The sequence below is a fragment of the Thiomicrorhabdus immobilis genome, assembly GCF_021654855.1.
Classification (GTDB): Bacteria; Pseudomonadota; Gammaproteobacteria; order Thiomicrospirales; family Thiomicrospiraceae; genus Thiomicrorhabdus; species Thiomicrorhabdus immobilis.
Genome location: NZ_AP024202.1, coordinates 2,479,866 through 2,537,536 on the forward strand (window position 1 = coordinate 2,479,866; position 57,671 = coordinate 2,537,536).

Genomic DNA, 57,671 nt, shown 5'->3' on the forward strand with positions numbered 1-57,671 from the left:
CCCTAAAGTCAAAGTGATGCGGCCGGAAGCCTCTTATCTGGTTTGGTTGGATTTCAGAGAGATGTTCAGTTCACACCAAGCCCTAAAGGATTGGTTGATCCACACAGCCAAACTGGGCTTAAATGATGGACAAACATTCGGTGGAGAAAGTCATGCAGGAACAGGCTTTATGCGCATCAATTTGGCCGTTGCCAAAATGGAACTGGAAAAAGCCTTAAGACAAATGAAGCAGGCAAAACACTTTTTACCCGCCTGAATGTGGTACAGCCACGAGGACTCGAACCCCGAACAGCCCCTTAGGAGGGGGCAGTTATATCCTGTTTAACTATGGCCGCATTGTAATAAAACTAAGGTTGGTCAAGCGCACCCAAGCGTGCTGTTTTGTACTGACCTGTTTGGGTGTCTAGTTTATAAATATTGAAGTTGGTGTCAATATCAAACCCATCTAAACGCGAAGCATAATTGGTTGACAAACTCCCTTCAGGCGAATGCACCCTATGAAAGACGTGTTGTGGCCAACCTAATATGGCCGCACCCTCAAAGATTTTTTGACTATTGTGATAAATCGCATCGGCTGTGACTTCAAAGTTTTCAACTTGACCATGCTTTTGTGAATAAAGCTGTACCAAACGGCGTCCTTGATGCACCAACAGTTTATCTTCTTGGTCGGTATGCATATACCAATACCAAGTGTCATCCCCTTCGATTAATGGGCTTTTGCCACCAGGTTCATGCATGACCAAATCAATACCAGAAAGATCATCAACCACCCCTTCAAGCGCAAAAAAGTCCACTTTTGGCGTGCTTCGCAAGGTTTTTAGAGGCAAAATAAAGCACAAATTTTCAATATAAATATTTTTACGGCCAGCGTCTAACGAAAGCATTCGTTACCTCATCATCCAATCAATAGAGTTTAAACAAATAGGCGAGCCATATCGCTCGCCAGTTAATGATACGCCGCCGTTGACGCATAGAGCTAAAACAGGTTATGCCAAAGGTTCAATCGAATATTGCACACTCAACATATGTTCGGCTTTACTTGGTAGGGTAATGAAGTTGTCCAACACATTGCCGCTTTCTACACAGGCAAATTCCAACCAGGCCTGGTCGTCTATATCGGCAAAACCTTTAACGATTTCCGGGCCAGGATTCCAAACCACACTGGATTGCGAGTTACGCTTTTCGATGATAATCTGACGATTATTATCGGCATCTATAATGGCTACGGTGCCAGTTTGATTTAAATAAACCGAATCTTTAGGGGGATTCAACACCACAATCTCGTTTTGAATTTCAGCAGGTGCATCACTGGCTAATTTATCCAGATGTGTACTCTTTTCAAGACCTTTAATCTGCATACCAACTGGATTCGCTACCGCAAAATAGGTGTGTAAAGCTTCTGTGATATCAATGCTTTCATCACTTAAGTTGGCGCTGATTAAGGTGAGGATCAAACTTTCACCGATTTCGATACAGAGCTTCAAGCTAAAAGGGTGCGGCCATTGCGCCATGGTGTTTTCATCGGATTCACAAGCCAATAAAACCCGTGTTGCCCCGGTATCCAGGTGCACGGCTTTTTCCACATTCCAAACCATGCTGCGCACAAAACCATGAGCTGGCAGGCCTGCTTGTTTTGCCGCACCAAACCACGGCCAGCAAACCGGAACGCCACCTCTAACCGGTTTAGAGCCGTCATAAACCGCAGTATCGCTTACCCACAAGAGGTCTTTTTGTCCCTTGGGCATAAAACTTAAAACCGAGCCACCTAATGTGGTGATGGTCGCCTTGGCAAAAGCATTGTCAATTTCAATTAACTCTACCTTTTCACGGTGTGTAAATTTAATCCCTTCAACAGAAAATTGTTCTTGATAACGACTCGTCATAATCTAAATCCTCTAAACATCAAATAAAACACACCATCTTGAAAACAGAGCACTTAACGCCAGTCGGTTAAGGTTTTCTCCAATAATTCTTGTGGATAGTCACCGGTCACATAAGCCTGGCCGATCGATTTCAATAAAACCAAACGAATCGTCCCGGCTTGAACCTTTTTATCCCCTGCCATCAGTCCCAAAAACTTATCATTGCTCATCTCGGCAACTGATGGCGGTAAAATCGGCAATTTTGCCCGCTCAAACAAAGCTTGAATCCGTGTCTCATCGGCTTGCGTTAGGTTTCCTAACAATTTAGACATGTAAACCGCTTGCATTGAACCGGCGCTAACGCCTTCACCATGCAACCATTTACCGTATCCCATACCCGCTTCAATCGCATGACCGAAAGTATGTCCTAAATTGAACAAGGCACGCAGGCCAGCCTCTTTTTCATCTTTGGCGACAATATCGGCTTTATCTTGGCATGAACGCTCAATCGCATAAGCCAAGGCTTCTGGTTCACGCGCTAAAAGTTTCTCAATATTCGCTTCCAACCATTCAAAAAACTCTGGGTCTTGGATTAAACCATACTTGATGACTTCTGCCAGGCCTGCTGACAATTGACGGTCTTCTAAAGTGTTCAGGGTTTCGGTATCAATCACCACACATTCGGGCTGATGGAACGCGCCAATCATGTTTTTGCCCAGCGGGTGGTTCACACCCGTCTTACCACCGACTGATGAGTCGACTTGTGACAGCAAAGTGGTTGGCATTTGAATGAAATTCACGCCACGCTGAAACGCTGCTGCGGCAAAACCGGTCATATCACCGATTACACCACCACCCAACGCAATCAAAGTACAACTGCGGTCAAAACGCTTTCCAATCAACTCGTCGAACACGAGGTTTAAGGTTTCCAAGTTTTTATACTCTTCACCATCAGGCAGAACCACCGACTGTACATTAAAATCTGCAAACGCCTGTTTGCATTTTTCTAAATACAATGGCGCCACGGTGGTATTGGTGACGATTAATACTTGTTGCCCCTTAACATAAGGTTTTACCAACTCGGCATCACCCATTAATCCTTGGCCAATAAAGATAGGATAACTTCTATCCCCTAATTCAACGGTTAATGTTTTCACTCGTATTTCTCTTAAATTTTAATGATGTGTTTTAGATTCAAGTTCCACTAAAAATCGCAACTAAACAATCTGCTCGGACTCTAAACGGTCGACTATCTGCTTAACCACTCGGTGAACCGGAACCTGTTGGGTTTCAATCACCAAATCAGCCATTTCCATGTACCAAGGCTCACGCTTTTGCATCAAATCTTTTAAGACTTGCGCAGGGTTATCGGTTTGCAGCAAAGGACGGTTTCGATCATGTTTAGTGCGCTGAATCAATGCTTCAACGGGTGATTTTAGATAAACCACAAATCCACGGGTTCGCAAATGTTGACGATTGATTTCGGTTTCCACTACACCGCCGCCGGTTGCCAACACAACTTGTGGCTTGAGTGATAACTCATCAATCATAGATGCTTCACGGCTACGAAAACCTTGCTCACCCTCAATGTCAAAAATCATTGGAATCGTTGCGCCAGTACGAGCTTCGATTTCATGATCACTATCGACAAATTGATAATTTAATTTTTCGGCTAATAACTTGCCTACGGTAGACTTTCCCGCCCCCATAGGACCTACTAAAAATATACTTTCTTTATGCATCCGTTCATTATAAATGGATTTTGTAATTTTGCTTTACCTTATGGGGACTTAAGTGAATAATTTTTTGATATTTTTAGGTTATCCAATCGAATTTGCGTAAAAACCACTCAACTTCGATTCAAAGGCAAACGGTTTTCACTTATTTGACTCACCAAAGCGGGCAAATTCTCTGTTAAAATAGCCAATCACTTAAAATTAAAGCCAAGGGAAACCTTTTATGAGCGGTTCACTTTATATTGTTTCGGCCCCTTCTGGTGCGGGCAAAACCTCTCTTGTCAGCAAGCTAATCTCACAAGACAGTCGCATCGTTGTTTCTGTATCGAGTACAACTCGTGATATGCGCCCAGGCGAAGAAAACGGGGTGAATTATCATTTTTTGAGCATTGAAGCCTTTAATGAAAAAATTGCCCAAGGTGACTTTTTAGAACACGCTCAAGTTTTTGATAATTTTTACGGCACCTCAAAAAGTTCGGTTGAAGCGCAATTGGTCTCAGGTAAAGATGTCATCTTAGAGATTGATTGGCAAGGCGCCCAACAGGTTAGAAAATTGATGCCTGAAGCGATTTCCATTTTCATCTTACCACCATCCAAAGATGAACTGCATAAACGGCTTACTGGGCGCGGTACCGATAGCGCCGAGATAATCGAACGTCGCATGAAAGATGCTGTAAGTGAAATGTCACATTACAACGAGTTTGACTACATTGTTATCAACAACAACTTTGAGATCGCTTTAAACGAACTGCACAGCATTTTTTATGCAACACGTTTAACAAAGAACAAGCAAATCGCCGCACATAAAAACATGATTGCTTCTCTGCTTGATTAAATACTATTGCTTTAACTTAACAACACAACTTTAACACCACACCTTACCTATTTTAGGAGCATGTAATGCCTGGTTTTGAGATTTTTGACGAATCCGAGAAACAACAAATCAATGAAGTGATGGAGAAAGGCTTTACCTTTCGCTATAACTTTGATGGTATGCGTAACGACGTATGGAAAGCCCGTGAATTAGAAAGCATGATTTGCGAAACCATTAATGTAAAACACGCACACCTAGTTTCAAGCGGCACAACCGCTTTGACAACCGCTTTAATGGCGGCAGGCATTGGTGCAGGTGATGAAGTGATTGTGCCGCCGTTTACCTTTGTGGCGAGTGTAGAAGCGATTGTTCTAGCGGGTGCGATTCCGGTATTTGCCGAAATTGACGAAACCCTAACCTTATCCGCGGAAGGCATTGAGGCGGTTATCACCCCTAAAACCAAAGCGGTAAACTTTGTGCACATGTGCGGTTATGGCGGCCACATGGACGACATCAAAGCGGTGTGTGACAAGCACGGTCTAATTTTATTAGAGGACGCGTGCCAAGCAACGGGAGCAAACTATAAAGGACAAGCTTTAGGCACAATTGGTCAGGTTGGAACCTTCTCATTCGACTCCGTCAAAACCATCTCTTGTGGTGAGGGTGGCGCGGTGTTAACTAATGATGAAACCATCTACAACAACGCCCATATGTTCTCGGACCATGGACACGACCATATCGGTATGGATCGTGGCGCGGAATCTCACCCGATTATGGGGAGCAACTTCCGAATCTCTGAAATGAACGCGGCCGTAGGTGTTGCGCAGTGGAAAAAACTCGACCGAATCCTTGAGATTCAACGTCGCAATAAAAAGGCTCTGAAAGACGCTTTAAAAGAGTACCCGGAAGTGTCATTCCGCGTGATTACCGATGAAGCTGGAGATAACGCTGGATTTTTAAGCATTATGCTGCCTACGGAGGCACGTACTAAAGAAGTCGTGGCTACGCTAGCAGAGCAAAAAGTACCTGCGGTGTTTTATTGGTATGCCAACAACTGGCACTATCTAAAAAATTGGAAACACATCCATGAGATGAAAAGCTCGGCTAAACTGCCGATTGACTTGATTGCCGACCGTCCTGATTACACCCAGGTTAAAACCCCTAAATCAGACGATATTATGAGTCGTACCATTTCGATGTTGATTCAATTGTCCTGGACAGAAGAAGACATTCAGTCCAGAATTGACGCATTCGCTAAAGTATTTAAAAAATAAACGTAAGGCCCTCGGACTTACTAGGAAAACTGCATTATGAAATTTCGTAACTTTAAAACTGTCCCTAAGATGATCTTTGGTCGCGGTTCGTTTGACCAACTAGACGACGTTTTGGCCGATGAACGCACCGAATTAGATGACTTTGTAGTCTTCTTGGTGGATGAAGTACATAAAGACAAGCCATTAGGACAGCGAATTCCTGCTACCGGTAAGGATATGGTCATCTGGCTGGATGTGACCGATGAACCAAAAACCACCTATGTAGATGCATTGACGGTTGAAGTTCAAGAGTACGCAGCCAAGCAGGTTAACGGTAAAAATCCGGTGAGTGTTGTCGGTATTGGTGGTGGTTCTGCCCTGGATTTGGGTAAGGCGGTAGCTTTGATGCTCACCAATGAAGGCGGTTCAGCCTCTTACCAAGGGTGGGATTTGATTAAAAACCCTGCGGTTCACCATGTGGGCATCCCGACCATTTCAGGTACAGGCGCAGAAGCGTCAAGAACTACGGTATTAACCGGGCCTGACAAAAAACTGGGAATGAACTCGGATTACACCGTTTATGACCAAATCATCATGGATCCAGATTTAATCCAAGGTGTGCCTAAAGACCAATGGTTCTATACAGGGATGGATTGTTATATCCACAATATCGAAGCCCTAAACGGTACTTATATCAATGAATTTGCCCGTGCCTTCGGTGAAAAGTCTTTAGACCTTTGTAATGAAGTGTTTTTACAAGACCACCCAGATTCGGATGAAAAACTGATGATGGCGTCTTATATGGGTGGGCAAAGCATCGCATACAGCCAGGTAGGCGCATGTCATGCACTTTCTTACGGCCTATCTTATGTCATGGGTTATCATCATGGTATTGGTAACTGCATCGCATTTGACGTATTGGATGATTTTTATCCGGAAGGGGTGAAAGTGTTCCGTGAGATGATGGCAAAACACAACATCACGCTACCAAAAGGCATCACCAAAGATCTTTCTGAAGAAGATATGGAGAAAATGATCCGTACCGCATCAGGTCTGGCGCCACTTTGGGAAAACGTCTACGGGCCAAGCTGGCAGGAGAAAGTGACGCCAGAGTTGTTACGCAACCTATACTCAAAAATGTAATTTTTGGTTCGCCACTTTTTGGTTTTGGCGTTGTTGTTGAATCGGTCATTGAGTAACACTCAACTCCCTCATCAACGCCTAGCCAAATATAAAAATTGACGTCCAAAACCCATTAAGCCTCGCAAATTTAACCTACCTAAAAAGCCTTTTATTATGAATACTTATGTTTTTATCCCTGCTCGTTATGGTTCTTCTCGTTTACCGGGTAAACCGTTAAAACTGATTGATGGCAAACCGATGATTCAGCATGTATATGAGCGTATCTCTAAAGCGCAGGGTTTGGCTGGGGTTTATATCGCTACCGATGATGATCGCATTAAAGAGGTGGCGGAAGCGTTTGGCGGTAAAGTGGTCATGACTCCGGTTGAAGCGGCATCTGGTACCGACCGAATTGCCGCCGCCGCCAATGCGTTAGGTTTGCAGGATGAGGATTTGATTGTCAATGTCCAGGGTGACCAACCGCTGGTGCATCACGAATCAATCGAAGACGTTATTGCACCGTTCTTGGCTCCAGATTACGACAAAAGCTTTGAAATGAGCACTTTATCGTTCAAAATCGTCAATGAATCGGAAATCACCAACCCAAAAGATGTCAAGTTGGTGACCGATGTAAACGGATTTGCGTTGTATTTTTCACGCGCCACCATTCCCCACGGTCGTGACTATTGGGATCATGACAGCTTCAAGCATTTGGGGGTTTACGCTTATACCAAACGTTTTGTTGATACCTTCAATGCCTTACCGATGGGAAGATTGGAAGACATTGAAAAACTCGAACAACTGCGCGCTTTAGAGTTCGGACACAAGATTAAGGTCGTGCAAAGCCAATACGACTCACCCGAAGTCGATTTACCGGGTGATATCGCGATTATGGAAGCGTTATTACAGGCCGGTCATTAAGCGACCAGGCCTGGTCGCTTTTTTAAAATACCTTTTTGGATGATTTGAAATGCTCGTTTATCAAGTTCTGATTCGTCTATTAAGCCCTTTAATCTGGCTTTTGATTGTGGTCGAAGCGGTTAAAAGCAAAGACGGCAAGCGTTTCTTTTTTGAGAAGTTTGGACTGCGCTTTCCCACAACAAAAAACGCATCTAAAAACCCAATTTGGATTCACTGCGCCTCGGTTGGCGAGGTTAAAGCCGCCGAACCTTTAATACGTGCGCTCATCCCAAAACACAATATTCTCATCACCACCAACACCACGACCAGCAAATCCCTGATTAGCGACTTGTATGGTGAGCAGGTCGAGCATTGCTACCTGCCTTTCGATTGGCCGTATGCGTTACGCCGTTTCATCAACCACTATTCACCAAGCCGGTTATGGGTGATGGAAACCGAAATTTGGCCGAATCTATTCCGGGTTGCCGAAAAACGCAAGATTCCAGTCAGTATATTGAACGGCCGTTTAACCGCAAAAACCTTTAAGACCCCAAACTGGCTGCAAGCCGCTTATCGCATCAGCTTACGCCGAGTCAACAAAGTGATTGCGCGCACCCAGAAAGATGCTGACATGTTCATTAAACTCGGGGCAAACACACAACAAATCGAGATTCTAGGCAACCTTAAATACTCCGCTCAACCGGAAGCACAAGCCCAAATCAGACCGATAGAAAGACCGTTTATTTTGGCTGCGTCCACCCATGAAGATGAAGAATTACAAATCACCCAGGCCTGGTTGGATTTAAAGCGACCGGAACTGTTGGTGATTGTGCCGCGCCACCCTAAACGCAGTGGCAGTATTCAGAAACAATTGGCTTTTCTGGGAACCACATTAAAAGTCGCTTCCAAAAACGAGCAGCCTAACTCAGAAACCCGCCTATTTTTGGATGACCGTATCGGCAAACTGCTACCACTGTACGCACATGCACAAATAGTGATTATGGGTGGTAGTTTTGTTGCCAAAGGAGGCCACAACATCTTGGAACCGGCCGCCTTCAAAAAGCCTATTTTAAGCGGAATGGATTGCCGTGATTTTGAAGATGAGATGCAGTTGTTACAGACTCACAACGGCATTCTCCAAGTCGCTGACTATTCCGAGTTTAAGGACAAATTACAGCAATTACTTCAAGATCCGGCACTCGCCAATCAAATGGGCGAAAGTGCTTATTTGGCGCTACAAAGCCAAAAAGATACTTTAAAAAACTACCTATCCGCACTCAAAATCACCGAATAGTTGGATTAAACCTGCAAAGCCTGACAATATTCATCTTCAAATCGTTAAAATTTAAGGTAAAATAACTCCTTACCTTTGAAATTTATGCGATAGGAACAAAATTATGGCACGTGTCACAGTAGAAGATTGTTTAACTCAAGTTGAGAACCGTTTTGAACTTGTTATTTTAAGTGCTAAACGCGCTCGTCAACTCGCTAACGGCGCTGAAGCGACGTTGGATTGGGACAAAGATAAGCCAACCGTTATGGCTTTGCGTGAATTAGCTGAAAACACCATTGATGGTGATGTTGTTATGGCTGATCCAGATACTCCTCCATATTTCAGTTAATCGACTTTTTATTTAGAAATACAGTTTTTAACTAAAAGGTTCGTTCATCTATGCCAACACCAAGTTCATTAGACGGTTTAATTGCAAAAGCTTCTGCTTATCTAACTCCTGAACAAGTAGAGCTTATTCAATCCGCTTATGAATTTGGTGCACTTGCACACCAAGGTCAAACCCGTAAATCGGGTGGCGACTATATCTGGCATCCTGTTGCCGTAGCCGAAATCTTGGCTGAAATCCAACTCGATAAAGAGAGTCTAATTGCAGCGATTCTGCATGACGTTGTTGAAGATACCCCCTATACCAAACAAGACATAACCGAACGTTTTGGCGAAAGTGTGGCCGAAATCGTTGATGGTGTGACTAAACTGGGTAAATTAGAGTTTGATAACCCGCAAGAAGCCCAAGCAGAAAACTTCCGCAAGATGATTTTAGCCATGGCTCGAGATATTCGAGTCATCTTGATTAAGCTTGCCGACAGGCTCCACAATATGCGCACCCTGGGTGTCATGCGCCCTGACAAACAACGTCGTATTGCACATGAGACTTTAGATATATTCGCACCGATTGCCGGCCGTTTAGGGATCAATGCCGTTCGTATCGAGCTTGAAGACCTAGGCTTCAAGGCGATGCACCCTCTACGGTTTGCCGTCCTGGAACATGCCGTAAAAAAAGCACGTGGCAACCGCAAAGAGGTCATCGAGCAAATAAGCGAGACCTTCTACAATCGTTTGTCTCAAGATAAAATCCCTTGCCAAGTCATCGGACGCGAAAAGCACCTCTACAGTCTGTATAAAAAGATGAAGAACAAGCGCCAAAGCTTTAATGACATCTTAGACATCTTTGCCTTCAGGATTATCGTTAACTCAGCGGATGATTGCTATAGAACCTTAGGTACGGTGCATTCAATCTACAAACCGCTTCCAGGACGTTTTAAAGACTATATTGCCATACCCAAACCAAATGGGTACCAGTCCCTGCATACCGCTTTGTTCGGCCCTTATGGCGTACATTTAGAGGTGCAAATCCGTTCAGAAACCATGCATGAGGTTTCCGAACATGGGATTGCCGCCCATTGGCAGTATAAGCAGGAGAATAGTGAAGCCGATGGCACACCCTCTCATGTCGACCTACGTGCTCAAGAGTGGGTAAAAAACCTACTGGAGATACAGCAAAGCGCCGGTAACTCATTGGACTTTTTGGAAAACGTTAAAATCGACCTTTTCCCTGATGTTATCTACGTTTTCACCCCCAAAGGCGACATTATCACCTTGCCAACCGGCTCAACACCGGTTGACTTTGCTTATGCCGTGCATACCAATATCGGCCATAGCACCGTCGCTTGTCGTATTGATAAAAAACTGGTTCCGCTACGCACTCCGTTAGAAAGCGGTAAAACCATCCATATTATTAAAGGTACCGAAGCGCAGCCAAATCCATCTTGGTTGAACTTTGTCAAAACCGCGAAAGCGCGTTCGCAAATTCGCCATTACATGAAAAACCAGCAATCTGGTGAAGCCATCGCACTGGGTCAACGTATGCTGACCAAATCGTTGCGCAACTTCAATATGGCATATGACGGCTTAACCGATGAAATCCGCAATCATCTAATTGAAGAACTCAAATTCAGGGATTGGGAACAGCTATTAGAAGAACTTGGTACCGGCAATCGAATTGCGCCTTTAGTCGCCAAACAGATACATGATATTGTTTTAGGCACCGAAGATAAAATCGGCCCTAAAAATGCGGATATGGATGTCGCGCTACCGATTTCTGGAACAGAAGGTATGGTGGTGCATTTTGCCAACTGTTGCCACCCTATCCCAGGCGATGAAATCGTCGGTTTTGTCAGTACTGAAAAAGGCTTGGTCATCCATCGCGAAACTTGCCATAACATCAAAAACATCCGTAATCAGCCAGATAAATGCCTTGATGTTCAATGGGATAAAACGTCTACAGCCACGTTCTTGGCGGAAGTTCAAATTGAAGCGAAAAACCAACGTGGTACCTTAGCAACCATTGCGAATGCAATTGCAAAAACCAATACCGATATTGAACGAGTGCGCTCTGAAGATAAAGATGAGACTTACAGCTTAATGCAATTTGTTATCAATGTAAGAGACCGTGACCAATTGGCCATGGTACTCAAGCGTTTGAAAAACCTGTCCATTGTAGAGAAAGTTCAGCGCTTGTAATCCCGCAGAGTAACGATTGTTTGTTTCTGAACAAAAAAACCTTGTAAGTTTTATTCAGCCAACCAAAAACCTTCGACAGATGCGGTTTTTTTGTGTTGTTTCGCTTGATACATCATACCATCCGCACTTTTTAGCAAATCATCCAGTGAACTGAACCGTTCACTGCTGGCTATGCCACTGCTTACCCTAACCCTGACTCGGTTTTTATCCACTTTCATTGGCGACTCAACTTTCTGAACTATACGCGACGTGATGGTTTGCAACGAGTTTTCATTGAACTGTCCATCCAATAAAACCACAAACTCATCGCCCCCAAGACGGAACAAAGCATCTTTAGGACGCAACAGCTTTTTGATTCTTTTCACCACCACTTTCAAGACCATATCACCAGCATGATGTCCGTAGTTATCATTGATCGGTTTAAAGTCATCCAAATCGATATAAATCAAGCTAAATTGATGGTGAGCCTGCATTCTTTGTTCAGCAAGCTCTACCAGAGCGGCCCGATTATAAGCCCCAGTCAAATCGTCAAAATAAGCATTATGCAATAACTCGCCGTGACGTTGGCTTTGAACCACCAACAATCGATAACCGACAACAAGTAATAAAATCAGTAAAGCCAGCACCAAAAAACCTATAACGGAATAACGAACCTTTAATGAAAACAACGCTTCATCAATCGTCTCCGTTGAAAGATAGGAAACCACTTTCCAGCGGTTATGTTTGGCAACCACCTCACTCAAATTGATTTGGCCGGCTAAAGGGATATATTTACTATTGTAAACATCGAAATCCACCGTTATGAATTTAAACATACCTTGCTCAGCCGACAACTCGCCCTGATCTTGATGCGCCATCTTCTGCCAGATCTTAGGAAACTGCTTAGCGAAAGTTACATCTTGTTTTTCAGGGAACATAAACCCCCATTCTTTATCTTTATCATCGCTTTTCAACCAATAACCTTGCTCATTCAGCAACATTAAAACGGCGGATTTATTTTGGTATTGGGACAGGCTGTTCAGCAGAATGTTGGCATCATAGTTAATAACAACCAAGCCTAATTTAACACCGGCCTTATCAAAAACAGGGGCGATAAAGCGCATCATCGGAACATATGGCCGCTCAATCAGCCCATGTTCGATATTCAGGTCAATCGGACTAATGTACAAACCATCTTTATCGAGAAACAACGCTTCCTGTACATAATAACGACTGGATTTATCCTGCAATAAAGCGTCATCAATGACCTTAGGGCCGTCGACAGTTTGATCAACCCTGAGCTTTTCGACACCTTGAGCATCCAAAAACCTTATTTGCTTATACTGCGGGGCTAATCGCGCCATATTCAGCAACATGATCTGAAAATCCTTCGCATTAGCGGCATCTTGGTCTCGATTTAGATAATAGGCTTGCATACTCGTCAAATATTTAACACTTTGGATGACATTAAATATCCTTAGAGATAGGTCGTTTGAGATTGTCTGTAATTTATCTGGAGAGTTTGCTTCGATTGAATACAATACATTCTGCTTATCTTGTTGATAGAAGTATTGGCAAATGAAAATAGTAGAAAGGCTCATTATCGCAATAAGAAGCCACAGGAAAACACGTACATTGTAGAAAATACCTTCAGATTGACCCGACGCTAAACTTGTTTCGTTAAACTGAGTTCTTTCCATCAAATTAGCGCTCCATCTAAATACGTACTCACGTACTCTTTAAGTAACAATTAAAATGAGATTAACACAAAATTTATTACATTAACACCCAGTCTTTAAGCCTTTAGCGAGTTAATAAAGAGATTTATTCAAACGATTAAATTAGATATTTCCTCCCAGTAATCCGGCTTTTGCTAGAATATTTCAAAACCAACCTATTCACAGCAAACAAAATTAATAAGGAATTCTCATGCGCGAAACTATTGCTACAGAAAATGCACCACAGGCCATCGGCACTTACTCTCAGGCGGTTCGTATCGGTAATACGGTTTATCTTTCAGGTCAAATCGCTTTAATTCCTGAAACCATGGAGTTACGTGAGGGGGATATCTCTGAACGTATCCACCAAGTATTTAAAAATTTAAGTGCGGTTTGTGAAGCGGCTGGTGGTTCTTTACAGGATATCGCTAAACTAAATATCTTCTTAACCGATATGAGCCACTTTGCCACTGTAAATGAAATCATGGCGCAATATTTTCAACAACCTTATCCAGCTCGTGCCGCAGTGGCGGTTAAGCAATTACCGAAAGACACCGATGTGGAAATGGACGGGGTTATGGCTTTATCATCTTACTAGGATTGAATCGGTTAACATTTGCCAATATCACCGATAGAATCCCCCAGCAAAAAACAAAAAGCCCGCAAAATAACCGTTATTTTGCGGGCTTTTATTTTATTTAAAGAGCCTGGCTATAACTTGAAATAAGCCATGTCTTTATTTAACACATCGGCCTGAGCATCCAACTTTTCAGCTGAATTCAAGGTATCAGATACCAATTCTGCGTTTTCATGGGTGACTCGATCCAACTCTTTGATTGCCGAATGAACATCACTAATTCCTTGTGCCTGATATTTGGACGCCCCGGCAATCTGTGAAATCATTTGGGTCACCTCCCCAATGGACAAATGAATACTGCTTAACATATCGCCCGATTCACTCGCCATCGTAGAACCTTGATTCACACGGCTTACCGTTTCATCGATTAACTGTTTGATATCTTTAGCCGCTTCTGCCGATTTTTGCGCCAATGACCGGACCTCACCTGCCACAACCGCAAATCCACGACCTTGCTCACCGGCTCTCGCAGCCTCTACCGCAGCATTGAGCGCTAATAGGTTTGTCTGGAAAGCGATACCATCAATCAAAGCCACAATGTCGGATATTTTTTCGCTCGATTCTTGAATCTTTGTCATCGCGGTAATCGTTTGCTTCATGACTTCAACGCCCTTATTGGCTTTGAGCTCCACATCACTCGCCACATGATTGGCCTGCTGGACATGTGATGAAGTTTCTTGAATCGCTTTATTCATGTCTTCCATGGTTGAAGAGGTTCTTTTTAGCTCTTCGCTCTGTTGCTGAACCCTTGAATTAAGGCTTTCTGCACGTTGAGAGATTTCTGTAGCTGACTCTTTTGAATTATTGCTGGCATGAACCGCCTTGGTGATCACCTCTTTTAACTTTTCCGTCATCTCCTGAACAGAGCGGGTCAAGGAACGGATTTCATCGTCATACATCCCTTTTGAAGAGTCATCAACCAAACACACCATCTTTTGATTTAAATCACCATGAGCCAGCCCTAAAATGGTTTTGGTTGCCTGATCAACCACCTTATTCAGCAAGACAGCGTTGGAGTTTGAACTGATATCAGTGGCATATTTAATGACTTTCACAACCTTACCGTTCGTATCGAAAATGGGGTTATAGCTCGCCTCCAGCCAAACATCCTTGCCGCCCTTGCCTAAACGATGGTAAGTTCCGCTAAATGACTTACCCAATGCTAAATCTTTCCAAAACTGGGTATATTCCGCTGATTCAGCGGTTTCCTTGAGTGCGAACATCTTATGATGTTGATCTTTTATCTCTGCCAGTGAATAGCCCATCGCCTTAAGAAAATTATCATTCGCTCGGATAATTTTACCGGTGGGATCGAATTCAATAACCGCCATCACTTTATAAATAGCATCGATTTGAGCTTGCGCATCAAAGTCTTTATTCACTTGGTCGGTAATGTCGGTAGCGAATTTGACAATTTTATAGATATTACCTTTGGCGTCTAACAATGGGTTATAGCTCGCCTCAAGCCACACCACTTGACCATCACGGTTGATTCTTTTAAAGCGATTGCTGATAAACTCACCCTGGCGTAACTTCTGCCAAAATTGCTGATAATCGGAAGACTGTGCCATTGCCGGCTCGACAAACATGCGGTGATGTTGACCTTGAATATCAGCCAAACTGTAACCCATGGTTTTCAAAAAATTATCATTCGCTCTCAAGACAGTACCATCTAGGTTAAACTCAATAACGGCAGAAACTCTGTCCAAAGCCTTTAAAAGCGCATTATTTTCATTTAACTGTGACTCTAATCGGGCTATTTTTTGTTTTTGAAAATTACAAAACATCCTACTTCCTTCAATTATCTGCAACGGCTTCTGCTGGCCGCATGATTGGTAAACAAACTAAGCAAAATACATGCCGTAGAATGTTGGTTACTCAAGACAAATACCATAATTTGGCTTAAGCAAGCCTATTAAAAAATCCAAAAAACACGCCAATCATCAAGCCGCTTTCATTTCAACATATAACCGCTCATAAGTCTCAAACAATAGAGTAAGATACTTAGCTAAAAAATAACTTCTCTAGAGATAAAATTTTTGAATCATACGTGTTTTTTTTTATCCTATAATCCGAATTCGGTATTTAAAAAAACACTATATATATCCACATTTTAGCTATGGAATTCAACATTTTGGACAGTAAAAAATGAAACATCAACTTGCTGTTGCTGCAAACATTCTAAATAAGGTTAAATTACCCAAAATTTCAAATGAAGTTACTGAACTTCAAAATGAATCCCTTAAACCCGATCCAGATATCAATGTCATTACTCGCTGCATTAACCGTAACCCAAAACTATTTACCAAATTTCTTGCGGTTGCCAGCTTTATGTCAAAAAAAGAGATCCATACCGCTAGGCAGGCTGTCGATATATTAGGTACTAAAGGTATCTTTACCGTTTTCTTTTCGAGTGCCATTGAGTTTAGCTTTCAGTCAAAGGGCGATTCTGTAATCATCGTTAACCATGCCATTAAAATCGCTACTGCGATGGCCGAACTGTCTAGCAAATTGAAGGAAATCAAATCGAGTGATGCCTATCTTTATGGTTTGATATACAACGTGGGTTATATCGTATTAAGCCAATATGCTCCTGAGAAATATAAACCCTGTTATCTGGCAAGTTTGATGACACCGTCAGAGGCTCCTCAAAAAGAGTTGGATGCCTTTGGTACCACAAGTGCACATATCGGTATTTATGTCGCCAAAAAATGGCATGTAAAAAATTCGGTCTATTGCGGCATCCTGTTTCAGCAGGAAGAGGTTGAGAAATGCCCAGAAGGTAAAAACCAGGCTTATGAACTGATCAACCTGCTGAATATTGCCCGAATGATTGTGGCTGAATCTGAGGACTCGCGTTATGTTACCGATGAGGTTCGTAGCAGTGCCGCCAAATCAATGCAGAAACTCGGCATCGGCAATCTTCACTATATTCGCGCCCAGAAAAAAGTCAAAGAGTTGGGTAAAGAGCTGCGTTCGATTCCAGAAGAGGTCTTGGGGAATGAAGAAGTTAAATATGCCATGAGTTAAGGGACCTTACCTCATAACCTAGTTTATTTTGCCTATCGTTTCATAACATCATTCTCATAAACATCTCATAAACAATAATTCACTTATTGTCCTTATCCATTTCAACCAGGCCTGGTGGTTTTTGATAGAATTTAAAAAATTCGATTAAGGTCTGCTTGATGCTATCAGAACACTCTCTCGACAACCTTAAAGGCGTCGGCCCCAAACAATTAGAAAAGCTCCATAAATTGGGGCTTTTTGTTGTACAAGACCTCTTGTTCCATCTGCCTTTACGTTACCAAGACAAAACCAAACTCACCGCCATTGAAAATGCGGTAGTCGGCAGCGAGGTGTTAATCGAAGGCGAAATATTCTCTCAGTCACTCACTCGGGGTAGACGCAGTAGCTTATTGGTTAAGATTCAATCGACGCAAGGCCATTTTTTAACCTTACGTTTTTTCCATTTTCACTATCGCCAAGCTCAACAGTTCACTCGCGGTAAAATCTTGCGGGTGTTTGGGGAAGTCCGTTCAGGCCCAAACGGTTTGGAGATGGTTCACCCAAGCTATCAATTCATCAGTGTTGAAGACAATCCTGCGCTTGAAACGACATTGACTCCCATCTACCCAACCACAGAAGGGCTTGGCCAGGCTTCTTTACTCAAGCTTATGCAGCAAGCGATGAACCTTCTCAAACAGTACCCCCTTAAAGAGTTACTGCCAACGGCTCTGTTGGATGAGTTGCAACTGCCCGATTTGAACTCGGCACTTTTCACATTACATCAACCGCAACCGGAAGATGACTTGCGTAACATCAAGCAGTTTAGCCACCCCGCACAACAACGTTTGATTGTTGAAGAATTAATCAGCCAACAAGCCGGCCTACAATTGCTTCGCCAAACCGAACAGAAACGTTTAGCCCCTGCGTTGGCGCATAGCCAAACGGCAAATGCCTTATTGGCCAGCCTGCCTTTTGCATTAACGCATGCCCAGCAACGCGTGTTACAAGAGATTCAATATGACCTTGCATTACCTCATCCTATGCAGCGATTGGTTCAAGGAGATGTTGGTTCAGGAAAAACCGTTATTGCCGCTTTAGCGGCCATACAAGCTGCTGAGGCTGGGTTCCAGGTTGCGGTCATGGCACCAACCGAGATATTGGCCGAACAGCATCTCAATGCCTTTTTAGAGTGGCTAGAACCGCTCCAAATCCCTGTGGCTTGGTTAAATGGACGCTTAAAAGCGGCCGAAAAACGCTTTCAACTTGCACAAATAGCCTCAGGTGAGGCTAAAGTCATTATTGGCACTCACGCCTTGTTCCAAGATGCGGTTGTTTTTAACCGCTTAGGTCTGGTGGTGATTGATGAACAACACCGTTTTGGGGTGCATCAACGATTGGCGTTGCATGAAAAAGGTCAAAATCAAGATACCCACCCCCATCAACTGGTCATGACCGCAACACCGATTCCCAGAACGCTGGCAATGACCGCTTATGGCGATTTAGATATCTCCATTATTGATGAGCTACCGCCTGGACGAAAGCCGATTGACACCGCGGTATTGAGCAATGAAAAACGTTCGGAAGTGATGGAACACCTCTACCTCAAATGCAAACAAGGCATTCAAGCCTATTGGGTGTGCCCATTGATTGAAGAATCTGAGCTATTGCATGCCCAAGCCGCTGAAGTCACCGCAACCCAATTTAGTGATAATTGGCCTGATTTAAGAGTCGGCTTAGTGCATGGACGCTTGAAAGGTGAGCAAAAAGCCTTGGTCATGAATGCCTTTAAAAATCACGAATTGGATTTGTTGGTCGCGACCACGGTGATTGAGGTTGGGGTCAATGTACCCAATTCAAGTTTGATGATTATCGAAAATGCCGAACGCTTGGGCTTGGCACAACTCCACCAGTTGCGGGGCCGAGTTGGACGAGGTGATTTACAGAGCCACTGTGTATTGCTTTATCAACCGCCGTTGTCGGAGACTGGAAAAGCCCGTTTGAATATCATGCGTGATACCAATGACGGCTTTAGAATCGCCGAGGAGGATCTTAAGATTCGTGGGCCGGGTGAAATTCTTGGAACCAAGCAGACAGGTGGTTTACAATTTAGAATCGCCGATTTGAAACGTGATAGCCAATGGATTCCGACCGCGCAGTATTGGGCAAAAAATCTGGTTGCACAAGATGCAAAGATTGTTGAACTGTTACAGGCTCGCTGGGTTGGCCATAAAATCGACTATCAACATGCTTGAGTTCTGTTAAATCGGCTTGCAGTGAACTCTAAACCCACTCTTTTAGGTTAACTATGACACCCTTAGAAAGACTTTCTAAAATTAAAGCGCTTATCCAAGAAAAACAAAACGCCAATAGCACGATGCAACCGCAGTTTTGGAAACCTTCAGGGTTATTACGCCGGATTTCACCCTCTAGAAAGATTCAATCTTGGTTGACCACCCCCACCTCTTTGACGGCTAAATTGCGTGTGTTATGCCCGGATTTACAGGTGGTTATCTTATCTGAAGAATTTGAAATCCCGCTGTTAAATGAATCGCAGAAACTCGGTTTGAATCGTAATGAAGAGGCCTGGATACGCTGTGTCTTGCTTAAATGTCATGGAAAAAGTTGGGTCTATGCACGAACCGTTATCCCCAAGCTGGATGAACACAACCCCTGGCATCATTTGCAAAAATTAGGCAATAAACCCTTGGGGGAAGTGCTATTTGACTTACCGAGTATTCAGCGTTCGCCTTTTGAGTTTTCTAAAAACGCTTTAAGTTTTTGGCCGTATTTGATTGAAAACCTCGATGTTAACGAGGCCGCGAATTTACCTGGATTTGCAAGACGCTCTGTCTTTAAACAACAAAATGCGCCTTTACTGCTTACCGAGGTTTTTCTACCAGGCCTGGTAGATTAAAAATTAACAGCCACAAAAAAGGCCGCTTAAAGCGGCCTTTATCATGGATTAAGCAACAATTAAGTGATTAAAACTCACCTTCAACCATTGGAAAACCTAAAGCAGCCCAGTCTAACATCCCACCACGGTAGTAGTAGAAGTTCTCTGCAGGGAAACCTTCACGAACAGAAGCTTTGATTGCAATCGGGCTTTGGGGGCAAACTGGTCCATTACAAAATGCCACCACTTTTTTAGCGTTAGCACAGTTCCACTTGCCATCCGCTTTCTCACAACCCATTTCATTCAAACGCATCGCAACTTCAGTGTAAGGAATGTTTTTAGCGCCAGGAATCGTTCCCGCCACAAAGTGGTCTTGGACACGCATATCCAACAGAATGAACTCCGGATCATTCATGCTTTTCAATAATTCGATTTCAGTAATTGGATGAACCCCTTCGACAGGAACTAGAGGCTGTAACCAACCTTTATTCTTAGCACATGCTGTCATTTGACGGGTAATGACCATCTCTTTGCCATTTACCTTAACCGTATAGGAAGAATCCCCTTTAGCATCGCTCATAATGCGAAGATTTTCTTTATCTGCCGCTTGAGCATTAAACATAACTAGAGCAAATGTAGCCGCCAACACACCAATTATTTTTTTTAGATTCATTTTATTAATTTCCCATTATTTTTTCATTGTGGACATGGAACTATTCATGAATAAAACCGTTAACAATGAATTTCGTCCGTGATCTTTAAATTGATTACTGATTTTTACTTAACTACGTAAAAATCCTAGACATTATATTGTTATTTGATGCCTTGATAATATATTTTAATAATGGGTAAGGATAAGTAAAATTAATAACTATTTATTTATAGAAATGCATTTCAAGCATAAGACGTAGGCTGTAGATGGGCTCGTTAAAATTATCCGTTTCAGTCCAAGTGACTCTTGGCTCTAACTCGCCATATAGCCAGTCCTGATAGAGTTTTTCACGCCAATTCATTCCCAGCGCAACCGAATTGAATATCGCATTTTGATTATCAATCGTCCAATTCCCATCGACAAAATAGGCTCGTGCCGTAATCGATGAAACACTTTCAAACAAAACCGCTTTTTGGTTGAGCAGAACTTCAGCATCATCTCGCCACCAAGTTGTTGATGTCTGGCTTCTTGCTAACCATTTGGGTTGGTATTGATAATCGAACACTTGCTGGCCTTCCCAAGCAAATCCTCGGTCACGTTCTAGATATAGGTTTTGGGTGGTTCGGGCTTCAATGCTTTCTGTCAGGTCTTTTTTGTAGCGGATTTTATATTTAACATAGGGATTGGGTTCGATATAGTTGATGAACTTTAATCCCAAATCGACATGGCCAATCGCATTTTTAGAAACTTGAAAAAGATAACGGCCAGCCAAGGTATTCTGGCTATCCGAATCGACGGTTTGCTGGGTATTCGACGGTGAGATTTCGGTTTTATTGAGGCTATTGACGTTTTGCTCTTCATCACCTTCAAACGAGGAAACCAATAGCTTCCAACGATGATTGGTTCTAGGTAAATCGATTTGTGCTTTAAAGTTGATACTGCTGTATGAATCGCCATTGTCATAAAGGGTAAATGGGGTATAGACAATCAACCGGCTCCCTTTATGGGTAACATCGAGTACATCACTGCCAAAAAACCGGTCTAGGCGTTCACCGGTACTTTGCACGTAGTCGCCAACATAAGCTTGCGCGGAAGACAGACTGGAAAGGTAGCTTTTGATTTTGGGATTGGCAACACGTTCCAGCAAGGGTTTTTCTTCTGATTCGGATTTTGGCTTGCTATCATCGGCAAAGCCGGTCGATGAAAAACCGATAGCTGAGAATAGTCCACTGCTAATCAGTAAAGCTTTTATAATAGCGTTTTGCATATTAAGAAACCAACTGCCTTTAATGACCATAATTGAACCCGATATGAGCGATAAAATAAATCAAATCCAAGCGTCTTACCACCCTGCTGAAGACAGAATACTCTTAAATATAAAAACTCTCAATGAACAAGTCTATCTTGCTTGGATTACTCGTCGCTTTATGAAAATTTTCATTCCGGTTTTACATGGTCAACATCCAACCAGTGGGCAGTCGTTATTTGATGAAAAAAAGGCTCAATTAGCGCAAATTGAAAAACAACAAACACAACTACTGGGTGATTTTGAGAGTGAGTATCAAAAACCTGAAAATCCCAATTATCCATTAGGGGAGTCACCAATTCTGCTGGCTAAAATCACCTTTAAAGACATTTATAGCGATCAAGCACAATTGATTTTGGAGCCTGAAAAAGGTCAAGGCATTATTCTGCCTTATCATGCCGATCTACTGGGGCCTTTGATTAAGATTTTTGCACAAGCGTTAGATAGTGCTGAATGGGCGCTAGAGTTAGACCCTATTCTAGAAGTACCGCAAGAAACCACCCGCTTGCAATAATTTTCATAACCGACCAGGCCTGGTGACCTTTATAAAATAGTGTTTAGTTATCGATTAATGGCTAAGTCTATAGCGGTTGCCAGCAAAACAATCAAACCTATCCAGTGATTTTGAATGAATACCTTAAAGGCTATAACATCGTCTTTCTTGTTCAATCTGAACAGGTCATAGCCAAACCATAAGCCGACGATAACCAGGCCTGCATAATAAACCGCACCTAAGCCAAACAAAATCCCTATCCAAACCAGCAATAACAGCATCAGAAACTGAAAAAGAGCGATAATCGGTACTAAATTATCCGCAAATAAAATCGCGGTTGACTTAACCCCTATCTTCAAATCATCTTGCATATCCCCTACCGCATAAGCGGTATCGTAGATAAGAGACCAAATCATTGTCGCGGCAAAGATAGGCCATACCTGCCAAGGGACATCGTTTTGCACCGCTGCAAACGCCATGGGAATTGCCCAGGCGAACGCCGCACCTAAAAAGGCTTGCGGCCAATAGGTATGACGTTTCATAAAAGGGTATAAGGCGGCCAGAAACAACGCGCCAAATGAGAGGTAAATTGTCAGGCTGTTGAGCGTTAAAACCAATCCAAAGGCGATTAAACACAGTAAGCCAAAAAAAGTTAACGCTTGCTTTGCACTGATTTCACCGTTGGCCAATGGTCGATTACAGGTACGCTCGACATGACCATCGAAATTTCGATCGGCGTAATCGTTGATCACACAACCTGCCGAACGCATCAAAATGGCGCCAAAGGTGAAGACGAAGATGAGATAGAGTGAAGGCATGCCATCAGAAGCTAACCATAAAGCCCAAAGAGCCGGCCAAAGCACCAAATAAATACCTACAGGACGATCCAACCGAGTCAAAGAGATGTATGAACGCAATTTACCCACAACAGCCTACAACGTACTAATGATGGTTTTAATTTCTTGCTCTACTTGAGGAGAGGTTTCAATATTCGCTTGAGCGATGCCTTGACGGTCCGAATAATGTAAAACGACCTTATGGCTCTCTTTTTCCCAGATAATCACATAACCATAAGCCAATAATTCGGTTTGCCCGACATCTTGGTGGGTTATGTGCCAACCCGCTTGAGCCATCGCCTTTTTAAACAGCTCGCATAAGCTGGCTTTAATTTCTAAATGCTTCATTGGTGTCTTGTCTACTTTTTAGAAGGCTTCTGCCAGCTTGGGATTGTCAGCTGTTTTGAACGTGAAAGGGTTAATTGGGATTCCGGCGCGTCCTTGGTAACGGTAGAACCTGCACCAATCGTTGCGTCATCGCCGATTGTGACCGGCGCCACCAGTTGGCTATCAGAACCTACGAATACACGGTCGCCAATCATCGTCTTATGTTTATTTACCCCATCGTAATTACAGGTGATTGTGCCCGCACCAATATTCACATCACGACCCATCTGGGTGTCGCCGATATAACTGAGATGATTCACTTTGGAACCCTCGCCGATAATCGCTTTTTTGGTTTCGACAAAATTACCAATCTTAGCCGCATTACCTAATTGGGTACCTGGACGCAGTCGAGCGTAAGGCCCAATGATACAGTCACAACCTATAATACAATCTTCAAGATGACTAAACGGGTGGATTACGCTGTTATCGGCAACCTTAACGTCTTTAAGGAAACAGTTTGCACCGATTTTTACGTTTTCACCTAATTCGACATGACCTTCAAAAATCACATTCACATCAATTTCAACATCGGCATTTGCCTTGACTATGCCACGAACATCAATACGGGCGGCATCAATCAAAGTAACCCCTGCTTGCATCAGTTTAATCGCCTGTTCTTTTTGATAACGACGCTCTAAATCTTGTAGCTGAACCTTATCGTTCACACCCAAAACCTCGATTTCGGAGATAGGTTGTGTGGTTTGAACGGTAAAACCATCATCAACCGCCATAGCGATAATATCGGTTAGATAAAATTCACCTTGCGCATTATCACTACTCAATTGCGACAACCACTGGTTAAGCTGTTGACCTTTAACCGCCATAATACCGGTATTGACTTCCGAAATGATTAATTGCTCTGCAGAAGCGTCTTTTTGCTCGACAATAGCTTGTACCACGTTATGTTGGTCACGCACTATGCGACCATACCCCATTGGGTTAGCAAGATTAATGGTCAACAGGGCAAGAGGGTGTATTTCAGAAACTAAAGACAATAAATCTTGCAATGTCTGCAGAGAAGTGAGCGGTACATCACCATATAAAATCAGTACCGTATCGTCTGGATTAACGAGATGGCTGGCCATCTGCACGGCATGCCCTGTACCCAATTGTTGTTCCTGCATAACAAAGCTTAGGTTATCTCCTGCAACTCGCAGCTCAACCAGTTCTGCACCATGACCAATCACTGTTATCACCGAATCAGAATTAAGCGATTCAGCAGTATCGATTACATGCTGTAGGAGTGACTTCTGAGCCAACGGCTGCAACACCTTAGGCAGTTTGGAACGCATACGAGTCCCTTTACCCGCAGCAAGAATAACAACTTTTAAAGCCATAACTTTGTTCCTTAAAAAACAAAAATGATTATGTAAATTACTATTTTACATAATCATTCTTTAAAACAAGAATAAGTGGATTTGTTGGATTAGTTTTAGTTGAATGTGGAACAAGGTCAAGGAAACGTAAGTGAGTGTAGTTTACTACACGACTCGTCGTTGACGAAGAGATTGCCCACAGGCGACAAAAATAATCAACAAAGAAAAAAAAAGCGGCTTATTAGCCGCTTTTTTATAAGGGTAAGAATTAAGCCAACCCAGTCTTATGCAAACGATCACGAAGTTTCGAAATCGCTTGAATTTGAGCAACAGCTTCAGCTAATTCAACTTGAGCACGAGCAATGTCGGTCTCAGATTTAGCATTAGTCATCGCTTCTTCAGCACGCTGTTTTGCTGCAGTTGCTTCAGCTTCATCCAAATCAGCAGCACGGACAGCTGAATCAGCTAATACCGTAACCACATGAGGTTGGATTTCGATGATACCACCGCTGATGTAGAAATGATCTTCTTCATCACCGCTAACAACACGTACTGTTCCAGGCTTCAAAGAGCTCAGAAACTGGGTATGGTGAGGCATAATACCAACCTCACCATCGGCAGCCTGTGCAAAAAGCATCTCAGCTTTACCTGAGAAAATTTCACCTTCTGCACTTACAATATCTACTTGCATTGAGACTGCCATAACTAATTACCCTTGATATTTTTTCGCTTTTTCAAGAACTTCGTCAATGTCACCAGCGTACATAAATGCTTGCTCAGGAACATCATCTAGTTCACCACTAGCGATCATTTTGAAACCACGAATAGTTTCTTTTAATGGAACATAACGTCCATCTTCACCAGTGAATACTTTAGCTACGAAGTATGGCTGTGAGAAGAAACGCTGCATTTTACGTGCACGAGCAACCAATGAACGGTCTTCTTCTGAAAGTTCATCCATACCTAGGATAGCGATGATATCTTTCAACTCTTTATAACGTTGTAGCGTTTGCTGAACGTTACGAGCTACATCATAGTGCTCTTGACCAACAACTAGTGGATCAAGCTGACGTGAAGTTGAATCTAGTGGATCGATTGCAGGATAAATACCTGTTTCAGCGATAGCACGGTTCAATACAACAGTCGCGTCTAAGTGAGCAAATGTAGTAGCAGGAGCAGGGTCAGTCAAGTCATCCGCAGGAACGTAAACGGCCTGGATAGACGTGATAGAACCAGTCTTAGTTGAAGTGATACGTTCTTGTACTTGACCCATCTCTTGTGCAAGAGTTGGCTGGTAACCTACCGCAGATGGTAGACGACCTAAAAGTGCAGAAACTTCTGTACCCGCTAGAGTATAACGGTAGATGTTATCTACGAAGAATAGGATATCACGACCTTCGTCACGGAAGTATTCAGCCATTGTCAAACCTGTTAGGGCAACACGTAAACGGTTTCCTGGAGGCTCATTCATCTGACCATAAACAAGAGCAACCTTATCAAGTACTCCTGACTCTTCCATTTCATAATAGAAATCGTTACCTTCACGAGTACGCTCACCTACACCAGCAAATACTGAGTAACCAGAGTGTTCAATCGCGATGTTACGAATAAGTTCCATCATGTTTACAGTTTTACCAACACCGGCACCACCGAATAGACCAACTTTACCACCCTTAGCGAATGGGCAAATTAGATCGATAACTTTAACACCAGTTTCTAGAAGCTCTTGAGAAGCCGCTAGTTCGTCAAATGCAGGAGCTGCACGGTGAATGGTGTTTTTTTGTTCTGCTTCGACAGGACCTGCATTATCAATTGCATTACCTAGTACGTCGAAGATACGACCTAGCGTTGCTTTACCTACTGGTACAGAAATCGCTTCACCAGTATTTTTAACAGCCATGCCACGTTTTAAACCGTCAGATGAACCCATCGCAATTGCGCGAACAACGTCATCACCGATTTGCTGTTGTACTTCTAGAGTTAAACCTAGCTCTTCAACCATTAACGCGTCATAGATCTTTGGTAAATCAGCACCTTTAAACTCGACGTCGATTACCGCGCCGATGATTTGTACTATTTTTCCGTTCATAATCTTTAACCTTTTATTGAAACTATCAAACTTATACGGCTGCAGTACCAGCAACAATTTCTGAAATTTCAGCAGTGATCGCAGCTTGTCGTGCCTTGTTATAAGACAGTTTCAATTCATTGATCATTTCACCTGCATTGTCGGTTGCATTCTTCATTGCCATCATACGAGCACCTTGCTCACATGCCGCATTTTCTACAACAGAACCAAACACAGTTGCTTCAACATAACGACGCATTAATAAATCCAATGCAGATTTAGCATCAGGTTCATATAAATAATCCCAATGTCCAGCGTCCGTTTTTTCTTCAGCCTCAAGAGGTACTAATTTGTTGATAGTAGGGTTTTGTGCCATTGTGTTCACAAATTCGTTAGAAGCTAAATAAACTTCATCGATTTCACCCGCATCAAACTTGTCTAAAACAACCTTGATAGTACCAACTAAGTCCTCAATATGAGGTGTGTCGCCCAAGTCAGAAACAGTTGCGACAACATTACCACCGTAACTACGGAAGAATGTCTGTGCTTTGTTACCGACTAATGCAAGTTCAACCTCAATTCCTTGTTCATTCCACTGCTTAAGCAATGGTAGAGCCTTACGGAATAAGTTTGAGTTTAAACCACCACAAAGACCTCGATCAGAAGAGATCATAATTAAACCGACACGTTTAACTTGTGCACGTACCTGAGTATAAGGATGCTTATATTCAGGATGCGCACCAGCAACGTGGCCGATTACTCTCTTCACTTTTTCGACGTATGGTTTTGTCGCTTCCATGCGAGCTTGCGCTTTACGCATTTTAGACGCCGCAACCATTTCCATGGCTTTAGTGATTTTTTTGGTATTTGTTACGGAGCCAATCTTGGCTCGTATTTCTTTACTACCGCCTGCCATGGCCTACCCCTTATCTTAGTAAACGCCGTTAGCTTTGAATGACTCGATACAAGCTTTTACACCTGCAACGATTTCATCATCCCAGCCACCTTTTGCATTGATTGCATCAGCAACTGCAGCGTGTTCTGAGTTAAGGTGTGCATGTAGAGCTGCTTCGAAATCTAGTACCTTGTTGACTTCGATGTCATCTAGGTAACCTTCGTTAGCTGCATACAATGACACTGCCATTTCTGCAATAGAAAGTGGGAAGAACTGCTTCTGCTTCATTAGCTCAGTTACACGTTTACCGCGCTCTAACTGTGCTTTAGTCGCTGCATCTAAATCAGATGCAAACTGAGCAAATGCCGCTAATTCACGGTATTGTGCCAAGTCTAAACGAATACCACCACCTAACTTCTTGATCGCTTTAGTTTGAGCCGCACCACCAACACGTGATACAGATAAACCAGCGTTAACCGCAGGACGGATACCTTGAGAGAATAAACCTGTTTCAAGGAAGATCTGACCATCAGTGATCGAGATAACGTTAGTTGGAACGAAAGCAGATACGTCACCCGCTTGAGTTTCAATAATAGGAAGAGCAGTCAATGAACCAGTCTTACCTTTTACTTCACCGTTAGTGAATCTTTCTACGTAGTCAGCGTTAACACGAGCAGCACGCTCAAGTAAACGTGAATGTAGATAGAATACATCACCAGGGAATGCTTCACGTCCAGGAGGACGACGAAGTAATAAAGATACCTGACGGTAAGCTTGTGCTTGTTTAGTTAAATCATCATAAATGATCAAAGCATCTTCACCACGGTCACGGTAGTACTCACCCATCGCACAACCAGCATAAGCTGCCATGTACTGAAGAGCCGCAGGATCAGAAGCGTTTGCCGCAACGATAACAGTGTTATCCATTGCACCGTATTCTTCTAATTTACGCGCTACGTTGTTTACTGTAGAAGCTTTTTGACCCATCGCAACGTAGATACATTTCACACCAGTGTTCTTTTGTGAAATGATTGCATCGATAGCGATTGCAGTCTTACCAGTCTGACGGTCACCGATGATCAACTCACGCTGACCACGACCAACTGGGATCATAGAATCGATTGATTTAATACCAGTCATCATTGGCTGATCAACTGATTGACGATCGATTACACCTGGAGCGATACGCTCGATAGGTGAAGTGATTTTAGTATCAATTGGACCTTTACCATCGATTGGACGACCTAAAGCGTCAACAACACGACCGTTCATTTCTGGGCCAACTGGTACTTCTAAAATACGACCAGTACAAGTTACCTTGTCACCTTCAGAAATATGGCTATATTCTCCAAGTACAACTACACCTACAGAATCACGCTCTAAGTTAAGCGCCATACCGAAAGTTTCTTCGTCGAACTGAACCATCTCACCATACATCACGTCTGATACACCGTGAACAAGTACAATACCGTCAGCGATGCTAACAACAGTACCTTCACTGCCAGACTCAGCTGCACCATCAAAACCTTTAATACGGTCTTTGATTAGGTTGCTGATTTCAGAGGCATTCAATTGCATGTTTGTTCCTCTCCATTATTGGGCGATTGCTGCGCCAAGTTTGTTAAGTTGTGAAAGTGCTGAACCATCAATAGCCCAGTCACCGACTTTAATCTTAATACCGCCGATCAATGAAGAATCTTCTTCATAATTGATTTCTACTTCGGCATCAAACTTAGCATTTAGTGCAGCACTTAATTTTTTCTTCTGCTCAACCGTAGTTTTGCGAGCTGAAATAACAGTCGCTCTTACACGCTTTTCAGCTTCAGCTTTTAAAGTTTCAAAAACTTCAGCAACATCAGCTAATGCGATAAGGCGTTTATTTTCAGCCATAGCATTTAAAAGGCTTTTACCTTCAGTTGTCAGATTATCACCCATCACATCCGTGAATACAGAGACGATTTGATCGGCTGTGTATGCTGGGTTTTTAATCATAGCAATCATTGCTGGATCTTTAGAGATCGTAGCAAGATTCGCTAATTCATCTGACCAACCTGCTAGGTTATTCGCATCTTCTGCAAGTGCGAATACCGCTTCTGCGTATGGTCTTGCAATTGTCATTAATTGTGCCATAGAGTTTCCTTAGATTGATTTAACCAAGGTTTCAAGCATGTCGTTATGTGTTGCAGCGTCAACTTCTTTCATAAGAATCTTTTCTGCACCAGATATAGCGATTGAAGCAACTTCTTTACGAAGACCTTCACGCGCACGACTAACTTCTTGCTCTATTTCTGCTTGGGCTGAAGCTTTAATACGGTCTGCTTCTTCCGCGGCTTTTACTTTCGCATCTTCTACGATTTCAGAACCACGTTTTTCAGCTTGACTCAGTATATTTTGAGCATTTGTTTTAGCTTCTTTAAGCACTTCTTTGGCTTTTTGTTCAGCTAATTCAAGCTCATGCTTTCCTTTCTCAGCTGCAGAAAGTCCATCAGCGATTTTCTTCTGACGGTCTTCCATTAGCTTTGACAATGGTGCCCACAGCACTTTGTTCACAAACCAGATTAATAGCATAAATGCGATCATCTGGATGAGAAGCGTTGCGTTAATACTCACAGTGGTTACCTCGCCATTCGTTATTTAAATTAATACTTAGATACAGACTGGTGGGATTAAGCACCTAGAGCTGCAGTCATCGCACCAACGAATGGGTTAGCAAATAAGAACCACATTGCGAAAGCTAGGATGATGAATGGGAAAGATTCCATCAGACCAGCGAAGATGAACATGTTAGTCATTAATGCTGGACGCATTTCTGGCTGACGTGCAATACCTTCAAGAGTTTTAGAACAGATAAGACCCCAACCAATAGCTGAACCTAGACCGGCAGCAGCCAAAATTACACCTACACCAATAGCAGTTGCAGCATAGATATCAGCAATCATAGTAGCAGTTACTTCCATCGATTTTCTCCAAAGTTTAAAGTTAAAAAAAGAAAAGTTAATAAAAAAAGCTTTTTACCTAAGTAATGAAACATAAGTAGGTGCGCTTAAACCCTTTTGGTGACTAGATACAAATCTAGCCACCTATTCCGTTAATTGTTCGTTAGGCGGATTAGTGACCTTCGTCGTGAGCCATACCTAAGTAAACAATCGTGAGCACCATAAAGATGAAGGCTTGAAGAGTGATTACCAACAAGTGGAAAATCAACCAACCTAAATCAAGTAGTACTTGTAATGGCGCCCAGAATAGAGCAGCGGCACCCACTGCTAATGTTCCACCGATCAAAGCGATCAATAGGAATACTAGTTCACCTGCAAACATGTTACCGAATAGACGCAAAGCAAGAGATAGCGGTTTTGAAATCTCTTCGATGAAAGTCATCACGATGTTTACAGGAATAAAGAATTTACCAAACGGGTGGAATAGGAACATTTTAGTGAATCCCCAAACACCTTTGATCTTAACGTTATAGAAAAGAATCAATACAAATACAGTCAAAGACATTGCCAATGTTGTATTCAAATCCGTTGTAGGTACAACCTTAAGATGAGCATGTTCGTCACCAGTAATCACCTGGAACAACAAAGGTAATAAATCAACCGGAATTAAATCCATGAAGTTCATTAACCATACCCATAGGAAAATTGTCAAAGCTAACGGGGCAATCAAAGGGTTATGCCCTGGGAATGCATCCCTAACGTTAGTCGCAACAAAGTCCAAAATAGACTCTACGAAGTTTTGAAACCCGCCTGGCTTACCAGTTTCCAACTGCTTACCTAAGCGTGCAGCGGTAAAGACAATCACTAATCCAATCATAATACTGATGGCAATGGTGTCTAAGTTAAATGTCCAAAAGCCTTCGCCAATGTGATTGTTTGTCAAGTGATGTTGAATATACTCGACAGTTCCCATTTTTTCAGCACTCAATGGTCTACTCCTTAATCAGTCAAACGTCTTTTACCCTTCAGATTGAAAAGCTGTCCCAACTGCATTAACACAAAGGTTAATACTACTGGAAAGGCTTGACTATCATCAAGAAAAGACAGACCCAAAACAAATAACACAGCTAATAGAACAAATCTAATCACTGCACTCATATATAAAATTAGTATGCCGGCTTTTGCATCATCTTCGGCTCGTTTATTGGCCTTACTAAAAGTAAAACTCAACATCAGCACGTTCATGATTCCCACAAAAAAACCGTAACCAGCGGCTAGCGCTTGGCCCTGTGTAGCAAATATAGCTACAACAAGTAATCCAATTATTCCTTGGATTTTAAAAGTTTTATCCAGACCTTTAATCATTATTGGTCTCTTCATCTTTCTTTGGCGGCACCTGATCCAGACGTTTGGTTAACGCATGGACTTTTTGAATACCGCCAATAAAACCTAATACAGCACAACTTAAAAAGAAAATCGGTGTTGTATCAAAAATTTGGTCAAGCATATAACCGACTATAAAACCGGCAATTAACATCGACGTAAATATCGATCCTGCGCTTATCAATAAGAAGTTCGCAGCAGGACCAGGTGCCTCTGTTGTATTTTTTACAACTTTCTTATGTTGGTAATCATCACTCATAATCTAAGGCAAACTCTGTTAATGATACTTTTTAGTTGAATCAAGTTCAAGCTAAACGGCCGCACATGATAATGTTTTATAAGGCTAAAATCTACTGTAGAAAGCCCTTTTCTTTGCTTTTTTAATAGTTACTTTTTCATTCTCACAAGATAGTGTGATTTATAATCATAAAAACACACTATCTGCCTATACAACTTTGTAATACAGTAACTTATATTTTGTTGATTAATTTTTTTCTAAACCTTACAGAAGTACATAAAACTTATAACAGATTCAGTAAACGCTCTAACTCTTCCATATTGGCATAACTAATTTCAATCTTACCTCTACCTGTTTCATGGTGATTGATTTTAACTTTGGCTGCCAGTTTTTCGCCTAATGCATTTTGATGGTCGATTACTTTATCAATACCTGGAATCGCCTTTTTCTTAGCGTTTTGAATTAGCTTCTTAGGCACTAATACTTGTTGTGCCGCTTCCTCCATTTCACGAACAGACCAGCCCTTTTCAATGGATTTGTCCGCCAACTCTTTTTGAACCGGTTCAGGCAGACTGATGATCGCTCTAGCATGCCCCATACTTAAACGACCTTTGTGTAAGGCGTCTTGAATGTTTTGTGGCAATTTCAATAAACGTAGCAGGTTCGACACTGCGGCTCGCGAACGCCCAACCGCATCGGCAACGGCTTGCTGAGTTAGGTCAAACTCTTTTAGCAAACGCTTTAAACCAATGGCCGTTTCAATTGGATTCAAATCCTCACGTTGAATATTCTCAATCAACGCCATCGCTAATGTGGCTTGACTATCTGCTTGACGAATCACCACTGGAACTTTATCCAGGCCTGCTAATTTGGAAGCTCTCCAACGTCGTTCGCCGGCGATGATCTCATATTTATCGGTACCAATCGGGCGCACAATAATTGGCTGAACCACTCCCTGTACCTTAATCGAGTCTGCTAACTCTTGAAGCGCCACATCTTCAAACTGTTGTCTTGGTTGATACTGGCCTGGCTGTAACTGGTCAACAAGTAACTTTTCGATACGTAAATCGGCGCTGCTATTATCTGATTTCTGCTTTGCTCCTAGCATTGCATGAATGCCACGACTACCCATACCTGAACGTTTTTTAACCACGAAAATTCCTACCTTTTGATCAATAAGTTATAACTGTGTTTTACGAATAAGTTCGTTAGCGAGAGCAAGATAAGCAATCGCACCATTTGATGTTGCATCGTAATCTAGAATGGATTCACCATAACTCGGTGCTTCTGCCAGGCGTACATTACGCGGAATAATGGTCTGTAAGACTTTCATCCCAAAATGCGCGACCAGTTCATTAGAAACATCATTGGCGAGATTATTACGTCTATCATGCATGGTTCTCAAAAGGCCATCGATATGCAAGGTTGCGTTCAACTGGCTTTGCACGGTATCAATCGTATCCATCAGAGCGGATAACCCTTCAAGCGCAAAAAACTCACACTGCACTGGCACTAAAATACCATCTGCCGAAGCAAGGGCATTCAGCGTCAGCATATTCAATGTTGGCGGGCAATCTATGATGATGACATCATAGTTTTCGCGAATTTTTCGCAACGCTTTACGAAGTCTTTTAGGCCCCATATCCTCTTCTAAAAGCGCGACCTCTGCAGCCGTTAAATCGCCATTGGCGGGCATTAAATCAAGATTAGCCTGCTCCACATGCACAATAGCCGCCTTAGCTTTCATTTCACCAACCAACACTTCAAATACCGAGGCATTAAGCTGATCCTTATCGACACCAATTGCAACGGTTGCATTACCTTGTGGGTCTAAATCAATCAACAATACTTTTTTGTTTAAACGCCCAAGTGCAGCGGCCAAGTTCACACTCGTGGTGGTTTTACCCACGCCGCCCTTTTGGTTTGCAACTGCAATAACTCTTCCCACGTCGAATATGCCTCTAAAGTGGTTTTAAAATGATTAACTTTTGACCTAACTGGCTTGCTTGGAACCTTTTACTAACATGCGCTCTGCATTTAGTTTTGGAACATGAAGCTCAATCACGTCTTCTACTTTAACCAGGCCTGGTAACTTGGTTAAATCTTCAAAATCTTTCTGTGCTTTCATCGCCCACCAAATCCCACCTTGTGGAATCAAATGGTGTGTCCAGTCCAACATGTCTTGAATGGAAGCAAAAGCCCTTGAAATAACGGCCTCATACAATGGTTCTGGCTGGTATTCTTCAACTCGACTATGAATTACCTGGGTATTCACAAGTCCCAGTTCAGCTTTAGCTTGGATTAAAAATCGGGTTTTCTTGCTATTACTGTCTAACAAATCGATCTGTTTTTCAGGAAAACAAATCGCCAACGGAATCCCAGGCAACCCTCCACCAGTTCCCACATCAATAATTCGATTTTGCTTAATATAAGGAACAACTGCCAAACTATCCAGTAAATGTTTAATTAACATCTCTTGTGGATCTCGAATGGCGGTTAAATTGTATACCTTATTCCACTTTTGAAGTAAGGCTAAATAGGCCATTAGCTTGTCTATTTGCTCGGCTGATAATTCAATTTGAAGATTATCCAAACCTTCAATAAGCACTGCTCTTAACTGTTCCATTTATATCAAGCCGAGTGTTGTTGTGAACGAAATTTTTTAATCTCAATCAGTAAGATTGAGATCGCGGCAGGAGTAATGCCTTGAATACGCCCCGCCATGCCTAAATTCTCCGGCTTATGGTCACGTAACTTCTGCTTAACCTCGTTTGATAAACCAGAAATTTTATCCAAATCCAAATCCTCAGGGATTTTAACCGACTCGGAACGTTTCATTTTATCAATCTGTTGAATTTGACGATCAATATAACCGGAATACTTGGCTTCAATCTCAATCTGATCAACAACAGCCGAGTCTTCAACCCCTTCGCCAAAGGCTTCCAGGGTGGCTAACGCATTGTATTGCACATTAGGGCGTTTAAGCAGGTCAAACAAGGTTTGCTCTTTACTCAAAGGTAGCTCCATCAGCGCTTCAGCCTGCTTGGCTTCTGGATGCGATGGATAAATCCAAGTATCTTTTAAGCGAGCGACTTCTTGCTCCAAGCTTTCTAATTTGTTTTGATAAGCCGCCCAACGAACATCATCCACCAAGCCCATTTCACGTGCAATTGGTGTAAGGCGCTGGTCGGCATTATCTTCACGCAACATCAAGCGGTATTCGGCTCGAGAGGTGAACATCCGATACGGTTCTGTTGTCCCCATGGTTATCAGGTCATCGACCAATACACCCAAGTAAGCTTCATCTCTACGAGGGAACCATTGTTCTTTAAGCTGAGCCCTACGAGCGGCATTGATTCCGGCTAACAAGCCTTGGGCGGCCGCCTCTTCATAACCTGTGGTACCGTTGATTTGTCCGGCAAAATACAGGCCTTTAATCGCTTGAGTTTCCAAGGTTGCTTTCAAACCGCGCGGATCAAAATAATCGTACTCAATCGCATAACCAGGTCGCATAATCTTGGCATTTTCCAAACCTTGCATGGAGTGCACAATCTGTAGCTGGGTAGCAAAAGGTAAGCTGGTGGAAATCCCGTTAGGGTAAAGCTCGGTTGTCGTTAACCCCTCAGGCTCGATAAACACCTGATGTTTATCTTTATCCGCAAAACGCATCACCTTATCTTCAATGGAAGGGCAGTATCTCGGGCCAACGCTGTCAATCTCACCCTGTTCAGAATACATAGGCGACTGATCCAAAGAAGCCATAATCGCATCATGTGTTTTTGAGTTGGTATAGGTGATATAACAAGGAATCTGTTTAGGATGCATTGAAGCTTTACCCATGTAAGAGAATACGGGAACAGGATCATCACCATGCTGAACTTGCATTGCTTCAAAGTTGACCGTACGCGCATCAATACGTGGTGGAGTTCCCGTTTTTAAACGACCAACCGGTAGATTCATCTCTCTTAAACGATCAGCCAATCGATTGGCTGGCTCATCACCTGCACGCCCACCTTCATAATTTTGTAGGCCAATATGAATACGGCCAGCTAGAAAAGTCCCTACGGTTAAAACCACTTGATTCGCGTAAAAACTCAATCCCATTTTAGTGACCACACCGCGAATGGAATCGCCTTCTAAAATCACATCTTCAACAGGCTGTTGAAACAGAGTTAGGTTTTCTTGATTTTCTAGGCGCATACGAATCGCTTGGCGATAAAGTACTCGGTCAGCCTGGGCACGAGTCGCTCTCACCGCAGGGCCTTTAGAGGCATTCAAAATACGGAACTGAATCCCAGCTTCATCAATTGCCATGGCCATAGCACCACCCATAGCATCGATCTCTTTAACTAAATGACCTTTACCAATCCCACCAATGGCCGGGTTGCAAGACATCTGCCCAAGGGTATCGATATTATGCGTAAGCAACAAGGTTTGCAAACCCATGCGTGCAGAAGCTAACGCGGCTTCTGTACCAGCATGACCACCGCCAACAACTATGACGTCATATTTTGAACTTTCGGAATGCATAACCCACCTTTAAATAAAGCCACTCAAAAACCGTTTCACCCGTTAAACACCCTAAAAACAGCGAGATTTAACCCACTTGAGCGTATCGATACTACGATTCTTTTTACTGCAAATAGCTAAATATTTTACCATAAGAATCATCCATTTGCGTAACCTAGAAAACTCTAGTCTTGTAGACTTTATTTAGACCTAAATTTGTATTTATAACCATAATCACACAACAAGAATAAACAGGCGAAACGATGCTTCTTGCTATCTCTGAATATTAAGAGTAAATTTTAGTTTGATGATTCATCTACCAAGCTAGTTCATATTTACCAAATAATCTTAAGGACATTAAAATGCAGATAACGTTATTTAATAAGCGCCTCCTTAGCTATAAAGCATACATTTTCCCACTAATTATGATTTCCTTAGCCGGTTGCTCGTCAATGCCCTATTCAACCAATAATATGGAAATCCAGCCTAATGACTCTTTCATTCTCAAACAAGCGATAGAGATCGCTCCGAATAGTGCGCGTGCTTATATCCAACATGGCTCGGCAAACACGGGAGGCTTTGATCATTCCGAACAACACTGTCGTGTTGAGGTCACCAACTTAAGTGAGCACAAGCAGGTGGTTTTGCCAGAAACATTTCAGATCACATCTGTAAATGTTGACGAGGAAGCGATAGCACAAGCTGATCTATCCGGGACTCAGCTTGCGTTTAATTCTACAAACAATAGCCAAACCGACTCTATGACTTTTATCGGATTTCTTGGCTTAGGGATGGAACAGCGTCCGGAAACCATGGACTTGATCCATATCTATCTAAAATCTAAACAACAACCGAATGTTTATCGTTTGACCTGTGCCGGAGCTTTAAGCAATGGAAACCCAGCAGATGCACCGAGGAGTTACCGTCCAGATTTGAAAGCCATCAATAGAATACTCGGCAAGATTGGGGAAATTAAACTGAATCATTAGTGGTAAATGAAAACATTAGGAAGGGTTTAAATTGGACGTTTTCCATTGGGGTTAGGACGCATGGTCAGAAGCTCTTCCACTTCATGCTGAGAATAACCCCGACTAAATGCAAACTGAGCCAATTGGTTAGCTCGTTTACTTAACTCTTGTGGGTTCACCCCATTCTCAATCGCTTCCTCAAGCCATTCAGACAATAAATCTATAGTATAGGCTTCCACTTCATTTTCATCAGCGCCATGAGTCATCAATCGAGCTAGGTTCTGATCAAAACTCTCAATCAACTGTTTTGCCTTAAGGGCATTTTTAATATCAATTACATCATGTTCAGACATTGTCATTCCCCCTTGAAAAGCGTGGCCTATTTACAGTAGGTAATAATGAATTTAAATCATAAATAAACAAAAAATAAACTGGCCAGGCCTGGTGAGTTCAACGGCTAGATATCAATAGAAAGACTTCTTCCTCAACTTATAATGGGGAACATTTTGATCTAAATCGTCCCAGCCTTCATCGGCGACACTCTCATCTGCTAAATTTTTATTAGGATTATCTACCTTTACCCACTCATAGCCAAACAAACCGACAAAGAAATTCATAAACCTCAACAACATCTATTGTCTCAATGTTCTAGAAATATCAAATTCATCCTCAAAGTTTGAACGGTATGGATTGATATCCAGTCCACCGCGTCTTACATAACGCGCATATACCGTTAACTTTTGTGGAGAGCAAATCTTCATAATATCAGTGAATATACGCTCAACACATTGTTCATGAAACTCATTGTGCTCCCTAAAAGAGATTAAATACTTCAACAAGGAATCATGGTTGATTTTCATTCCATGATAACGAATAACGACGGAACCCCAATCTGGCTGTCCAGTCACAAGGCAATTGGATTTTAACAGATGACTATTCACCGTCTCTTCTACCAACTCATTGGATCGTTCTAGTTCAAGTAAATCAGGCGCAACTGAATAGCTATCAACTTCAATATCCAAATCGTCTAAATTGACCCCAGGTAATTTACCGAGTAACGATTCATCAGAATCCAGACTTCTAAGGTCTACCGCAACCTCTTCACCACAAGCTTTCGACAAATCCTTGATCCAAAGGTCAACAACCTCTTGCTGCGAAGCGAAACGTGTTCCATTAAATGAATTGAGATACAGCTTAAACGACTTAGATTCAATCAGGAACTCAGAATCCGCAGGAAATGCAAATTCGGCAATAGCAACAATAGGTTTACCTTTGGAATTCAACCAAGATACTTCAAAAGCGGTCCAAATATCCAACCCTTGAAAAGGTAAGTCATCAGGGGTGATATCCAATTCATCGCGCTTTTCCTGACGTGGGATAGGAAACAGTAATTTAGCATCATACTGGCTACAATATGGTGTGGATTTCCCTAATAAACTCTTATTGGCAGTTGTTTGATTTGAAGCAGTCATTAGTTAGGTACATCTAGATTACGTAACGCCGTACGGAAAGAGTTAAACGGATTGATCAGGGCATCGGCCAAGATGATTGCAAAACCGATCCAGTGAAAGAACGTAGGCTCTTTACCTGTGACAAACCATAAATAGGTTAATAATCCACTTGCAAGGATAACTGTAATAACCGCCCAAAATTGGTCTAATAGGAAAGATAAAGGGCTAACATCACCCGATTTAAACATCTCGATAAAAAGCACTATCACAGCCAATGTAATGAAGGTATAACCAACGGTACCTTCCAATGCTAGATTGAAATATTCCGCTACCAATAGAAAACCAATAATAAACAACATCCACGGTACCTTACTTACCATAGACATCACTCCACTTGCTTTAACGGTTACTTGTCCACCCATGAGGCCTCCTATCAATTAATACCTCTATTCTACTGAATCGCAGGATTATCTTCTATAAGGTGATAAATAGAATACAAAATAAAACCTAAAAAAAAACCCGCCGAGTGCTGAGCACAGGGCGGGTTTTTAGAATATAAGCTTGGCAATGACCTACTCTCGCATGGGACCTCCCACACTACCATCGGCGCTAAGACGTTTCACTTCTGAGTTCGGAATGGGATCAGGTGGTTCCATCTTGCTATTGTCACCAAGCAATTTGGTGTTACGGGCTGACGGTAGTCAACCTCGTAAAATTCTTTGGAATAGATCTAACTATCAGTATTCGGTATCTATTTGAGTATACTCAAGGTATATCACAACATCGCTTGTCGTTGATTTTCATCATCTTACAAGTCACTTTTGAGTTGTATAGTTAAGCCTCACGGGTAATTAGTACAAGTTAGCTTCATACATTACTGCACTTCCACACCTTGCCTATCAACGTCATAGTCTCTAACGGCCCTTCAGAAGACTTAAAGTCTAGGGAAAACTTATCTTGAGGCAGGTTTCCCGCTTAGATGCTTTCAGCGGTTATCCTTTCCGAACATAGCTACCGGGCAATGCCATTGGCATGACAACCCGAACACCAGCGGTTCGTCCACTCCGGTCCTCTCGTACTAGGAGCAGCCCCTCTCAATTTTCCAACGCCCACGGCAGATAGGGACCGAACTGTCTCACGACGTTCTAAACCCAGCTCGCGTACCACTTTAAATGGCGAACAGCCATACCCTTGGGACCGACTTCAGCCCCAGGATGTGATGAGCCGACATCGAGGTGCCAAACACCGCCGTCGATATGAACTCTTGGGCGGTATCAGCCTGTTATCCCCGGAGTACCTTTTATCCGTTGAGCGATGGCCCTTCCACACAGAACCACCGGATCACTAGAACCTGCTTTCGCACCTGCTCGACGTGTCAGTCTCGCAGTCAAGCACCCTTTTACTCTTGCGCTCATTGCACGATGTCCGACCGTGCTGAGGGTACCTTCGCGCTCCTCCGTTACTCTTTAGGAGGAGACCGCCCCAGTCAAACTACCCACCATACACTGTCCCTGACCAGGATTCACTGGCCTAGGTTAGAACCTCAATAATATCAGGGTGGTATTTCAAGATTGGCTCCACATCAACTGGCGTTGTTGCTTCAAAGCCTCCCACCTATCCTACACAGATAGTATCAAAGTCCAGTGCAAAGCTGTAGTAAAGGTTCACGGGGTCTTTCCGTCTAGCCGCGGGTACGCAGCATCTTAACTGCGATTTCAATTTCGCTGAGTCTCGGGTGGAGACAGTGTGGCCATCATTACGCCATTCGTGCAGGTCGGAACTTACCCGACAAGGAATTTCGCTACCTTAGGACCGTTATAGTTACGGCCGCCGTTTACCGGGGCTTCGATCAAGAGCTTCGCTTACGCTAACCCCATCAATTAACCTTCCGGCACCGGGCAGGCGTCACACCGTATACGTCATCTTTCGATTTTGCACAGTGCTATGTTTTTAGTAAACAGTTGCAGCCACCATTTTATTGCAACCCCCAGAAGCTTACGGAGCAAGTCCTTCACCTTAGGGGGCGTACCTTCTCCCGAAGTTACGGTACCATTTTGCCTAGTTCCTTCACCCGAGTTCTCTCAAGCGCCTTAGAATTCTCATCCTGACCACCTGTGTTGGTTTGGGGTACGATTTTTTATTACCTGAAGCTTAGAAGCTTTTCTTGGAAGCATGGCATCAATCACTTCGTCCAAAAGAGGACTCGTCATCAGGTCTCAGCATAAAGTATCCCGGATTTGCCTAAGATACATGCCTACATCCTTAAACTTGGACAACCATCGCCAAGCTGATCTAGCCTACTCCGTCCCTCCATCGCAGTAATAAAAAGTGCAGGAATATTAACCTGCTTCCCATCGACTACGCCTCTCGGCCTCGTCTTAGGGGTCGACTAACCCTACGTCGATTAACGTTGCGTAGGAAACCTTGGTCTTTCGGCGAGGGAGCTTTTCACTCCCTTTATCGCTACTCATGTCAGCATTCGCACTTCTGATACCTCCAGGACACTTTACAATGCCCCTTCGCAGGCTTACAGAACGCTCCTCTACCATGCATGTAAACATGCATCCGCATCTTCGGTATATTACTTAGCCCCGTTAAATCTTCGGCGCAGGCCGACTCGATCAGTGAGCTATTACGCTTTCTTTAAAGGGTGGCTGCTTCTAAGCCAACCTCCTGACTGTCTGAGCCTTCCCACATCCTTTCCCACTTAGTAATATTTAGGGACCTTAGATGGCGGTCTGGGTTGTTTCCCTCTTGACTACGGACGTTAGCACCCGCAGTCTGTCTCCCATGATTGTACTTGTTGGTATTCGGAGTTTGCAATGGGCTGCTAATCCTTGACGGACCGCTAGACCATAACAGTGCTCTACCCCCAACAGTAAGACATGAGGCACTACCTAAATAGTTTTCGAGGAGAACCAGCTATCTCCGGGCTTGATTAGCCTTTCACTCCGATCCACAGCTCATCCCCGCATTTTTCAACATACGTGGGTTCGGTCCTCCAGTACCTGTTACGGCACCTTCAACCTGGCCATGGATAGATCGCCCGGTTTCGGGTCTACACCATGCAACTAAACGCCCATTTAAGACTCGGTTTCCCTACGACTCCCCTATTCGGTTAATCTCGCTACATAATGTAAGTCGCTGACCCATTATACAAAAGGTACGCAGTCACAGAACAAGTCTGCTCCTACTGCTTGTACGTACACGGTTTCAGGTTCTATTTCACTCCCCTTCAGGGGTTCTTTTCGCCTTTCCCTCACGGTACTGGTTCACTATCGGTCAGAAGAGAGTATTTAGCCTTGGAGGGTGGTCCCCCCATGTTCAAACAGGATTTCTCGTGTCCCGTCTTACTCGATTTCACACTTAAAAGATTTTCGTATACAGGACTATCACCTTGTATCGTTAGACTTTCCAGACTATTCTACTAATCTTATAAATGCTTAAGGGCTGGTCCCCGTTCGCTCGCCGCTACTTAGGGAATCTCGGTTGATTTCTTTTCCTCCGGGTACTTAGATGTTTCAGTTCCCCGGGTTAGCCTCCTGCAAGCAGGATATCCATATTGGATGGGTTTTCCCATTCGGAAATCCACGGATCAAAGCATGTTTACTGGCTCCCCGTGGCTTATCGCAAGTTACTACGTCCTTCATCGCCTTCTTCTGCCTAGGCATCCACCGTGTACGCTTAGTCACTTAACTATACAACTCAAAAATAACCTTATGCCTTTTGTTAACTCCACTTAATTTGGTAGCTATACCATTTAATAACTAAGCTTCTGTTTATAAGGTCTGATGAGTGTACGCAACTAAAAGTTTTTCGCTGTCATGATATACGCTTGAGTATTCTCAATTATATATTTTACCTATACTTGATAACTCTTCCGATTCCTAAGAACCAGATTCGTTATCCAGTTTGCGTGGTAAGCACCTGGAAGGGATACTTACCACACCTATGTCACAAATGTCGGCTGTGACATAGGCTTCTCATTTGATTGAGTTCTTAGACCAACTACCTCTTAACTAAATAAGAAGCTTGTATCTAAAATCCTCAATCGAGAGATCTATTCCAAATTGTTAAAGAACTTTCAGTTTTGTCCGTTTCAATCAAATCGCTTTGACTAAAACAACCAATAGTACTGTTAATAAACTCTGCATTTAAATCTTTCAACTTAAACCAAAACTCATTAAGAGTAGTATTGGTGGAGCTATGCGGGATCGAACCGCAGACCTCCTGCGTGCAAGGCAGGCGCTCTCCCAGCTGAGCTATAGCCCCAATAGTATTTTGAGATGATTTGGATTTTTTTAGTTGCGAAGTTTGCTATCAGCAAATGAGCAAGTAAAAAGATTCAAAGCAGCCAAAATTGGTGGGTCTGGGTGGATTTGAACCACCGACCTCACCCTTATCAGGGGTGCGCTCTAACCAACTGAGCTACAGACCCGGGTCGTTCACTATACTTTCATGTAATTCAGAGACAATTTATGTGAAAACTCACTTAAGCTCGCAACCTTTTTTATCTTAAAGGAGGTGATCCAGCCCCAGCTTCCGCTAGGGCTACCTTGTTACGACTTCACCCCAGTCATGAACCACAAAGTGGTAAGCGCCCTCCCGAAGGTTAAGCTACCTACTTCTTTTGCAATCCACTCCCATGGTGTGACGGGCGGTGTGTACAAGGCCCGGGAACGTATTCACCGCGGCATTCTGATCCGCGATTACTAGCGATTCCGACTTCATGGAGTCGAGTTGCAGACTCCAATCCGGACTACGAAGGGTTTTTTGAGATTCGCGCACTGTTGCCAGTTGGCTGCTCTTTGTACCCCCCATTGTAGCACGTGTGTAGCCCATCCCATAAGGGCCATGATGACTTGACGTCGTCCCCGCCTTCCTCCGGTTTATCACCGGCAGTCTCTTTAGAGTTCTCAACTAAATGGTAGCAACTAAAGATAAGGGTTGCGCTCGTTGCGGGACTTAACCCAACATCTCACGACACGAGCTGACGACAGCCATGCAGCACCTGTCACTGCGTTCCCGAAGGCACCAATCTATCTCTAGAAAGTTCGCAGGATGTCAAGGGATGGTAAGGTTCTTCGCGTTGCATCGAATTAAACCACATGCTCCACCGCTTGTGCGGGCCCCCGTCAATTCCTTTGAGTTTTAATCTTGCGACCGTACTCCCCAGGCGGTCAACTTATCGCGTTAGCTTCGTTACTAATCTTTTTAATAAGACCAACAACTAGTTGACATCGTTTACGGCGTGGACTACCGGGGTATCTAATCCCGTTCGCTACCCACGCTTTCGCACCTCAGCGTCAGTTTTAAGCCAGGAAGTCGCCTTCGCCACTGATGTTCCTCCAGATATCTACGCATTTCACTGCTACACCTGGAATTCCACTTCCCTCTCTTAAACTCTAGACTACCAGTATCAGATGCAGTTCCCAGGTTGAGCCCAGGGCTTTCACAACTGACTTAATAGTCCGCCTACGCGCGCTTTACGCCCAGTAATTCCGAATAACGCTTGCACCCTCTGTATTACCGCGGCTGCTGGCACAGAGTTAGCCGGTGCTTCTTCTAAAGGTAACGTCAAATTAAGCAGGTATTAACTACTTAACCTTCCTCCCAATTGAAAGTGCTTTACAACCCTCGGGCCTTCTTCACACACGCGGTATGGCTGCATCAAGCTTTCGCTCATTGTGCAATATTCCCCACTGCTGCCTCCCGTAGGAGTCTGGGCCGTGTCTCAGTCCCAGTGTGGCTGATCATCCTCTCAAACCAGCTAGAGATCGTCGCCTTGGTGAGCCATTACCTCACCAACTAGCTAATCTCACGCGGGCTCATCCTATAGCGATACCTTCCAAGGAGAGGGCACCTTTACTCCGTAGAGCATATTCGGTATTAGCGTACGTTTCCATACGTTGTCCCCAACTATAGGGTAGATTCCCACGCGTTACTCACCCGTCCGCCACTCGACGCCTGAAAAAACAAGTTTTTTCATCGTTTCCGTCCGACTTGCATGTGTTAAGCCTACCGCCAGCGTTCATTCTGAGCCAGGATCAAACTCTTCAGTTTAATCTTGCTGATATATTTCAATTCCATCTCTGGAAATAAACACTCGGAATTGACAAAGTGAAACATGATAAATAAATAATAAATTATTCATTACCAATATACATATTTGTCAAAAATCGAGATTTTTTATTTGGTCACTCACTTAAGGAGTTTCCACATAAATTATCTCTGAATTACCTGATTTTTAAAGAACTTAGGTCTCTTCGAGAAGAAGAAGCAACTCAGTGCTTTTCCTTCTCGGTAAGCCGCTTATTATAAGTGGATAATCAATTCATTGTCAACAATTTATTTTAAATTATTTTCAACTTTTTTCTTACCCGCTTCGTTAAACTTCATTCATATGAACCCTAACGCTAAGCGCTGTTCCAACCACTTCTACTCGCCACTTAGTAGCTTGTTTTCCGTGTCTGCGTTGGAACAGGTGCGTATTCTAACCATATCCGCCCACAACGCAACCTCTTTTTTCACCTTTTTGACACTTTTTTTACATTTAACACCATCACACGACTTAACCCCATTTTACCCACCTTTTATCCACAGTTTTATCCACATTTTTATTATTTTCTCCTCTGCAAACCCTGTTTTTTATCGGTTTTTTATTTTAAATTAATACTATATTCATCCTACCAGGCCTGCTTATTCTTTTATGTCGTCTGTTTTATGGCTAAACTGAACTGAATAATTTCATTAGAAGAGGTTTTTTGTATGTCTAACCAGCACAAACTACAATTATCGAGACGTTTGTTTATACAACAGGCTTCAGCATTACTCACAATGGGCTCTTCTGCACCTTTATTAGCGAACCAGAACTCTCCTAACCGAACCAATCCAAAAGTAGGTGTGGTTTTGGATCAATTATTCTATAAACACAATCAAGTCGACCATCCTGAAAACGCTAAACGGTTGATTGCGATTGATGAGGCGCTCACTCAACAAGATATATGGCGTCAACTTACACCGGTAAAAGGTCGATTGGCATTTAATGAAGAGTTGTTATGGGCTCATAGCCAAGGTTATATAGACCAAATAGAAGTCATGAGTGATGAAGAACCTGGTTATTTTGATGAGTACCAACAAGACACCTATATTAATAAGTACACCTTTGATGCGGCACGCATGGCGGCGGGTAGTGCCATCAACCTCAATTTAGCGGTTTATGATCGTCTAGTCGATACCGGATTTGCTTTATTACGCCCGCCTGGACATCACGCACTTGAAGACAGGGCAATGGGATTTTGCATATTCAACAGTGACGTTATTGCTGCTAGAGCGCTACAACAAGAACGCGGGGTTAAAAGAGTTGCGATTATCGACTTTGATGTCCATCATGGAAATGGTACTCAAGACCTAACGGCAAACGACCCATCGATTATGGCGATATCAATCCATCAACACCCCTATTGGCCTCTGACCGGTGGTTTGGAATTCACAGGCCATGATGACGCCAAAGGCACCATTGTAAATTGCCCTTTTCAAAAGGGCGCTGGTGACAATACTTATTTAGGCGTGTATGACGAAGTGATACATAAAAAACTTGAATCCTTTCAACCAGAACATATTATTGTATTTGCCGGATATGACGCACATTGGCAAGATCCTTTAGCAGGACACCAAATGAGTGTGAAAGGTTTTAATCAACTTGTTGAGAGATGTGTAAACTCTGCACAGCAGATTTGCAATGGACGAATCAGTTTCTCACTGGGCGGTGGATACAATCTTAAGCCACTTGCAGAATGTGTGGCTGGCACTTTTCACACTTTATTAAACAATCCTCAAAAGGCTAATAACCCACTCGACTCTGCACCTACAGCAGAAACGGATTATTCAGCACAAATAGAAATCATCAAGCAACATCATTTAAGTTAACTGATACTGAGTTAGCTGATAACAACAAGTCTTAAGACCGTCATTATCAGCTAATATTGAATCAATTCTCTATGACAATTAATCTTTCATCATACGACCCATACCAGGTCTATCATTTTGATTGATGTGTCCACGATTCATTGGGGCTTCATCAGGCAAAGTCACACCTTTCTCCTGGGCACGTAAACGCATTTTTTCGTGGTTTTGCTGACGAATCTGTTCACGCTCTTCTGCTGTTTTTGCAGACTGCATGGCTTGTCGGTGCTCTTGACGCTCTTGCTGGGTCATTAGCTGGCTTCCATAAATAGGCTCAACTTCATCAGCAAAAGATGGCGTAGCTAAGGTCATCACCGCCGCTGTAAATAATGTTTGTATCAATAATTTAGACATTTCATTCTCCTTATTAATAAATAAGATTTAACTCATCTTATTAACTCAGAATAAACCCTTTGCATAATCAATACTAATCAATAATTTTTATTTTGTTGGCGCTATCAGAAAATAATTTGATTTATAATCAAGCAACCGTTCATCCTATTTTTCCAAAATACATTATCTATGCCACATATCATTATCGAATACTCAATAGCTAGCCTAGATGCAAAGAGTCAAGAAACGCTACTGCATGACTTGTTTAATGCCGTTACAAACACAAGGTTATTTGAAGCATCCAATATCAAGGTGCGACTTCATCCGATAAACACCTTTAAGCTTGCAACCAATTTCAATGGTTTCATACATGTTCAATGTCGAATACATGGCGGGCGTAGCAATCAAGAACAGCAGATCTTATCTGAATCACTGTTGTCCGTATTGAAAGGCTATGCCGCAATGAAGACGGTTATAACGGTAGAAGTGGTTGAAATGAATTCAGCAAGCTATGCCAAAGGTATTGCTTGAATGGGATCTCTTGGAATCGGATTTAATGGATTACATTGACAAGAGTTTAAATTCGCAACCATTGGCGGTTAACGATTGTTGAAAAGCTTCTAAGCTGGTAGAAGGAACCGAAACCATCATGGCTACATTTTGTGAATAACCAACATCATCCACCGTACCTTCGGCAAGCCCCACTAAATGACGGACTTGTTGCTCTTGTGCAAAACTGCAGTTCACTTGCAAGCCATCCATTTCAACCTGCTGCTCGGTTGGCAGAATTTCCATCACCGCTTGAGCCGCTTGGCCGTATGCACGGGTTAACCCGCCAGCACCTAATTTTATGCCACCGAAATAACGCACCACGATAATCATGACATCACCCACGCCTTTGTGATTTAGCACGTTTAAAATCGGTTTACCTGCTGTTCCGGATGGCTCACCATCATCGCCCATTCCGGCATTGGCGGCACATTTTGGGTTACCAATCAGGTAAGCCCAACAATGGTGGCGCGCATCAGGGTATTGTGCCTTAATCTCCTCCAGCCAAAGCATACCCTCTTCTCTGCTGGCAATGCCTTTAGCGTAAGCGATAAAACGGCTTTTCTTGATTTCAATTTCAGCCACAGTTTGTTGTGTAGGGATGGGATAAGACATTTGAATTAGAGTAACCAGGCCTGGTGAGATTAAATAGTTGAAAATTATTGAAGCTTTAAACGCGCGATAACATCGAACAAACCATCTCCCAACGGTTGTAACACCAGCATTTCGGCAGGTTCGACACGAATCAGCGCCAATTCACCGATATTAGGACGATGCGTCACCAGGATTAAATTGCCTTGACCTCGATATTCACCAATCATCAAACGCAATTTTTGTAGATTGTCATTCGCTTTTTCAACGGTTAAAGCTTTGGTTAAACGCAGTAAAGGTTCAACTTGGTACCGACCAAAAGCCAACTCTGCGGTTTCTTTGGTTCGACAGTGCGGGCTGGCCAATACTTTATCGATTTTAATACCATGCATTTTAAACGCTTGATTGACCGATTTAGCCTGATTACGCCCGATTTCATTTAGATTCTTTTCGCTGAAACAGCTCTCATCCAATAGAAAAGAATCCCCAAAAGAACGGTCGATTTCAGCATGACGCATTAACAGCACTTTGCCGCCAGTCTGCAGTGCTTGCCAAAATTCTGCCTCCTGAGCACCGTCCGCCTTTACCGCCGATTGAAAAACCAATAGACCGAAAGCCAATATCCAAAAACGTAACATCACCACTCCTTAATGAGCTAACTTGACTCTAAACCAAAGCGAATACAATGCTGGTAAAAACAACAGGGTTAGAATGGTTCCTATGCCTATGCCGCCAATCAACACATACGCCATCGGCCCCCAAAAGGTTGAGGTGGTTAACGGAATAAACGCCAACATCGCGGCAACGGCGGTTAACACAACCGGACGTGCACGGCGAATTGTCGCGTCAATCACCGCATCTCCCAATACCATTCCTTGACGCACATTGTCATCAATCTGTCCGGTTAGAATCAAAGTATTTCGCATTAAAATCCCAGCCAGGCCGATTAAGCCCAAATTAGCCACAAAACCAAACGGCTGGTTAAACAGCAACATGGCGGAAACCGCACCAATCAAGCCTAACGGTGCGGTAATCATCACCATAAACAAGGTGCTGAACGACTTGACCAACAACATAATCAGCAAGGTCATCGCCAATAACATCAACGGCATCATCGCTTGAATAGACGCTTCGGCTTTACTGGACTCTTCAACAGAGCCACCGACATCGATGCGATAGCCCAACGGTAACGCATCAATGATAGGCTGCATCTTGGCTTGTATAATCTTAGTCGCAACGGGAGGCTGCATTCCCGTCACCACTTCACTATTCACCGACAAATAAAGTTCTCGGTTTCTGCGTTCAAGAATCGGGTCTTCATAACCCACTTCAATTTTACCCAACTGCTCTAACGGTAAAGCCACACCCTGAGGGGTTTTAATCAAGATACTGCCTAACTCACCCACTTTGGCTCGTGTTTCCTGATTGGCTCTTAACACCACATTCACGGTACGAATTTGCTCAAGAACCTGGGCGACCGGACGATTTTGTAGTTGGGTTTGCAACTGCTCGGCCACATCCTGGCTGGTTAACCCAAGCTGGGCTAATCGAGCTTTATCCATATTGATATTTAATATGGGTGCACGCTGCCCCCATTGTAAATGCGGATCAATCGCAAAATCTTGTTGACCGATGAGTACCCTTAAATCGTTGGCAATGCGGCGCAGTTCATTCGGATCTGGCCCGACCACTCTAAAGGTAACCGGCCATACCACTGGCGGTCCAAAGAGGAGAGGGTGAACTCTTACGCGCGCCTCAGGGAACAGACCTTGATTGATTTTGGCAATTAACTTTTGTTGCAATGCATCACGTGCGTCTTTATCGTGAGTGACCACAATAATTTTGGCAAAAGCCGGATTGGTCAACTCCGGATTTAACGCCAAGAAGAAACGCGGTGCGCCACGCCCCACATAAGCCGATAAAGATTTGACCTCATCATATTGATTAATCAGCTCTTCAACTCGCATACTCACGGCATTGGTGACATTAATTCCCGTTCCCTCGGGCAGATAAATATCCACCATCAACTCCGGGCGGTCTGAACTCGGGAAAAACTGTTTGACCACGGTGGTTTTCATGGCGATGGCCGCCAATACAAATACCGCTACGGTGAACACCACCACCCAAAGCTTATGGCGCACACAGGCGGTAATAAGGCGCCTTAAAGCTCGATAAGTCTTGGTGTCGTAAATATCTTTTTTAGCCGCATGATTTGATTCCGAAGCATGGCCTTTAACAGCAAGGATTCGTACGCCAAGATACGGGGTGAAATACACCGCTACAATCCAAGAGGCAATCAATGTGATGCCCAGCACCCAAAAGATGTTACCGGCATACTCTCCCACTCTGGAGTTAGCTAAACCAATCGGTAAAAAGCCAACTACCGTCACCAAAGTACCGACCAACATCGGTGCTGCCGTGACCGTCCAGGAATAAGCCGCCGCCTTAACCTTGTCCATGCCCTCTTCCATCTTCACCAACATCATTTCAATGGCGATAATGGCGTCATCTACCAATAATCCTAAAGAGATAATCAAGGCGCCTAAGGTGATGCGGTCAAAGTTCAAGCCGTCTATGAACATAAACATAAAAGTCATGGCTAAGGTCAAGGGAACCGCTAAAGAGACGATCAATCCGGCTCTTAAGCCCAACGTAATCAAGCTGACGATCAATACCACAAACAAGGCGGTTAAAAACTTGAGTTCAAAAGTCGATACAGCGCTATGGATGGCATCCGCCTGATTGGTGACCTTATCTAATTGAATGCCTAAAGGTAAAAAATCTTGATACTGTTTTTCAAACTGCTGCAAATGCTTTTCGAGTTCAAGGCCGTTAACCCCCGGCTTCATGACCACACCAAGCAATAACGCTTGTTCACCTTTGCTACGAACCAAATAGCTAGGCGGGTTTTCATAACCTCGGTAAACTTGGGCGATGTCTTGCAATAGAACCTGTTGATGACCGATAGTGATTGGTAGCTGTTTGATTTGCTCAACCGTATCGGTACGATTGCTTGCTAGTTGGCCACTACGTAAATACAGACGCGGCCCCGAAGTTTCGATAAACCCGGAGGCGGTGACCGCCAATTGGCCGTTGATTGCTTGTTGCACGGTTTGAATGGCCAAACCCATTTGCGCAAGTTGCTGTTTGTCCAGGTCAATGTAAATACGTTGCGCTTGCTCACCAATCAGACTGACTTTTTTTACACCCTGTACCTGACGCAACGCAATTTGCATTTTATCCGCCTCTTTCACCAATTTGGCTTGTGGCCAATCCGGCGCCGTTAGGCTATATAAAGTGAAATAGACATCTTCAAAATCATCATTAAAAAACGGTCCTTGCACGCCATTTGGAAGGTTTATCGCTTCATCGCCTAGGCGTTTTCGTACTTGGTAATAAAGCTGTTGCGTCAACTCCATCGGCGTATCTTCTGCCAAGGTAATCAGCATATCCACTCGCCCGGCTCGCGCTTTTGTTTCTACACGGTCAAAATACTCAATCTCTTCGAGCTTTTTCTCTAAAGGGTCGGCCACCTGGTTTTGCATCTCAAGAGCAGTGGCTCCGGGCCAGCTAGCGGAAACCACCATGGTGTTGACATTAAAAGTCGGGTCTTCGGCGCGCCCCATATGTAGAAAGGCATATACACCGGCAATGGCAACAACCAAGATAAAATAGAGGGTTAATGAACGCTCTTTAACCGCGTAGGCGGAGACATTAAAGCGATTCATTCAAGCGACTCCTTAACCGCTTGACCTTCATTCAATTGGTGCACACCCAAAGAAACGATATGGCTGACATCACTAAAGTCGCCTTCAATCCAAGCCGACTCCTCTGAAATACTCTTGATTTTGACCGGCAGCCGTTTGACATGATTGTCTTTCACCTGCCAAATAGAAACAAAATCACCTTGCTCATATAAGGCGCTATTCGGCACCTTAATAAGATTGCCGACCGATTCAAAAAACAAAGTGGCCGTTTGTCCTAAATTCAACGATTCCAGATAGTGCTGAACTTGTGCGCTGCCTTCTTCAAATCGATAACGCGCTGTCCAGGTTCTGCTTAAGGCATCCGCACTCGCTTCACGCTCTCGTAGCTTAACGTTCAACAAACGTTCTGAACCATAGATTTTAACTTGGGCGTTCATCGGCAGAGTTTGAATACGGCTTTCCGGTACTTGCACCACGACTTCTCGCTCACCTGCCAAGGCGATGGAAGCCACAGGATAACCGGTCGCCACGACTTCTCCCTCTTCGGCTTGCACTTTTAAAATTTTACCCAGGCCTGGTGATTCTAATGAAGTGTATTCCAGCTGGTTTCTCGCCTGCTTTTCCTGAAGGGTTAGCGACTTTAAACGCTCTTCTAAAACAGTGAGATTGCTTTGCGCCTGATCCACATTTTGTTGGGCGGTTAAACTGCGTTGCAATAATTTTTTGAAACGTTCCAACTCTAGTTTGGCGTTGTGTATTTGTGCTTCAGTCGCACGAATGTCGGCCAAGATGACATCAAGTGCAAGTTGGTAATCGGTAGGGTCTAATTTAAATAAGGCTTGTCCAGGTTTGACACTATCACCACTGTTAACCAGTCTTTGAGTGATTTTCCCGCCAACACGAAATGCCAGATTGGAGGTATAACGTGCGCTAATGGTACCGGTTAAACTCCATTGCGGTTGCACACTTAAGTTGGAAAGAGCGATGGTTTTAACCACCGGAATGGTAACCGGAGTTCCCTCAGTAGACGCTTGCTCTTGACAGCCCGCCAACAATAGCGCGCTGGTTAACGTCACAAACAGCCCTTTCTTAATACTCATGGTTTTTCCTTATCATCAATTGACATGATTCCCCAGCCCTGACACTTAGCCTGTGAACCAATAAAACGCATCCCATCAATTCTAATCAATTTTCTCGTGTTTGTAGAAACAATCAGCGCATCAATATGGGCAGAATCTATTTACCAATACAAAAAGAGGTAAAGATTCGCCCAAGCAAATCATCAGAAGTGAATCGGCCGGTAATCTCGGCCAAAGCTTCCTGAGCTAAACGCAAATCTTCGGCTAAAAGCTCACCCGCTGCAAACTGTTCAAGTTGCTGCTGACCGTTTACAGTCCAATCCAATGCGGTTTGTAAAGCATCCAAATGACGTTTACGTGCCATAAAGACCCCTTCGGCGGTTTGTGCATAGCCCATCTCGGTTTTCAAATGCTCTTGTAAAGCTTCTAACCCCAATTTGTGCTTTGCCGACAACCAAATCACGGTACGTCCGGTGTCCGCTTCAACTTCCACCATAGGTGCATGGTCGATTAAGTCGATTTTATTGCGCACCAGGGTGACCGGAATATGTGGAGGTAACTTATCCAAGATAATTTGATCTTCTTCATGAATCGCTTCACCGGCTTGCAACATCACCAAAACCCGGTCGGCGCTGTCTAACGCCTGCCAAGCGCGCTCAATTCCGATTTGTTCAACCTGGTCGGTGGCTTCACGCACCCCTGCTGTATCTAAAATGTGTAATGGCATACCGTCGATATTGATTTCTTCTTTGACAATATCACGTGTGGTGCCGGCGATATCGGTCACAATCGCACTCTCTTTACCCGATAATGCATTCAACAGACTCGATTTACCGGCATTCGGACGACCTAAAATCACCACCGACATGCCTTCACGCAATAAAGCACCCTGCTTGGCCGATTCAAACACGATATGCAGTCGGTCTAAGATATGTTGTAACTGTCCGGCGACTTTTCCATCCGATAAGAAATCAATCTCCTCTTCAGGAAAATCAATCGCCGCTTCCACATAAATCCGTAACTGGGTCAACTCTTCTACCAAGGTATTCACTTCTCGTGAGAAATCGCCCTGCAGAGAACGCATCGCCGACTTAGCCGCTTGGTCTGAAGACGCTTCGATTAAATCCGCAATCGCTTCTGCTTGAGCCAAATCCAACTTGTCGTTCATAAACGCTTGTTTAGAGAATTCACCAGGTTCAGCCAAGCGTGCACCCAGTTCAACCACACGACTCAATAGCCATTGCAATACCACCGGACCACCATGGCCTTGCAATTCAAGAACGTCTTCACCAGTAAAGGAATTGGGATTTGGAAAATACAACGCAATACCTTGGTCTAAAACCGATCCATCTTCTGCATAAAAGTTGCCATAATGCGCATACCTTGGCTGTGGCAACTTACCTAAAACGGCTTGGGCGATTTGCGCTGACTTCTTACCGGAAACACGCACAATACCAACCCCTCCTCGTCCTGGTGCAGTGGCAATGGCGGCAATCGTATCAATATTGTCAAATTCCATAAAAGTTCCAAATAAAATTAACAGGCCTGGTTAAAAACAAAAAACGCCCTTAAAAGGGCGCTTTAAAACTTATCTTCTGGTAGTAAAACCAGCGACTACGCCACAATATTGTGGGTAGTCGTTTTTAAGTCACTGATAAATTCTTTTTCACTGAACAAAGCGATGGTTTTATCCAACTTTTTCTTTGACGTGAATGTCATCTCTTCAGCTTCATCATTCACTTTGAACGATAAAACATAAAGTGGCTTAGTGTTCACTTCAGTCGCTTCAGAAGAGGCCACCACCGGAGCCGCGCCTTCTTCTAAAGGGATGTAACCATCTTTGGTTTTGTAACAGATGGGCTTGGTGCCATCTGCCACCAACGCTTCCACTTTGCCATACATCGGGTGATCTGTACCCAGCTTTTGATAAGTTAAATGCATCTTCTGTTCCTCTATTTCTCTTCGCCAGCTTCAATTTTACGCGTGATATACCACTGCTGTGTTACCGAAAGAATGTTATTCACAACCCAGTATAGAACCAAACCTGCAGGGAACCATAGGAAGAAGATGGTGAAGATAAATGGCAACATCTTCATGACTTTCTGTTGCATCTCGTCCATCATCGCAGATGGGTTAAGCTTCTGCTGGATGTACATGGTAATCCCCATAATCACCGGTAAGATGAAGTAAGGATCTTGTGCAGACAGGTCTTCAATCCATAGCATAAACGGTGCTTGGCGCATCTCTACCGAATACAACAGTACCCAGTAAAGCGCGATGAATACCGGCATCTGAATAAAGATAGGTAAACAACCACCCAATGGGTTAATTTTCTCTTCTTTATAGAGTTTCATCATCTTCTGCTGGAAGATAACCTTATCATCGCCATAGTTCTCTTTTAGCTGTTGCAGCTTAGGCTGGAACTTCTTCATGCGCGCCATAGAACGGTAACTGGTTTCTGATAACTTGTAGAACACTAACTTGATCAGCAGCGTTAATAAGATGATTGCCACACCCCAGTTACCCACCACGTTATGGATTTTCTCCAGCAACCAGAAAATCGGTTCTGCCAAGAACGTTAAAATACCATAGTCGATGGTTAATTCTAAACCAGGAGCAATCGCCGCTAACTTATCTTGCGATTCTGGACCGATATAAAGAGCGGAATTCAAGACAGAACTCTGTCCAGCCGCAACTTCAACCAAAGGCTCAACCACACCGACCGCATAACGATCATCCCCTAAAGGCTTGGCGTAGTAGCTATTTTGTTCTGTTTGACTAGGAATCAACGCAGTTAAGAAATACTGCTGGATCATCGCCGCCCAGCCACCGGTAACGGTACGGCCAGAAATCGCTTCTTTGGTTAGATCATCAAACGAATGTTTAACGTATTTATCTTCAGCGTTACCATCATAAAGAACTGGGCCCGTGTAGGTATACATCATGAAGTTTTCATCAGGGTTATGGCGGTTACGCACTAACTGAGAATACAAACTACCCGTCCAAGACTCTTGTGTTGCATTGTCTACCTTATAGGCCACATCCACCAAATACTTTCCTTTAGTGAAAGTATAAGTTTTGGTAACGGTTATACCGTCTTGCGACCAGGTTAAAGGAACAACCAAAGTATCGCCAGTCATCTCATAACGGGTCTGTGAGGCTTGATACACACTCTTATGCGTTGGCGCAGGTAATTTAGCGTCTTTTTGCGTGGCCAAACCGTTTTGCGCCATATAGACCAATGGGCCAGAGTCTGACATCAAATGATATGGCTGAGAGTGATCGTGACTTGCTCCGTATTTCAGCAACTTAGCATCACGAATATCACCACCATTGGTATCGATGATTAAATCAAGAGTATCTGTCGTAACATGAATACGTTGACCCTGGGTAATACCGTTTTGCAATACCGGTACAGCACCATTTTGCACACCACCGACATGCGCACCGGGAACATCAGATGCCGCAGGGTTAGCCGCTGAAACGACAGCATTTTGGCTTGCCATCGGCACTTCTTGCGCCGTACTCGTTTCTAAAGTTTGCTGCGTTTTATGAGCAGTAAACTGGGTCCATTCTAGCCATATCCAAGTTAACGTAAAGGCCAACGCTAACCACCAAATTGATCTCATATTCATGTGTGATACTCTTTGTAAATCTTATTTTTAGGGACGATTTTTTAATTTACTTTTGTGGATTTTGCGAATCAGGTGTAAAAAGCTATCATGCAACGTCTTGTTATCAATCTCTTGCATGCCTTTACGACCCAAAACCACAATATCATACCCACTTAATGCTTTCTTATGTGAGCGAAATGCTTCTCTTGCAATTCTTTTTACTCTATTTCGCCAAACGGCACGTTGTAATTGCTTTTTCGCGATAGCCAGTCCAAGACGAGGGAATTCTTCATTATTCGGACGCACAATTAAGGTCCAATTACGATTACCGAATCGTTCGGCTTGAGCAAATACGTGAGAGTAAGACTTTGGAGATAACAATCGATTAGACTTAGGAAAGTCATTTTTCGCTTGTTGAGAAGAAGAGAGGGTCTCCGGGCGAGCTGATAACTCTTGTTTAGAATTCATGAACTCCCCCAGAAGATTTACTGTGCTTGTAGACCAAGCACAGTACGTTTAATCGATTATGGAATTAAACGCTTACGTCCTTTAGCACGACGAGCCGCTAATACTTTACGCCCGTTTTTAGTCGCCATACGAGCACGGAAACCGTGAGTACGTGCACGCTTGATTACGCTTGGTTGAAATGTACGTTTCA

Annotated in this window: 54 protein-coding genes, 3 tRNA genes and 3 rRNA genes (2 of these 60 cut by a window edge); 16 read left to right on the plus strand and 44 right to left on the minus strand. The window is 43.3% G+C overall.

Annotated features, from left to right (window positions below):
• Positions 1-256, plus strand: partial view of a MalY/PatB family protein gene (locus tag L6421_RS11170; protein WP_237261871.1) — the final stretch only. 932 nt of this gene lie to the left of the window's left edge; only the last 256 of its 1,188 coding nucleotides appear in the window; its start codon lies beyond the left edge, outside the window; it ends in the stop codon at positions 254-256.
• Between the two features lie 3 nt (positions 257-259).
• Here the strand turns inward: L6421_RS11170 and L6421_RS11175 are convergent.
• The 5 genes from L6421_RS11175 to aroK all read right to left on the minus strand — a co-directional run bounded on the left by L6421_RS11175 (position 260) and on the right by aroK (position 3,604).
• Positions 260-335, minus strand: a tRNA-Arg gene (locus L6421_RS11175).
• Positions 336-347: 12 nt separating this feature from the next.
• Positions 348-884, minus strand: a complete 537-nt coding sequence (locus L6421_RS11180; protein WP_237261872.1) for a hypothetical protein — start codon at positions 882-884, stop codon at positions 348-350.
• Positions 885-986: 102 nt separating this feature from the next.
• Entirely contained in the window at positions 987-1,883 is an 897-nt protein-coding gene (locus L6421_RS11185; RefSeq protein WP_237261873.1) for a D-hexose-6-phosphate mutarotase, read from the minus strand.
• A gap of 53 nt (positions 1,884-1,936) precedes the next feature.
• Entirely contained in the window at positions 1,937-3,019 is a 1,083-nt protein-coding gene (aroB, locus tag L6421_RS11190; protein WP_237261874.1) for a 3-dehydroquinate synthase, read from the minus strand.
• A 60-nt stretch (positions 3,020-3,079) separates the two neighbouring features.
• A complete protein-coding gene (gene aroK, locus L6421_RS11195) occupies positions 3,080-3,604 on the minus strand; it encodes a shikimate kinase AroK (protein ID WP_237261875.1) in 525 nt (174 codons plus the stop codon).
• Between the two features lie 217 nt (positions 3,605-3,821).
• Here aroK and gmk point away from each other — a divergent pair, with 217 nt between their 5' ends.
• The 7 genes from gmk (at position 3,822) to L6421_RS11230 (ending at position 11,501) form a co-directional block, all read left to right on the plus strand.
• Entirely contained in the window at positions 3,822-4,433 is a 612-nt protein-coding gene (gene gmk, locus L6421_RS11200) for a guanylate kinase (protein WP_237261876.1), read from the plus strand.
• A gap of 65 nt (positions 4,434-4,498) precedes the next feature.
• On the plus strand, positions 4,499-5,686 hold the full coding sequence (locus tag L6421_RS11205) for a DegT/DnrJ/EryC1/StrS family aminotransferase (RefSeq protein ID WP_237261877.1): 1,188 nt from the start codon (positions 4,499-4,501) through the stop codon (positions 5,684-5,686).
• 36 nt (positions 5,687-5,722) lie between these two features.
• Complete coding sequence (locus L6421_RS11210; protein WP_237261878.1) at positions 5,723-6,808, plus strand: iron-containing alcohol dehydrogenase family protein; 1,086 nt, start codon at positions 5,723-5,725, stop codon at positions 6,806-6,808.
• A 153-nt stretch (positions 6,809-6,961) separates the two neighbouring features.
• Complete coding sequence (gene kdsB / locus L6421_RS11215) at positions 6,962-7,708, plus strand: 3-deoxy-manno-octulosonate cytidylyltransferase (protein ID WP_237261879.1); 747 nt, start codon at positions 6,962-6,964, stop codon at positions 7,706-7,708.
• A 49-nt stretch (positions 7,709-7,757) separates the two neighbouring features.
• A complete protein-coding gene (locus tag L6421_RS11220; RefSeq protein ID WP_237261880.1) occupies positions 7,758-8,981 on the plus strand; it encodes a 3-deoxy-D-manno-octulosonic acid transferase in 1,224 nt (407 codons plus the stop codon).
• A gap of 103 nt (positions 8,982-9,084) precedes the next feature.
• Positions 9,085-9,309, plus strand: a complete 225-nt coding sequence (gene rpoZ / locus L6421_RS11225; protein WP_237261881.1) for a DNA-directed RNA polymerase subunit omega — start codon at positions 9,085-9,087, stop codon at positions 9,307-9,309.
• Between the two features lie 50 nt (positions 9,310-9,359).
• Positions 9,360-11,501 carry a RelA/SpoT family protein gene (locus L6421_RS11230; protein WP_237261882.1) on the plus strand — a complete coding sequence of 714 codons (2,142 nt, stop codon included), beginning with the start codon at positions 9,360-9,362 and terminating at the stop codon, positions 11,499-11,501.
• Between the two features lie 50 nt (positions 11,502-11,551).
• Here the strand turns inward: L6421_RS11230 and L6421_RS11235 are convergent, their stop codons facing one another.
• Positions 11,552-13,180 carry a diguanylate cyclase domain-containing protein gene (locus L6421_RS11235; protein WP_237261883.1) on the minus strand — a complete coding sequence of 543 codons (1,629 nt, stop codon included), beginning with the start codon at positions 13,178-13,180 and terminating at the stop codon, positions 11,552-11,554.
• A 229-nt stretch (positions 13,181-13,409) separates the two neighbouring features.
• Between L6421_RS11235 and ridA the strand changes: the two genes are divergently transcribed.
• A complete protein-coding gene (gene ridA / locus L6421_RS11240) occupies positions 13,410-13,796 on the plus strand; it encodes a deaminase RidA (RefSeq protein WP_237261884.1) in 387 nt (128 codons plus the stop codon).
• A gap of 113 nt (positions 13,797-13,909) precedes the next feature.
• Here the strand turns inward: ridA and L6421_RS11245 are convergent, their stop codons facing one another.
• Positions 13,910-15,622 (minus strand): methyl-accepting chemotaxis protein, encoded by a 1,713-nt coding sequence (locus L6421_RS11245; RefSeq protein ID WP_237261885.1) that lies wholly within the window; start codon positions 15,620-15,622, stop codon positions 13,910-13,912.
• A 361-nt stretch (positions 15,623-15,983) separates the two neighbouring features.
• Here L6421_RS11245 and L6421_RS11250 point away from each other — a divergent pair, with 361 nt between their 5' ends.
• The 3 genes from L6421_RS11250 (at position 15,984) to L6421_RS11260 (ending at position 19,758) form a co-directional block, all read left to right on the plus strand.
• Positions 15,984-16,865 (plus strand): HDOD domain-containing protein, encoded by an 882-nt coding sequence (locus L6421_RS11250; RefSeq protein ID WP_237261886.1) that lies wholly within the window; start codon positions 15,984-15,986, stop codon positions 16,863-16,865.
• A 158-nt stretch (positions 16,866-17,023) separates the two neighbouring features.
• Complete coding sequence (recG, locus tag L6421_RS11255) at positions 17,024-19,096, plus strand: ATP-dependent DNA helicase RecG (protein WP_237261887.1); 2,073 nt, start codon at positions 17,024-17,026, stop codon at positions 19,094-19,096.
• Between the two features lie 53 nt (positions 19,097-19,149).
• Positions 19,150-19,758 (plus strand): chorismate--pyruvate lyase family protein, encoded by a 609-nt coding sequence (locus L6421_RS11260; RefSeq protein WP_237261888.1) that lies wholly within the window; start codon positions 19,150-19,152, stop codon positions 19,756-19,758.
• A gap of 67 nt (positions 19,759-19,825) precedes the next feature.
• On the opposite strand, the gene L6421_RS11265 is transcribed toward L6421_RS11260, so the two are convergent.
• Both L6421_RS11265 and L6421_RS11270 read right to left on the minus strand, forming a co-directional pair.
• Positions 19,826-20,410, minus strand: coding sequence for a rhodanese-like domain-containing protein (locus L6421_RS11265; RefSeq protein WP_237261889.1), 585 nt, complete (start codon positions 20,408-20,410; stop codon positions 19,826-19,828).
• A 202-nt stretch (positions 20,411-20,612) separates the two neighbouring features.
• The gene (locus tag L6421_RS11270; protein ID WP_237261890.1) at positions 20,613-21,656 is read right to left on the minus strand and encodes a hypothetical protein; all 1,044 of its coding nucleotides are present in this window, start codon (positions 21,654-21,656) and stop codon (positions 20,613-20,615) included.
• Between the two features lie 43 nt (positions 21,657-21,699).
• On the opposite strand from L6421_RS11270, the gene L6421_RS11275 reads away from it, so the two are divergent.
• On the plus strand, positions 21,700-22,209 hold the full coding sequence (locus L6421_RS11275) for a hypothetical protein (RefSeq protein ID WP_237261891.1): 510 nt from the start codon (positions 21,700-21,702) through the stop codon (positions 22,207-22,209).
• Positions 22,210-22,256: 47 nt separating this feature from the next.
• Here L6421_RS11275 and ubiA read toward each other — a convergent pair whose 3' ends face one another.
• The 17 genes from ubiA to mnmG form a co-directional block, all read right to left on the minus strand.
• Positions 22,257-23,114, minus strand: coding sequence for a 4-hydroxybenzoate octaprenyltransferase (gene ubiA, locus L6421_RS11280; RefSeq protein ID WP_237261892.1), 858 nt, complete (start codon positions 23,112-23,114; stop codon positions 22,257-22,259).
• A 6-nt stretch (positions 23,115-23,120) separates the two neighbouring features.
• Positions 23,121-23,372, minus strand: coding sequence for a hypothetical protein (locus L6421_RS11285; protein WP_237261893.1), 252 nt, complete (start codon positions 23,370-23,372; stop codon positions 23,121-23,123).
• Positions 23,373-23,383: 11 nt separating this feature from the next.
• Positions 23,384-24,748, minus strand: coding sequence for a bifunctional UDP-N-acetylglucosamine diphosphorylase/glucosamine-1-phosphate N-acetyltransferase GlmU (glmU, locus tag L6421_RS11290; RefSeq protein ID WP_237261894.1), 1,365 nt, complete (start codon positions 24,746-24,748; stop codon positions 23,384-23,386).
• A 247-nt stretch (positions 24,749-24,995) separates the two neighbouring features.
• Positions 24,996-25,430, minus strand: coding sequence for a F0F1 ATP synthase subunit epsilon (locus L6421_RS11295; protein ID WP_237261895.1), 435 nt, complete (start codon positions 25,428-25,430; stop codon positions 24,996-24,998).
• Between the two features lie 6 nt (positions 25,431-25,436).
• Positions 25,437-26,819 carry a F0F1 ATP synthase subunit beta gene (gene atpD / locus L6421_RS11300; protein ID WP_237264498.1) on the minus strand — a complete coding sequence of 461 codons (1,383 nt, stop codon included), beginning with the start codon at positions 26,817-26,819 and terminating at the stop codon, positions 25,437-25,439.
• Between the two features lie 28 nt (positions 26,820-26,847).
• The gene (gene atpG / locus L6421_RS11305) at positions 26,848-27,711 is read right to left on the minus strand and encodes a F0F1 ATP synthase subunit gamma (RefSeq protein WP_237261896.1); all 864 of its coding nucleotides are present in this window, start codon (positions 27,709-27,711) and stop codon (positions 26,848-26,850) included.
• A gap of 15 nt (positions 27,712-27,726) precedes the next feature.
• Complete coding sequence (atpA, locus tag L6421_RS11310) at positions 27,727-29,268, minus strand: F0F1 ATP synthase subunit alpha (protein ID WP_237261897.1); 1,542 nt, start codon at positions 29,266-29,268, stop codon at positions 27,727-27,729.
• A gap of 15 nt (positions 29,269-29,283) precedes the next feature.
• Entirely contained in the window at positions 29,284-29,820 is a 537-nt protein-coding gene (locus tag L6421_RS11315; protein WP_237261898.1) for a F0F1 ATP synthase subunit delta, read from the minus strand.
• A gap of 9 nt (positions 29,821-29,829) precedes the next feature.
• Complete coding sequence (locus L6421_RS11320) at positions 29,830-30,300, minus strand: F0F1 ATP synthase subunit B (RefSeq protein ID WP_237261899.1); 471 nt, start codon at positions 30,298-30,300, stop codon at positions 29,830-29,832.
• 56 nt (positions 30,301-30,356) lie between these two features.
• The gene (gene atpE, locus L6421_RS11325) at positions 30,357-30,647 is read right to left on the minus strand and encodes a F0F1 ATP synthase subunit C (protein ID WP_019557536.1); all 291 of its coding nucleotides are present in this window, start codon (positions 30,645-30,647) and stop codon (positions 30,357-30,359) included.
• 151 nt (positions 30,648-30,798) lie between these two features.
• A complete protein-coding gene (gene atpB, locus L6421_RS11330; RefSeq protein ID WP_237261900.1) occupies positions 30,799-31,614 on the minus strand; it encodes a F0F1 ATP synthase subunit A in 816 nt (271 codons plus the stop codon).
• Between the two features lie 11 nt (positions 31,615-31,625).
• On the minus strand, positions 31,626-31,991 hold the full coding sequence (locus tag L6421_RS11335; protein ID WP_237261901.1) for an ATP synthase subunit I: 366 nt from the start codon (positions 31,989-31,991) through the stop codon (positions 31,626-31,628).
• Entirely contained in the window at positions 31,984-32,268 is a 285-nt protein-coding gene (locus tag L6421_RS11340) for an AtpZ/AtpI family protein (protein ID WP_237261902.1), read from the minus strand. Before L6421_RS11340 ends, L6421_RS11335 begins: the two co-directional genes overlap by 8 nt.
• A 262-nt stretch (positions 32,269-32,530) precedes the next feature.
• Positions 32,531-33,400 carry a ParB/RepB/Spo0J family partition protein gene (locus L6421_RS11345; protein ID WP_311195284.1) on the minus strand — a complete coding sequence of 290 codons (870 nt, stop codon included), beginning with the start codon at positions 33,398-33,400 and terminating at the stop codon, positions 32,531-32,533.
• A gap of 27 nt (positions 33,401-33,427) precedes the next feature.
• Positions 33,428-34,195, minus strand: a complete 768-nt coding sequence (locus tag L6421_RS11350; protein WP_237261903.1) for a ParA family protein — start codon at positions 34,193-34,195, stop codon at positions 33,428-33,430.
• A 45-nt stretch (positions 34,196-34,240) separates the two neighbouring features.
• Complete coding sequence (gene rsmG / locus L6421_RS11355) at positions 34,241-34,873, minus strand: 16S rRNA (guanine(527)-N(7))-methyltransferase RsmG (RefSeq protein ID WP_237261904.1); 633 nt, start codon at positions 34,871-34,873, stop codon at positions 34,241-34,243.
• A gap of 5 nt (positions 34,874-34,878) precedes the next feature.
• Positions 34,879-36,777, minus strand: coding sequence for a tRNA uridine-5-carboxymethylaminomethyl(34) synthesis enzyme MnmG (gene mnmG, locus L6421_RS11360; protein ID WP_237261905.1), 1,899 nt, complete (start codon positions 36,775-36,777; stop codon positions 34,879-34,881).
• Between the two features lie 341 nt (positions 36,778-37,118).
• On the opposite strand from mnmG, the gene L6421_RS11365 reads away from it, so the two are divergent.
• Positions 37,119-37,745: a hypothetical protein gene (locus tag L6421_RS11365; RefSeq protein WP_237261906.1), complete on the plus strand. Its 627-nt coding sequence runs from the start codon at positions 37,119-37,121 to the stop codon at positions 37,743-37,745.
• A 26-nt stretch (positions 37,746-37,771) separates the two neighbouring features.
• On the opposite strand, the gene L6421_RS11370 is transcribed toward L6421_RS11365, so the two are convergent.
• The 8 genes from L6421_RS11370 to L6421_RS11405 all read right to left on the minus strand — a co-directional run bounded on the left by L6421_RS11370 (position 37,772) and on the right by L6421_RS11405 (position 45,238).
• The gene (locus tag L6421_RS11370; protein WP_237261907.1) at positions 37,772-38,077 is read right to left on the minus strand and encodes a hypothetical protein; all 306 of its coding nucleotides are present in this window, start codon (positions 38,075-38,077) and stop codon (positions 37,772-37,774) included.
• 279 nt (positions 38,078-38,356) lie between these two features.
• A complete protein-coding gene (queF, locus tag L6421_RS11375; RefSeq protein ID WP_237261908.1) occupies positions 38,357-39,196 on the minus strand; it encodes an NADPH-dependent 7-cyano-7-deazaguanine reductase QueF in 840 nt (279 codons plus the stop codon).
• Positions 39,196-39,597 (minus strand): hypothetical protein, encoded by a 402-nt coding sequence (locus L6421_RS11380; protein ID WP_237261909.1) that lies wholly within the window; start codon positions 39,595-39,597, stop codon positions 39,196-39,198. Before L6421_RS11380 ends, queF begins: the two co-directional genes overlap by 1 nt.
• Positions 39,598-39,734: 137 nt before the next feature.
• A 5S ribosomal RNA gene (gene rrf, locus L6421_RS11385) occupies positions 39,735-39,849 on the minus strand.
• A 156-nt stretch (positions 39,850-40,005) separates the two neighbouring features.
• Positions 40,006-42,873 (minus strand): 23S ribosomal RNA (locus tag L6421_RS11390).
• Positions 42,874-43,371: 498 nt separating this feature from the next.
• A tRNA-Ala gene (locus tag L6421_RS11395) sits at positions 43,372-43,447 on the minus strand.
• 89 nt (positions 43,448-43,536) lie between these two features.
• Positions 43,537-43,613, minus strand: a tRNA-Ile gene (locus L6421_RS11400).
• A 79-nt stretch (positions 43,614-43,692) separates the two neighbouring features.
• Positions 43,693-45,238 (minus strand): 16S ribosomal RNA (locus tag L6421_RS11405).
• Together the 16S, 23S and 5S rRNA genes with 2 tRNA genes alongside form the textbook arrangement of a ribosomal RNA operon.
• 705 nt (positions 45,239-45,943) lie before the next feature.
• Between L6421_RS11405 and L6421_RS11410 the strand changes: the two genes are divergently transcribed.
• Positions 45,944-47,104: a histone deacetylase family protein gene (locus tag L6421_RS11410; protein ID WP_237261910.1), complete on the plus strand. Its 1,161-nt coding sequence runs from the start codon at positions 45,944-45,946 to the stop codon at positions 47,102-47,104.
• A gap of 78 nt (positions 47,105-47,182) precedes the next feature.
• On the opposite strand, the gene L6421_RS11415 is transcribed toward L6421_RS11410, so the two are convergent.
• Positions 47,183-47,494 carry a hypothetical protein gene (locus L6421_RS11415; RefSeq protein WP_237261911.1) on the minus strand — a complete coding sequence of 104 codons (312 nt, stop codon included), beginning with the start codon at positions 47,492-47,494 and terminating at the stop codon, positions 47,183-47,185.
• Between the two features lie 168 nt (positions 47,495-47,662).
• Between L6421_RS11415 and L6421_RS11420 the strand changes: the two genes are divergently transcribed.
• Positions 47,663-48,004, plus strand: coding sequence for a 5-carboxymethyl-2-hydroxymuconate Delta-isomerase (locus L6421_RS11420; RefSeq protein WP_237261912.1), 342 nt, complete (start codon positions 47,663-47,665; stop codon positions 48,002-48,004).
• Positions 48,005-48,034: 30 nt separating this feature from the next.
• On the opposite strand, the gene L6421_RS11425 is transcribed toward L6421_RS11420, so the two are convergent.
• From L6421_RS11425 to rpmH, 9 genes are all read right to left on the minus strand, one after another.
• Positions 48,035-48,637, minus strand: a complete 603-nt coding sequence (locus L6421_RS11425; protein WP_237261913.1) for a YigZ family protein — start codon at positions 48,635-48,637, stop codon at positions 48,035-48,037.
• A 44-nt stretch (positions 48,638-48,681) separates the two neighbouring features.
• Positions 48,682-49,251, minus strand: a complete 570-nt coding sequence (locus L6421_RS11430; RefSeq protein WP_237261914.1) for a histidine phosphatase family protein — start codon at positions 49,249-49,251, stop codon at positions 48,682-48,684.
• A gap of 9 nt (positions 49,252-49,260) precedes the next feature.
• The gene (locus L6421_RS11435; RefSeq protein ID WP_237261915.1) at positions 49,261-52,341 is read right to left on the minus strand and encodes an efflux RND transporter permease subunit; all 3,081 of its coding nucleotides are present in this window, start codon (positions 52,339-52,341) and stop codon (positions 49,261-49,263) included.
• Entirely contained in the window at positions 52,338-53,420 is a 1,083-nt protein-coding gene (locus L6421_RS11440; protein ID WP_237261916.1) for an efflux RND transporter periplasmic adaptor subunit, read from the minus strand. Before L6421_RS11440 ends, L6421_RS11435 begins: the two co-directional genes overlap by 4 nt.
• A 136-nt stretch (positions 53,421-53,556) precedes the next feature.
• Positions 53,557-54,918 (minus strand): tRNA uridine-5-carboxymethylaminomethyl(34) synthesis GTPase MnmE, encoded by a 1,362-nt coding sequence (gene mnmE, locus L6421_RS11445; protein ID WP_237261917.1) that lies wholly within the window; start codon positions 54,916-54,918, stop codon positions 53,557-53,559.
• A 95-nt stretch (positions 54,919-55,013) separates the two neighbouring features.
• Positions 55,014-55,340, minus strand: a complete 327-nt coding sequence (locus tag L6421_RS11450) for a hypothetical protein (RefSeq protein ID WP_237261918.1) — start codon at positions 55,338-55,340, stop codon at positions 55,014-55,016.
• An 11-nt stretch (positions 55,341-55,351) separates the two neighbouring features.
• A complete protein-coding gene (gene yidC, locus L6421_RS11455; RefSeq protein ID WP_237261919.1) occupies positions 55,352-57,034 on the minus strand; it encodes a membrane protein insertase YidC in 1,683 nt (560 codons plus the stop codon).
• Positions 57,035-57,061: 27 nt separating this feature from the next.
• Positions 57,062-57,481: a ribonuclease P protein component gene (gene rnpA / locus L6421_RS11460; protein ID WP_237261920.1), complete on the minus strand. Its 420-nt coding sequence runs from the start codon at positions 57,479-57,481 to the stop codon at positions 57,062-57,064.
• Between the two features lie 56 nt (positions 57,482-57,537).
• Positions 57,538-57,671, minus strand: partial view of a 50S ribosomal protein L34 gene (gene rpmH, locus L6421_RS11465; RefSeq protein WP_173274189.1) — the 3' portion only. Its footprint extends 1 nt past the window's final position; the window shows 134 of its 135 coding nt (coding positions 2-135); only part of the start codon is in view: it crosses the right edge, with 2 bases visible at positions 57,670-57,671; its stop codon occupies positions 57,538-57,540.

Excerpts from the sequence above, each read along its gene's own strand:
- L6421_RS11335 (WP_237261901.1), bottom strand. The coding sequence starts at position 31,991 with ATGATTAAAGGTCTGGATAAAACTTTTAAAATCCAAGGAATAATTGGA.
- L6421_RS11235 (WP_237261883.1), bottom strand. The coding sequence starts at position 13,180 with ATGGAAAGAACTCAGTTTAACGAAACAAGTTTAGCGTCGGGTCAATCT.
- L6421_RS11270 (WP_237261890.1), bottom strand. The coding sequence starts at position 21,656 with ATGCAAAACGCTATTATAAAAGCTTTACTGATTAGCAGTGGACTATTC.
- rsmG (WP_237261904.1), bottom strand. The coding sequence starts at position 34,873 with ATGGAACAGTTAAGAGCAGTGCTTATTGAAGGTTTGGATAATCTTCAA.
- rnpA (WP_237261920.1), bottom strand. The coding sequence starts at position 57,481 with ATGAATTCTAAACAAGAGTTATCAGCTCGCCCGGAGACCCTCTCTTCT.
- L6421_RS11180 (WP_237261872.1), bottom strand. The coding sequence starts at position 884 with ATGCTTTCGTTAGACGCTGGCCGTAAAAATATTTATATTGAAAATTTG.
- L6421_RS11210 (WP_237261878.1), top strand. The coding sequence starts at position 5,723 with ATGAAATTTCGTAACTTTAAAACTGTCCCTAAGATGATCTTTGGTCGC.
- L6421_RS11420 (WP_237261912.1), top strand. The coding sequence starts at position 47,663 with ATGCCACATATCATTATCGAATACTCAATAGCTAGCCTAGATGCAAAG.
- L6421_RS11230 (WP_237261882.1), top strand. The coding sequence starts at position 9,360 with ATGCCAACACCAAGTTCATTAGACGGTTTAATTGCAAAAGCTTCTGCT.
- L6421_RS11250 (WP_237261886.1), top strand. The coding sequence starts at position 15,984 with ATGAAACATCAACTTGCTGTTGCTGCAAACATTCTAAATAAGGTTAAA.
- mnmE (WP_237261917.1), bottom strand. The coding sequence starts at position 54,918 with ATGGAATTTGACAATATTGATACGATTGCCGCCATTGCCACTGCACCA.
- L6421_RS11220 (WP_237261880.1), top strand. The coding sequence starts at position 7,758 with ATGCTCGTTTATCAAGTTCTGATTCGTCTATTAAGCCCTTTAATCTGG.
- L6421_RS11380 (WP_237261909.1), bottom strand. The coding sequence starts at position 39,597 with ATGGGTGGACAAGTAACCGTTAAAGCAAGTGGAGTGATGTCTATGGTA.
- L6421_RS11275 (WP_237261891.1), top strand. The coding sequence starts at position 21,700 with ATGAGCGATAAAATAAATCAAATCCAAGCGTCTTACCACCCTGCTGAA.
- L6421_RS11365 (WP_237261906.1), top strand. The coding sequence starts at position 37,119 with ATGCAGATAACGTTATTTAATAAGCGCCTCCTTAGCTATAAAGCATAC.
- atpG (WP_237261896.1), bottom strand. The coding sequence starts at position 27,711 with ATGGCAGGCGGTAGTAAAGAAATACGAGCCAAGATTGGCTCCGTAACA.
- L6421_RS11245 (WP_237261885.1), bottom strand. The coding sequence starts at position 15,622 with ATGTTTTGTAATTTTCAAAAACAAAAAATAGCCCGATTAGAGTCACAG.
- L6421_RS11315 (WP_237261898.1), bottom strand. The coding sequence starts at position 29,820 with ATGGCACAATTAATGACAATTGCAAGACCATACGCAGAAGCGGTATTC.
- L6421_RS11295 (WP_237261895.1), bottom strand. The coding sequence starts at position 25,430 with ATGGCAGTCTCAATGCAAGTAGATATTGTAAGTGCAGAAGGTGAAATT.
- L6421_RS11415 (WP_237261911.1), bottom strand. The coding sequence starts at position 47,494 with ATGTCTAAATTATTGATACAAACATTATTTACAGCGGCGGTGATGACC.
- queF (WP_237261908.1), bottom strand. The coding sequence starts at position 39,196 with ATGACTGCTTCAAATCAAACAACTGCCAATAAGAGTTTATTAGGGAAA.
- L6421_RS11285 (WP_237261893.1), bottom strand. The coding sequence starts at position 23,372 with ATGAAGCATTTAGAAATTAAAGCCAGCTTATGCGAGCTGTTTAAAAAG.
- aroK (WP_237261875.1), bottom strand. The coding sequence starts at position 3,604 with ATGCATAAAGAAAGTATATTTTTAGTAGGTCCTATGGGGGCGGGAAAG.
- yidC (WP_237261919.1), bottom strand. The coding sequence starts at position 57,034 with ATGAATATGAGATCAATTTGGTGGTTAGCGTTGGCCTTTACGTTAACT.
- L6421_RS11370 (WP_237261907.1), bottom strand. The coding sequence starts at position 38,077 with ATGTCTGAACATGATGTAATTGATATTAAAAATGCCCTTAAGGCAAAA.
- L6421_RS11430 (WP_237261914.1), bottom strand. The coding sequence starts at position 49,251 with ATGTTACGTTTTTGGATATTGGCTTTCGGTCTATTGGTTTTTCAATCG.
- L6421_RS11435 (WP_237261915.1), bottom strand. The coding sequence starts at position 52,341 with ATGAATCGCTTTAATGTCTCCGCCTACGCGGTTAAAGAGCGTTCATTA.
- L6421_RS11340 (WP_237261902.1), bottom strand. The coding sequence starts at position 32,268 with ATGAGTGATGATTACCAACATAAGAAAGTTGTAAAAAATACAACAGAG.
- L6421_RS11205 (WP_237261877.1), top strand. The coding sequence starts at position 4,499 with ATGCCTGGTTTTGAGATTTTTGACGAATCCGAGAAACAACAAATCAAT.
- L6421_RS11440 (WP_237261916.1), bottom strand. The coding sequence starts at position 53,420 with ATGAGTATTAAGAAAGGGCTGTTTGTGACGTTAACCAGCGCGCTATTG.
- mnmG (WP_237261905.1), bottom strand. The coding sequence starts at position 36,777 with ATGCATTCCGAAAGTTCAAAATATGACGTCATAGTTGTTGGCGGTGGT.
- recG (WP_237261887.1), top strand. The coding sequence starts at position 17,024 with ATGCTATCAGAACACTCTCTCGACAACCTTAAAGGCGTCGGCCCCAAA.
- L6421_RS11450 (WP_237261918.1), bottom strand. The coding sequence starts at position 55,340 with ATGCATTTAACTTATCAAAAGCTGGGTACAGATCACCCGATGTATGGC.
- L6421_RS11425 (WP_237261913.1), bottom strand. The coding sequence starts at position 48,637 with ATGTCTTATCCCATCCCTACACAACAAACTGTGGCTGAAATTGAAATC.
- ridA (WP_237261884.1), top strand. The coding sequence starts at position 13,410 with ATGCGCGAAACTATTGCTACAGAAAATGCACCACAGGCCATCGGCACT.
- atpE (WP_019557536.1), bottom strand. The coding sequence starts at position 30,647 with ATGGAAGTAACTGCTACTATGATTGCTGATATCTATGCTGCAACTGCT.
- gmk (WP_237261876.1), top strand. The coding sequence starts at position 3,822 with ATGAGCGGTTCACTTTATATTGTTTCGGCCCCTTCTGGTGCGGGCAAA.
- L6421_RS11410 (WP_237261910.1), top strand. The coding sequence starts at position 45,944 with ATGTCTAACCAGCACAAACTACAATTATCGAGACGTTTGTTTATACAA.
- L6421_RS11185 (WP_237261873.1), bottom strand. The coding sequence starts at position 1,883 with ATGACGAGTCGTTATCAAGAACAATTTTCTGTTGAAGGGATTAAATTT.
- L6421_RS11260 (WP_237261888.1), top strand. The coding sequence starts at position 19,150 with ATGACACCCTTAGAAAGACTTTCTAAAATTAAAGCGCTTATCCAAGAA.
- rpoZ (WP_237261881.1), top strand. The coding sequence starts at position 9,085 with ATGGCACGTGTCACAGTAGAAGATTGTTTAACTCAAGTTGAGAACCGT.
- atpA (WP_237261897.1), bottom strand. The coding sequence starts at position 29,268 with ATGCAATTGAATGCCTCTGAAATCAGCAACCTAATCAAAGACCGTATT.
- glmU (WP_237261894.1), bottom strand. The coding sequence starts at position 24,748 with ATGGCTTTAAAAGTTGTTATTCTTGCTGCGGGTAAAGGGACTCGTATG.
- L6421_RS11265 (WP_237261889.1), bottom strand. The coding sequence starts at position 20,410 with ATGAATCTAAAAAAAATAATTGGTGTGTTGGCGGCTACATTTGCTCTA.
- kdsB (WP_237261879.1), top strand. The coding sequence starts at position 6,962 with ATGAATACTTATGTTTTTATCCCTGCTCGTTATGGTTCTTCTCGTTTA.